53 protein-coding genes and 5 pseudogenes (1 of these 58 only partly in view) are annotated in these 56,484 nt (G+C 63.7%); 38 read left to right on the top strand and 20 right to left on the bottom strand.

Features of this window, described 5'->3' with window-relative positions:
• From F6X42_RS30865 to F6X42_RS30845, 5 genes and pseudogenes are all read right to left on the bottom strand, one after another.
• Nucleotides 1–555: pseudogene (locus F6X42_RS30865) on the bottom strand (IS5 family transposase); its annotated part reaches 66 nt to the left of the window's first position; the annotation flags it as partial.
• 467 nt (nt 556–1,022) lie between these two features.
• Nucleotides 1,023–1,421, bottom strand: a complete 399-nt coding sequence (locus F6X42_RS30860) for a hypothetical protein (RefSeq protein WP_187637821.1) — start codon at nt 1,419–1,421, stop codon at nt 1,023–1,025.
• 500 nt (nt 1,422–1,921) lie between these two features.
• On the bottom strand, nt 1,922–2,725 hold the full coding sequence (locus F6X42_RS30855) for a hypothetical protein (protein ID WP_187637820.1): 804 nt from the start codon (nt 2,723–2,725) through the stop codon (nt 1,922–1,924).
• A 54-nt stretch (nt 2,726–2,779) separates the two neighbouring features.
• Nucleotides 2,780–3,235, bottom strand: coding sequence for a hypothetical protein (locus F6X42_RS30850; RefSeq protein WP_187637819.1), 456 nt, complete (start codon nt 3,233–3,235; stop codon nt 2,780–2,782).
• A 58-nt stretch (nt 3,236–3,293) separates the two neighbouring features.
• Entirely contained in the window at nt 3,294–4,343 is a 1,050-nt protein-coding gene (locus F6X42_RS30845; protein ID WP_246530298.1) for an integrase domain-containing protein, read from the bottom strand.
• Nucleotides 4,344–5,983: 1,640 nt separating this feature from the next.
• Between F6X42_RS30845 and F6X42_RS46025 the strand changes: the two genes are divergently transcribed.
• The 3 genes and pseudogenes from F6X42_RS46025 to F6X42_RS30835 form a co-directional block, all read left to right on the top strand.
• Nucleotides 5,984–6,124 carry a hypothetical protein gene (locus tag F6X42_RS46025; RefSeq protein WP_376776464.1) on the top strand — a complete coding sequence of 47 codons (141 nt, stop codon included), beginning with the start codon at nt 5,984–5,986 and terminating at the stop codon, nt 6,122–6,124.
• Nucleotides 6,125–6,214: 90 nt separating this feature from the next.
• Nucleotides 6,215–6,508 (top strand): zinc ribbon domain-containing protein, encoded by a 294-nt coding sequence (locus tag F6X42_RS44350; protein ID WP_429534993.1) that lies wholly within the window; start codon nt 6,215–6,217, stop codon nt 6,506–6,508.
• A gap of 17 nt (nt 6,509–6,525) precedes the next feature.
• Nucleotides 6,526–6,819 (top strand): annotated as a pseudogene (locus tag F6X42_RS30835) (carboxymuconolactone decarboxylase family protein); the annotation flags it as partial.
• A gap of 102 nt (nt 6,820–6,921) precedes the next feature.
• Here F6X42_RS30835 and F6X42_RS30830 read toward each other — a convergent pair.
• Both F6X42_RS30830 and F6X42_RS30825 read right to left on the bottom strand, forming a co-directional pair.
• Complete coding sequence (locus F6X42_RS30830; RefSeq protein ID WP_187637817.1) at nt 6,922–7,176, bottom strand: hypothetical protein; 255 nt, start codon at nt 7,174–7,176, stop codon at nt 6,922–6,924.
• 208 nt (nt 7,177–7,384) lie between these two features.
• Nucleotides 7,385–8,071, bottom strand: a complete 687-nt coding sequence (locus tag F6X42_RS30825) for an HAD family hydrolase (protein ID WP_187637816.1) — start codon at nt 8,069–8,071, stop codon at nt 7,385–7,387.
• Between the two features lie 198 nt (nt 8,072–8,269).
• Between F6X42_RS30825 and F6X42_RS30820 the strand changes: the two genes are divergently transcribed.
• The 6 genes from F6X42_RS30820 (at nt 8,270) to F6X42_RS30795 (ending at nt 13,089) form a co-directional block, all read left to right on the top strand.
• Nucleotides 8,270–8,590, top strand: coding sequence for a YXWGXW repeat-containing protein (locus F6X42_RS30820; RefSeq protein WP_187637815.1), 321 nt, complete (start codon nt 8,270–8,272; stop codon nt 8,588–8,590).
• 240 nt (nt 8,591–8,830) lie between these two features.
• Nucleotides 8,831–9,433: an RNA polymerase sigma factor gene (locus F6X42_RS30815; protein WP_187637814.1), complete on the top strand. Its 603-nt coding sequence runs from the start codon at nt 8,831–8,833 to the stop codon at nt 9,431–9,433.
• Nucleotides 9,430–9,846 (top strand): hypothetical protein, encoded by a 417-nt coding sequence (locus tag F6X42_RS30810; RefSeq protein WP_187637813.1) that lies wholly within the window; start codon nt 9,430–9,432, stop codon nt 9,844–9,846. Before F6X42_RS30815 ends, F6X42_RS30810 begins: the two co-directional genes overlap by 4 nt.
• Nucleotides 9,843–10,355: a periplasmic heavy metal sensor gene (locus F6X42_RS30805; protein ID WP_187637812.1), complete on the top strand. Its 513-nt coding sequence runs from the start codon at nt 9,843–9,845 to the stop codon at nt 10,353–10,355. The genes F6X42_RS30810 and F6X42_RS30805 overlap by 4 nt, the downstream gene beginning before the upstream one ends.
• An 83-nt stretch (nt 10,356–10,438) precedes the next feature.
• Nucleotides 10,439–11,935, top strand: a complete 1,497-nt coding sequence (locus F6X42_RS30800; RefSeq protein WP_187637811.1) for a DUF1800 domain-containing protein — start codon at nt 10,439–10,441, stop codon at nt 11,933–11,935.
• Nucleotides 11,936–11,940: 5 nt separating this feature from the next.
• Complete coding sequence (locus F6X42_RS30795; protein WP_187637810.1) at nt 11,941–13,089, top strand: DUF1501 domain-containing protein; 1,149 nt, start codon at nt 11,941–11,943, stop codon at nt 13,087–13,089.
• Nucleotides 13,090–13,167: 78 nt separating this feature from the next.
• Here F6X42_RS30795 and F6X42_RS30790 read toward each other — a convergent pair whose 3' ends face one another.
• Entirely contained in the window at nt 13,168–13,545 is a 378-nt protein-coding gene (locus F6X42_RS30790; protein ID WP_187637809.1) for a BON domain-containing protein, read from the bottom strand.
• Nucleotides 13,546–14,362: 817 nt separating this feature from the next.
• On the opposite strand from F6X42_RS30790, the gene F6X42_RS30785 reads away from it, so the two are divergent.
• From F6X42_RS30785 to F6X42_RS30765, 5 genes are all read left to right on the top strand, one after another.
• Nucleotides 14,363–14,674 carry a hypothetical protein gene (locus F6X42_RS30785; RefSeq protein WP_187637808.1) on the top strand — a complete coding sequence of 104 codons (312 nt, stop codon included), beginning with the start codon at nt 14,363–14,365 and terminating at the stop codon, nt 14,672–14,674.
• A gap of 67 nt (nt 14,675–14,741) precedes the next feature.
• Nucleotides 14,742–15,869 (top strand): VIT1/CCC1 transporter family protein, encoded by a 1,128-nt coding sequence (locus F6X42_RS30780; RefSeq protein WP_187637807.1) that lies wholly within the window; start codon nt 14,742–14,744, stop codon nt 15,867–15,869.
• A 260-nt stretch (nt 15,870–16,129) separates the two neighbouring features.
• Entirely contained in the window at nt 16,130–17,305 is a 1,176-nt protein-coding gene (locus F6X42_RS30775) for a quaternary amine ABC transporter ATP-binding protein (protein WP_187637806.1), read from the top strand.
• Nucleotides 17,298–18,200, top strand: a complete 903-nt coding sequence (gene choW, locus F6X42_RS30770; RefSeq protein ID WP_187637805.1) for a choline ABC transporter permease subunit — start codon at nt 17,298–17,300, stop codon at nt 18,198–18,200. Before F6X42_RS30775 ends, choW begins: the two co-directional genes overlap by 8 nt.
• Before the next feature lie 33 nt (nt 18,201–18,233).
• Nucleotides 18,234–19,226 carry a GlxA family transcriptional regulator gene (locus F6X42_RS30765; protein WP_187637804.1) on the top strand — a complete coding sequence of 331 codons (993 nt, stop codon included), beginning with the start codon at nt 18,234–18,236 and terminating at the stop codon, nt 19,224–19,226.
• Nucleotides 19,227–19,240: 14 nt separating this feature from the next.
• Here F6X42_RS30765 and F6X42_RS30760 read toward each other — a convergent pair whose 3' ends face one another.
• A complete protein-coding gene (locus F6X42_RS30760; protein WP_187637803.1) occupies nt 19,241–20,323 on the bottom strand; it encodes a GlxA family transcriptional regulator in 1,083 nt (360 codons plus the stop codon).
• Nucleotides 20,324–20,635: 312 nt separating this feature from the next.
• Between F6X42_RS30760 and F6X42_RS30755 the strand changes: the two genes are divergently transcribed.
• The 6 genes from F6X42_RS30755 to F6X42_RS30730 are packed head-to-tail and all read left to right on the top strand — an operon-like array spanning nt 20,636 to nt 27,606.
• Complete coding sequence (locus tag F6X42_RS30755; RefSeq protein ID WP_187637802.1) at nt 20,636–22,030, top strand: L-serine ammonia-lyase; 1,395 nt, start codon at nt 20,636–20,638, stop codon at nt 22,028–22,030.
• A gap of 36 nt (nt 22,031–22,066) precedes the next feature.
• Nucleotides 22,067–23,311, top strand: a complete 1,245-nt coding sequence (locus tag F6X42_RS30750) for a sarcosine oxidase subunit beta family protein (protein ID WP_187637801.1) — start codon at nt 22,067–22,069, stop codon at nt 23,309–23,311.
• A gap of 31 nt (nt 23,312–23,342) precedes the next feature.
• Complete coding sequence (locus F6X42_RS30745; protein WP_187637800.1) at nt 23,343–23,666, top strand: sarcosine oxidase subunit delta; 324 nt, start codon at nt 23,343–23,345, stop codon at nt 23,664–23,666.
• Nucleotides 23,663–26,665, top strand: coding sequence for a sarcosine oxidase subunit alpha family protein (locus F6X42_RS30740; protein WP_187637799.1), 3,003 nt, complete (start codon nt 23,663–23,665; stop codon nt 26,663–26,665). The genes F6X42_RS30745 and F6X42_RS30740 overlap by 4 nt, the downstream gene beginning before the upstream one ends.
• On the top strand, nt 26,655–27,311 hold the full coding sequence (locus F6X42_RS30735) for a sarcosine oxidase subunit gamma (RefSeq protein WP_187637798.1): 657 nt from the start codon (nt 26,655–26,657) through the stop codon (nt 27,309–27,311). Before F6X42_RS30740 ends, F6X42_RS30735 begins: the two co-directional genes overlap by 11 nt.
• 31 nt (nt 27,312–27,342) lie before the next feature.
• Complete coding sequence (locus F6X42_RS30730) at nt 27,343–27,606, top strand: hypothetical protein (protein ID WP_187637797.1); 264 nt, start codon at nt 27,343–27,345, stop codon at nt 27,604–27,606.
• A 12-nt stretch (nt 27,607–27,618) separates the two neighbouring features.
• Here the strand turns inward: F6X42_RS30730 and ampC are convergent, their stop codons facing one another.
• Nucleotides 27,619–28,800, bottom strand: coding sequence for a class C beta-lactamase (gene ampC, locus F6X42_RS30725; RefSeq protein ID WP_187637796.1), 1,182 nt, complete (start codon nt 28,798–28,800; stop codon nt 27,619–27,621).
• Between the two features lie 287 nt (nt 28,801–29,087).
• Between ampC and fdhA the strand changes: the two genes are divergently transcribed.
• Entirely contained in the window at nt 29,088–30,287 is a 1,200-nt protein-coding gene (fdhA, locus tag F6X42_RS30720) for a formaldehyde dehydrogenase, glutathione-independent (protein WP_187637795.1), read from the top strand.
• A 60-nt stretch (nt 30,288–30,347) separates the two neighbouring features.
• Here fdhA and F6X42_RS30715 read toward each other — a convergent pair whose 3' ends face one another.
• Nucleotides 30,348–31,343 (bottom strand): GlxA family transcriptional regulator, encoded by a 996-nt coding sequence (locus tag F6X42_RS30715; RefSeq protein WP_187637794.1) that lies wholly within the window; start codon nt 31,341–31,343, stop codon nt 30,348–30,350.
• Between the two features lie 417 nt (nt 31,344–31,760).
• On the opposite strand from F6X42_RS30715, the gene F6X42_RS30710 reads away from it, so the two are divergent.
• The 10 genes from F6X42_RS30710 to F6X42_RS30665 all read left to right on the top strand — a co-directional run bounded on the left by F6X42_RS30710 (nt 31,761) and on the right by F6X42_RS30665 (nt 44,221).
• Nucleotides 31,761–33,035 (top strand): serine hydroxymethyltransferase, encoded by a 1,275-nt coding sequence (locus tag F6X42_RS30710; protein WP_187637793.1) that lies wholly within the window; start codon nt 31,761–31,763, stop codon nt 33,033–33,035.
• An 18-nt stretch (nt 33,036–33,053) separates the two neighbouring features.
• Complete coding sequence (locus tag F6X42_RS30705; protein ID WP_187637792.1) at nt 33,054–34,025, top strand: dipeptidase; 972 nt, start codon at nt 33,054–33,056, stop codon at nt 34,023–34,025.
• A 44-nt stretch (nt 34,026–34,069) separates the two neighbouring features.
• A complete protein-coding gene (locus F6X42_RS30700; RefSeq protein WP_187637791.1) occupies nt 34,070–34,609 on the top strand; it encodes a DUF5943 domain-containing protein in 540 nt (179 codons plus the stop codon).
• 34 nt (nt 34,610–34,643) lie between these two features.
• Nucleotides 34,644–36,707 (top strand): NADH:flavin oxidoreductase, encoded by a 2,064-nt coding sequence (locus F6X42_RS30695; protein WP_187637790.1) that lies wholly within the window; start codon nt 34,644–34,646, stop codon nt 36,705–36,707.
• 2 nt (nt 36,708–36,709) lie between these two features.
• The gene (locus F6X42_RS30690; protein ID WP_187637789.1) at nt 36,710–38,626 is read left to right on the top strand and encodes a (Fe-S)-binding protein; all 1,917 of its coding nucleotides are present in this window, start codon (nt 36,710–36,712) and stop codon (nt 38,624–38,626) included.
• Between the two features lie 7 nt (nt 38,627–38,633).
• Nucleotides 38,634–39,821, top strand: coding sequence for an electron transfer flavoprotein subunit alpha/FixB family protein (locus F6X42_RS30685; RefSeq protein WP_187637822.1), 1,188 nt, complete (start codon nt 38,634–38,636; stop codon nt 39,819–39,821).
• Nucleotides 39,818–40,597, top strand: coding sequence for an electron transfer flavoprotein subunit beta/FixA family protein (locus F6X42_RS30680; RefSeq protein ID WP_187637788.1), 780 nt, complete (start codon nt 39,818–39,820; stop codon nt 40,595–40,597). Before F6X42_RS30685 ends, F6X42_RS30680 begins: the two co-directional genes overlap by 4 nt.
• A gap of 73 nt (nt 40,598–40,670) precedes the next feature.
• Complete coding sequence (locus F6X42_RS30675; protein WP_187637787.1) at nt 40,671–41,957, top strand: aromatic ring-hydroxylating oxygenase subunit alpha; 1,287 nt, start codon at nt 40,671–40,673, stop codon at nt 41,955–41,957.
• A 34-nt stretch (nt 41,958–41,991) separates the two neighbouring features.
• Nucleotides 41,992–43,182 carry an FAD-binding oxidoreductase gene (locus F6X42_RS30670; RefSeq protein ID WP_187637786.1) on the top strand — a complete coding sequence of 397 codons (1,191 nt, stop codon included), beginning with the start codon at nt 41,992–41,994 and terminating at the stop codon, nt 43,180–43,182.
• A gap of 181 nt (nt 43,183–43,363) precedes the next feature.
• On the top strand, nt 43,364–44,221 hold the full coding sequence (locus F6X42_RS30665) for a glycine betaine ABC transporter substrate-binding protein (RefSeq protein WP_187637785.1): 858 nt from the start codon (nt 43,364–43,366) through the stop codon (nt 44,219–44,221).
• 57 nt (nt 44,222–44,278) lie between these two features.
• Here F6X42_RS30665 and purU read toward each other — a convergent pair whose 3' ends face one another.
• Together purU and F6X42_RS30655 are read right to left on the bottom strand one after the other, a co-directional pair.
• On the bottom strand, nt 44,279–45,154 hold the full coding sequence (gene purU / locus F6X42_RS30660) for a formyltetrahydrofolate deformylase (protein WP_187637784.1): 876 nt from the start codon (nt 45,152–45,154) through the stop codon (nt 44,279–44,281).
• A gap of 134 nt (nt 45,155–45,288) precedes the next feature.
• Complete coding sequence (locus F6X42_RS30655) at nt 45,289–46,215, bottom strand: LysR family transcriptional regulator (protein WP_187637783.1); 927 nt, start codon at nt 46,213–46,215, stop codon at nt 45,289–45,291.
• A 109-nt stretch (nt 46,216–46,324) separates the two neighbouring features.
• Here F6X42_RS30655 and F6X42_RS30650 point away from each other — a divergent pair, with 109 nt between their 5' ends.
• A complete protein-coding gene (locus tag F6X42_RS30650; protein WP_187637782.1) occupies nt 46,325–46,966 on the top strand; it encodes a glutathione S-transferase family protein in 642 nt (213 codons plus the stop codon).
• A gap of 43 nt (nt 46,967–47,009) precedes the next feature.
• Nucleotides 47,010–47,966, top strand: a pseudogene (locus F6X42_RS30645) (pyridoxamine 5'-phosphate oxidase family protein); the annotation flags it as partial.
• 65 nt (nt 47,967–48,031) lie between these two features.
• Here F6X42_RS30645 and F6X42_RS30640 read toward each other — a convergent pair.
• A complete protein-coding gene (locus tag F6X42_RS30640) occupies nt 48,032–48,436 on the bottom strand; it encodes a helix-turn-helix domain-containing protein (RefSeq protein ID WP_187637780.1) in 405 nt (134 codons plus the stop codon).
• A gap of 597 nt (nt 48,437–49,033) precedes the next feature.
• Here F6X42_RS30640 and F6X42_RS30635 point away from each other — a divergent pair.
• The 4 genes from F6X42_RS30635 (at nt 49,034) to F6X42_RS30620 (ending at nt 51,977) form a co-directional block, all read left to right on the top strand.
• On the top strand, nt 49,034–49,456 hold the full coding sequence (locus F6X42_RS30635) for a hypothetical protein (protein WP_187637779.1): 423 nt from the start codon (nt 49,034–49,036) through the stop codon (nt 49,454–49,456).
• Between the two features lie 1,079 nt (nt 49,457–50,535).
• Nucleotides 50,536–50,799: a hypothetical protein gene (locus F6X42_RS30630; protein ID WP_187637778.1), complete on the top strand. Its 264-nt coding sequence runs from the start codon at nt 50,536–50,538 to the stop codon at nt 50,797–50,799.
• A gap of 607 nt (nt 50,800–51,406) precedes the next feature.
• Nucleotides 51,407–51,646, top strand: a complete 240-nt coding sequence (locus F6X42_RS30625) for a hypothetical protein (RefSeq protein WP_187637777.1) — start codon at nt 51,407–51,409, stop codon at nt 51,644–51,646.
• Between the two features lie 22 nt (nt 51,647–51,668).
• Complete coding sequence (locus F6X42_RS30620; RefSeq protein ID WP_187637776.1) at nt 51,669–51,977, top strand: hypothetical protein; 309 nt, start codon at nt 51,669–51,671, stop codon at nt 51,975–51,977.
• Between the two features lie 196 nt (nt 51,978–52,173).
• Here F6X42_RS30620 and F6X42_RS46630 read toward each other — a convergent pair whose 3' ends face one another.
• Nucleotides 52,174–52,452: an SEN1982 family lipoprotein gene (locus F6X42_RS46630; RefSeq protein WP_512699643.1), complete on the bottom strand. Its 279-nt coding sequence runs from the start codon at nt 52,450–52,452 to the stop codon at nt 52,174–52,176.
• On the opposite strand from F6X42_RS46630, the gene F6X42_RS30615 reads away from it, so the two are divergent.
• Nucleotides 52,451–53,743 carry an IS110 family RNA-guided transposase gene (locus F6X42_RS30615; RefSeq protein WP_246530299.1) on the top strand — a complete coding sequence of 431 codons (1,293 nt, stop codon included), beginning with the start codon at nt 52,451–52,453 and terminating at the stop codon, nt 53,741–53,743. The two genes, F6X42_RS46630 and F6X42_RS30615, sit on opposite strands and share 2 nt — an antisense overlap.
• 176 nt (nt 53,744–53,919) lie before the next feature.
• Here the strand turns inward: F6X42_RS30615 and F6X42_RS30610 are convergent.
• From F6X42_RS30610 to F6X42_RS43505, 5 genes and pseudogenes are all read right to left on the bottom strand, one after another.
• Nucleotides 53,920–54,168 (bottom strand): annotated as a pseudogene (locus F6X42_RS30610) (YdcF family protein); the annotation flags it as partial.
• The gene (locus F6X42_RS30605) at nt 54,129–55,070 is read right to left on the bottom strand and encodes a hypothetical protein (RefSeq protein ID WP_187637774.1); all 942 of its coding nucleotides are present in this window, start codon (nt 55,068–55,070) and stop codon (nt 54,129–54,131) included. The gene F6X42_RS30605 and the pseudogene F6X42_RS30610, both read right to left, overlap by 40 nt.
• 246 nt (nt 55,071–55,316) lie before the next feature.
• The gene (locus F6X42_RS30600; RefSeq protein WP_187637773.1) at nt 55,317–55,793 is read right to left on the bottom strand and encodes an acyl-CoA thioesterase; all 477 of its coding nucleotides are present in this window, start codon (nt 55,791–55,793) and stop codon (nt 55,317–55,319) included.
• Nucleotides 55,794–55,983: 190 nt separating this feature from the next.
• A pseudogene (locus tag F6X42_RS44340) lies at nt 55,984–56,193 on the bottom strand (phosphorylase); the annotation flags it as partial.
• 54 nt (nt 56,194–56,247) lie between these two features.
• Nucleotides 56,248–56,484: hypothetical protein (locus F6X42_RS43505; protein ID WP_222945784.1), on the bottom strand; the 237-nt coding region annotated here is incomplete at its 5' end.

The raw sequence follows: 56,484 nt of genomic DNA, 5'->3' as shown, positions 1-56,484 counted from the left end.
GTGCAGCTTGGCGCCGAAATACCATTGGCGACCCTTGCGGGTCTGATGCATCTCGGGGTCGCGCGCCTTCTGCTCATTCTTCGTCGAGCTCGGCGCGCCGATGATCGTCGCGTCCACGATGGTGCCGCTTTTGAGCTTCATGCCGCTGGCCTGCAGCACCCGGCCGACTTCGGCAAACAATTGCTCGCCCAGTTTGTGCGTCTCCAGCAGGCGCCGGAATTTGAGCAGCGTCGTCGCGTCCGGTACGGCTTCACAACCCAGGTCAATTCCGGCAAAGCGACGCAGGCTGGCGCTGTCGTAGAGTGCCTCTTCGCAAGCGAAGTCGGCCAGATTGAACCAGTGTTGCACGAAGTGGATCCGCAGCATGCGCTCCAGACCAATTGGCGGGCGGCCATTGCCGCGCTTCGGATAATGCGGCTCGATCACCGCGCACAACTGCGACCATGGCACGATCGCATTCATCGTGTCGAGAAACTCGTCGCGCCGCGTGCGTTTGCGGTGGGTCTCGAAACCCGCACCTTGATCGGCTGCCATCGCCAGCGTCTGCTGCTTCATCCTGTTCTGCCTGCCTCTTTAAACACGACCTATATAACGCGTGAAGTACCAACTCGGTGGACTTGATCAGCATTGCCTTAAGTAAAACTCGATGCAACTGTTCCGGTGTGGCGCGAGCGCACAACGAGTGAAAACTTCCAATGCCGCGAAATTGCCGTCGACTGTGCGTTGGCGAGGGATAGAAAATCGTGGCAGGTTCGACGCGACAACAAGAGTCACCCTGTGAGGGCAAAAGAAAGCTGGTTCGTTCAATCCGAAGGCCTATGGTCATCGCGAAATTGGCGTTCTGTGTCCCGCCACCTTGCGAGAAACCGCGCCGCTGGGTTGGACGAAGGTCGAATGGGGGTGTGAATTCAGAGCGAGAAACCCGCCGAGCGGCGGCGGGCATCCCTCACCAGAGTGGCGCTTCCTGGCGCAGTCGTGCTTTCAGGCGCCAGGCGCGTCCGCGACATTGCCAGCGTAAGTGGTCAATGGGGTCGCGACGTTTCATGAGTGCGACGCGCCTCCTGCACCAGCGACACGATATCCGCATCGAGTTCCGCGGTCATGATTCGGGAGAGCGCGCTGGCAACGCCCGCTCGCGCTACGGCCTTCCTTGTGTCGCAATATATATTGACAACGCATCCCTGGACGAAGTGGCGGCCCTCAAACGGATGGACCACGCCGGGACCACTGTATTGTTCAAAGAATCCATGAATTCGTTGCGTCAGCAGAATGTCGATTGGTAGGTGCGGGAAAGGACCATCGCGGCGGGTGCTCATGATTAGCGGATCCTCAGCGATGGCATTGAGCAGGAACTCGAGCGAAATTGCGTCGCAGTTTCCGTGAACAACCCCGTTAGGGGAGACGGGCAGCATCGACTTCAAAGCCAAGCTTCCCCACGGGGTAGTGCGATGCCAAACGGCGGCGCTTTTTAACTTCGCGTGTCGACGCATGTATGCGGACGTCATGCGTAGGGACTCGGCCCCGGTCGCCCACCGATACATATGCGTCTCATAGTCAATGCGCCGCGCCAGGCGCGCTAGTGCGCTGTTTAGAGCGATGGCGTCGGTGAGCAGTGGTGGTAACGGCTCACAGCGAAGGCTGAGAGCCCGAGCGACAGATTCTACAAGGGCCTTTTCAGTCTCTGTCATCCGATGGAACTGATTCATTGTAATTTCCCTATAGTTCAATGGAGCAATGTGAGGGCCAGCTGATTCAACTGCACGGACGTCGGCAGCGCAATGCCAATACGGGCGCGATGGTAGTGCTCTCATGTCTCGAATGGCATAGGTACGCAGTCTTCGGCAACCAAAAGCCAATTTGCTGCACGGACCAACAGGCCCTGAGCGGAAGTGGGCCGTCGATCCGTGTTGACCAAACTCCCTTAATCGAGCGTTGTCGGCTTCGTCCGCTTCCGGTTCGTGGCTGGGACCAGTTCGGCACGCCACTCGTCCTGCGAGATGGCTGGTATTCCGAGTGCATCGGCTACGCGTTTGAACGTATCAGCCGCATCCAGAAGATCGCGCTGTGCGATCACCTTGTGGGCTAGCGCGTGCATGATTTTCTCCGGCGCACCGTTGAGCCGCGCTTCAGTCAGTTCTGTTTCGAAGTCGACTGCGCGGTTCAGGACGGCGGCGATCGGCATCTTGAATTGCTGCGCCTTCGCAAAAGATGTTGATACAGAAAGCGTAGCCTCCGGCGACACCGCGATGCCTGCTTCCCGTGCATAGTCAACGACTACCCGGTAGCCATCCTCGATGGCGGTGTTTGCTGGGGCGTCGGTACAGAGGATCCGGATGCAGGATGGCGCTACGCCCGCTGCACAAATAGCGCCAAGCGTTTCTACGGTAGCCTGCTGTGAGGCTGCGTCCGGTGACGTCGAGACAATGATCGTCTTCAGTTCGGTGAGGACGGTACGCCTCGCCTGAATGAATGCGACCGTTGCCATCCGATATTCAGGTGACACATCGATGATTCCCCCGCGCCGCGAGGTCATCAAGGTGCAGTAATGATCCTGAAGTGCATTTTCAATGTCCGTCATAGTTTCGTTGCTCACTTGCTCGCCGGTCGCACCGAGCAGGCTCGGATTCAGGAGCAAGCCTCCTGTCCGTGCGTGGAGAATTTGCGCTGCCGAAGTTTGCGCGGCACTGTTCGAGCTTTGAAAGTGAGCCACAATCAGATGAGTCATGGTTGTTCCTTCGATAGATGTAGATGGAGCGATGAAAAGCGTTAAGGACGTTGCTTACATGAGGGCGTTGTCGGCGTGAGCCGTGTCCTGTGCGCACGCTTCGCGCTTGGCCCGGCGTCTGCGACTCCGGGCGCGTTGCGAGGATTCGAGCCGCTGGTAGGTTCGCAAGCGAAATGCGTCCCACTGTCGGTTCTCGACGGGGCGACGAATGCGCGGGATTACGACGCCGCGCAAAATCTTGCCGTTGTACCCTGCGAGGAGGCAGACAAGAAGGACCGCGCTAAGCGCAACCAGCGCGTCATCGACGTGGCAGTCCCGGTGGTCGAGATAGCTCGCGTACGCACGAAGCGTATCCTCCGGAATATCGAGGACGGATGCTGGCGACAGACTGTGCGAGCGCAGGAAGTCTTCAAACTGCAACCATAGTGGCAGCAGCGTTTCGACGGCCCTTTTGCTGCTGTACCGATTAAGGGTGGCGCGGGCGTCCCCGGTGAGTGGTGATTCAGGCACGTTGTCTTGCTCCTTCAATAGATGTTCAAGTCGTCTTCTTTTTGATGAGGATTGCAAATTAATATGGCTTATGTTTGGTTTGTTTCCCTCCATGGTTGATTTTGACGCGCCGTCCGTGCACCCGCCCTCGTCGTCTTGGAGCGGCGCCGTCGCCTTGCAATTGGTCGTCTGGACGACCTGTTGCCGACCTCTGCAGGTTCCTCGTTCGCTGTCTGGGAACGAAGTCGCTCGGCAACTGGATTTTTTCGGGGAACCGGTGGCGGATCTGCCGGCAGTAGACCTCAAGGATCATCTTCACCCGCGACGGGCCGTGTCCAAGGCGGTCGGATAGTTGAGTCAGTACATCGACGGGCGGTACGCCGCGATCCAGTGCGGCGTTCGCGAAGTCGACGGCATACGTGAATCTCAGGCTGTGACTGGCAAGCTCCCGGCGCATTGGCAGTTGATCAAAGCGCAACTTGAGGCGGGATTTGGCGCTTTTCAGACCGCTATGGCAGCCGCTCACCAGCTCGAAATCGCGGTCGCGGCAGTACGCCAACGCTGCGTTGATGGCCTCGAGCGTTTCGTCGACGTGATCCGCAAGCACTTCGGTGCGACGCGGACGCGCGTTCTTGGCGCCCCGCTCGATAGGCAGGCGAAGATCGCCCTGCAAGATCAGATCTCGCCAGGTTTCCAGTGACTTGCCACACATGAGTGCTTCGCGCATGCGAAGTCCAAGCCAACGCATCAGTCGGATCACGTGCACGACACTTGCATCGAGCGCTTGCGCCGCGGCGAGCAGGTCGTTGAATTCCTGCTGCGTGCGCGCACGATGCCTGCCACGCCGGTCCCGTCGCTCAAGCTGGAGGTCGCGGCTGCGGGTTGAGCGGGACATATCCTGTCCGGTCGTCCCCTGTATCACTGAGAGCGACGCCCGATAGTTCGCGAGCGTGCCAGGTTTCATCGCCCCGGCAACGAGGAACCAGACAAAGAACTCGAGCATCCAGTCTTCCGCTTCGTTGACTGTTTCCAGCGTGTGACCAATCCGCGCGGCGAAACGCGAAAACTCGCTCCAATGTAAGCGACGGCGCTTCTGTGAGTCTTTGCTTCCGCCTGCTTCGCGGCTCATCTGTGCGGCATGGTTGACGCCTCTTGATCTTCGTCCCATAGGGCTCCTTTCCTGTGCAGGTTTTTCCGCCTCTACCTGAGCCTCACGCGCGGGCGGGACGCGCATGAGGGCACCCTGTTGCCATCGGCTGCGATGGCGATGTGTCCCAGGAGGACACGTGATTGAGCGGGATCAACGTGGGCGCGACGTTGATCTGCTGTGTGATTCGGAAGTGCAAGAAATTGGGCAGAGGCGGTTTAGCTGAGGGTCCCCGGTTGGCACCGGTGGAAAGGTCTGCGCGCTTGGAAGTGAGAGCCCGGGGCGGAACGAACACCGCGCGTCGCTTGGCGACGCATTCGATGTCGAACCGCATTCGTGTGCATGCAGCACGTGGGCGATGACGGCTCGCGTGAGGGCGAGCACGATGTGGGCGGAAACTCGGGTGAGCAAGTCACCTCGAGCTCGCGTTTGAGGGCGAGGGAAATGTTTGATGTGCGCCAGAGCGGCGCGTCGCAGACCGAAACCATCGATGGGCTCGAGTAGCTCGAGCGTCTCAAAGATGCAGAGGAAGCGTACGATTATTCGCAAGCGGACAATCGGCGCATGCTAATAACCACGGTCGCACCGGGAACCAGCTCAGTCGCCTGGATAATCCGCACGACAGAGTGCTCTGTCACGCTCCAATGGCCAGTCATTCGGCCGACCTCTGCATCAGGTGATGCATGCGATGGATGTCGGCTTAGCCCGAATTCGTCCAGATGGACGCGGGCGGGGTCGATGCGTCGACGGCGCTTCAGAAGTCCGCGCTCGTTGACAGCACAAGCAGTAAGAACACGGGCAGTTCAGGCCGCGTGCTTTGTCATGGTGGTGTGCGGCGAACTGCAGCCAGAAAGGTGGATTTCGCTGGACAGACTACGAGAGCCGTGCCCGGGGCGTTCGTCGATGCGTCAGAGACGCGTAGAAGCTGCTTTCGCTGGACAGACTACAAGAACCGTGCCCGAGGCGTTCTTAAAAAGGCCCGTCCAGCAGTGCAAGGGAGCTCGACCGAAGTCGTCACTATTGCAGGGTGCCAGTCAAGCAATTGGCATGGATACCATGCCGAGTCGTTGCGTCAGAGACGCGGAAAGTGGAGCAACATTACCATAGTCTTTTGCGTTTGCAAATCGTGATCATCTGATTTTTTGAGACTTATGAAAAAGCACGCGATTTTTTCACGTAAGGCATCGAAAGACACCAAAAAACAAGCGTCTTTCCGATCTTAACCCCGATCAGCAGGAGCGGTAATTAACGACTAGACGTCAGAACCGCCTCCGAGAATCGCGCTCGAACTCAAAGCGTCGTTTGCAGCCAGAACGAACCGGTCGCGGGAATCCTAACGCGATACCCGCACTATGCCGCCCCCCATCTTGCGATCAAATAATCCTGCGAAAGATGCAGTGGGGCGTTTGGATCGCTGAGAAAAACCTCATGGGAAAATTTTTGAAGCGGAGCGGGGTTTGCGCAGCATCTCGGGAAAATTTGTATGTTTAGTCAAGTTGAATCGATGTATTTCTGGCTGTGGATTAACACGTCCGCATCCACCAAAGCGCGAGAATGGCTGGGTGAAGCGATTTAAGCGACAAACTCTATTAATTCGGTAATTTTCCGGAGCACGCGGCTCCATACGATATCGACGCCTGGGCGCCCAAGTGGCGAAGCTGCACGAGCGCATCGCTAACCTGCGCCGCGAATTCCTGCACAAGGAAACCACGCGCATGGTCAAGGCGTGCGCGGTACTCGCGACTGAGGAGCTTGGCACATAATATGAGCCGTTTGGCCAAAGGCACGCAGGAAAAGCCCGGTCGGATGATCAGGCAAAGGGCCGGGCTGAATCGCGAGATTCTGTCGGCCGGATTGAGCATGATGGTACGCGGCTGCATGTGGCGAACACGCGCCAGTTAAAACCGTCGCAACGCTGTGCCGCGTGCTGGGAGATTGTGCCCAAGACGCTCGCCCAGCGCACGCATGTGTGTCCACATTGCGGGCACACAGCGCAACGCGACCAGAACGCAGCGTCGGTCCTGCTGATCGATGCGCACACGCCAGGAACTGGCGTGGCGGCGAGACCGAACCCTCTGTCGCGGCAACGCGCCAGGTCAAAGTCTGCGACCCGCGAAACCCCCGCTACAACCGCGAACGAGATTTAGCGGCGGGAGAGTTCATCAACTTCTGGAAGTACATCGCGCAGCATCCGCCGATGCTCACGCGCACATGTGGCAGCCTGAAGGAAGTGATGGCGCCCGGCGCGCTCGATCCGCTCGTCAAGGAGTTGCTGTACGTCGCGGTCAGCGTGACGAACAATTGCGGCTATTGCGTCGCGAGCCACACGGCCGCGGCGCGTCGCGCTGGCATGACCGACGAGATGTTCGGCGAGCTGCAGGCCATCGTCGGTATGGCCAACGAAACGAACCGGCTCGCGGTCGGCTATCGCGTGCCGATCGATCCGGCCTTCGAGTAATTGCACGAAACACGCGACGCGGCCCAGTCGTGGCGAACCGGGCCGCATGCATGCATGCATGCGTGCTTGCGCCGTCGCACACAACGGCGCGAGGCCGCCGGCTTACAGCGGCACGATCTTGCCCGGCCCTGGATGGCAGACCGGCATGTAGACCGGCCCACAGCCGTAATGCACCGGCTCGCAGGGGTTGTACGAGGGCGGGTTGTAGTGGGGCGGGTTGTAGTGCGGCGGCTTTTCGCCATAACACGACGGCGGATATTCGCGTGGGAAGCACGAGTGGCCTCCGCGCACGGACTGTGCAGCGGCATGGTCGAGGTCGTCGCAGCGCGACAGATCGGCAAGGGTCAGGATGGTCATGATGAATCTCCGGCAACGTTGAATGGGCATCGAGCGCGCAAATGCTTTGCGCTCGGGCCTGTCCGTTGCACGCGCCATGCCATGTGGCGCGATTGACCGTCTGTACTGGCTACGGCGCTGGTCGGCTGCATCTGTGCGGCCGAATACTGATCGGCCTCCGCCAACTTGCGGCAGGCCGATGTCGTTCAACCGCCAACACGTCGGCCGATCAGCGCTTGAGCCATCCCGCGAGCAATGCCGGCAGCTCGGCCATCTGCGTGAACACGTGCACCGCGCCCGCGCCATGCAACGCGGTCGCGCTGCTATGACCGAGGTGAGTCGGGCAATAGCCGAACACGGTCGCGCCGGCAGCGACGCCCGCGGTCGCGCCCGTCACCGTATCCTCGATGACCGCGCAGCGTGCGGGATCAACGCCGAGTCCCGCGGCCGCCGCGAGGTAGACATCGGGAAACGGCTTGCTGCGCGGCATTTCGTGGCCGCTAAAAATGCGTCCGTCGAAGCAGTCGAGAATGCCAGCCTTCACCAGTTGCAATTCGATCTTGACGCGATCCGCACCCGATGCCACCGCAATCCGTCCGTTCACCGTCCGCTGCAGCGCGCGCACCGCGGCGGGCGCGCCGTCGATGGCGCGCAACTCGTGGTCGAGCGCCAAGTTGCGTCGCGCGCGGAACTGCGTCAGCCACTCGGCCGTGATCGCAAAGCCGGTGCGCGCTTCGATCAGCGCGGCTTCGTCCTTGACCGTCTTGCCGACGAAAATGCGCATCGTCTCTTCGACGCTCAGATGCCAGCCGAGCTCGCCCAGCATCTCGGTGAGCACGCGGTTCGTGATGGGTTCGGAATCGACAAGCACGCCGTCGCAGTCGAAGAGTACGGCGTCGAAAGGAAAATCGACCATCGGGAGAGGTACAGACAAGGTTCGCGAAGCGGATGAGCATACCGCATTGGGCCGGGTCGTCGTCGGGCGGACAACGAGGTCTTGTCCCGCTGGTTTTTTTCTTCGACACAGCGACGGATTTTTCTCGCTGCCGCGTTCAAGTAGAAACGGGCCCGTTTCGGGCGCCGACTTTTTCGGGCATTGAACGGAGAAACCGACATGAACACCAACAGCATGATTCGTCTGCTGGGTTCCACGCTCGCGGCCGCGCTGTGCTGCGCAGCCACGCTGATGTCCGGGCCGGCATCCGCGCAAGTGATGATCGCGCCGCTGGCCCCACCGCCGCCGCCGCGCGTCGAAGTCGTGCCCGCGCCTCGGACGGGATATGTGTGGGACCAGGGCCGCTGGCGTTGGGAGCATGGCCAATACGTGTGGGCGCCTGGCCACTGGCAGCCGGTGCGCGCCGGCTATCGCTGGGTGCCCGGGCATTGGGCGCAGCGTGGGCCGCACTGGCGCTGGATCGAAGGACATTGGGCTTGAACGGGGTTGGCGATGAAAACACTCGTGATGATTCTGCTCGCGGCCTCGCTCGCCGGCTGTGTGGTCTATCCGGCACGTCCCGCCTATTACCGGCCGGCGGTCGTCGTATATTGATCGCGTACCTGATACCAGGCCGAATAGCGGCTTGGCGGCAAGAAACCATAACAACTCGACAACACGACAGATCAAGGAGCGGCGGCCAGTGAACGACGTTGATCCCGTGATGCGCTCCGCACGCGCATGTGCGCGCGCGAGGTCGCGACGGAGCCGCGCGCCTTGAGCGACGCGCCGCCCGATCCGGACGCCGAGTTGATCGCGCGGGTGGGCCGTGAGGAGCCCGGCGCGGTCCGCTCGCTGGTCGCGCGCAAGCTGCCGCGGCTGCTCGCGCTCGCCACTCGCATGCTCGGCGATCGCATGGAAGCGGAGGACGTTGCGCAGGAGGTGTTCGTGCGAATCTGGAAACAGGCGGCGCGCTGGCGTGAAGGCGAAGCGAAGTTCGACACATGGATGCATCGGGTCGCGCTCAATCTTTGCTATGACCGTCTGCGCGGCCAGCGCGAAGACCCGAGCGACGAACTGCCCGACTCGGCCGATCCCGCCGCGCCACCCGACGCACGCCTCGAAGCACGCGCCGACCACGCGCGCGTGCGCGCGGCGCTCGCCGCGCTGCCGGCGCGACAGCGCGAAGCGCTCGTGCTGAGCTATTACCAGGAGATGTCGAACGTCGACGCTGCCGCCTCGATGGGCGTCAGCGTCGATGCGCTGGAAAGTCTGCTGACCCGCGCGCGCCGCAATCTGCGCGCTCAACTGGCCGGCAGCGGCCTGAGCAAGGACAAGTCATGACGCCCGAAAGATTCCATCAGATCGTTGCAGCGTACGGCTCCGACGCACGCCGCTGGCCGGAGCCCGAACGCGAGGCCGCGCAGGCATGGGCGCGCGCGCATCGGGTTGAAGCCGACGCGGCGTTGAGCGACGCGGCCAGCCTCGATGCATGGCTCGGCGCTGATCAGATCGAGCAGCCGAGCCTCGAACTGCAGCGCCGCATCATCGACGGCGCGCCGTCCCGACGTCCGGCCGCGCGTCGGCGCTTGTGGTGGTCGGGCGCGGCGGTGGCCGGCGTCGGGCTGCTCGGCGGCGTGGCCGGCGCGTTCGCGGTGTCGTTCTTCGTGCTGACCGAAAACGCGCCGCTCGTGCATGAGTCCTCGTATCTGACTTCGAGCTTCGGCGGCACCTTCGCCGATTGGAGCGGCGAATGAACGGGCGCTCGTGGAAATTTGCGCTGCTGGGCTCCGCGGTGCTCAACGTGTTCCTGCTCGGTGCGATTGCCGGTGGCGCATATCAGTGGTTCGCTGCGCACGGTGCGAATCAGCCGACGGCGGCGCAGGACCAGCACGCGCTGCGCTTCGCCGCCGAACCGCTGTCGGCGCAGCAGCGGCAAGCGTTTATCGACGGTCTGAAGAACGCGCGCCGCGACGGTCGGCAGTATGCACGCCAAGGACGCGAAGGGCGTCGTGAGGTGCTGCGTCTGCTGGCCGCGCCGCAGTTCGATCGCGCGGCGCTCGATGCCGCGCTCGCGCGCACGCGGGCGGCCGACAGCAGCCTGCGCGCGATGGTCGAAGCGAGCGTCGCCGATTTCGCGGCGACGCTGACGCCCGAGGAGCGCGTCGAGTTCGCCGACAGCCTGAAGCTGCGCGGGCAATGGCGCGAAGCGCAGCCCGGGCCGAACGCGAAGAAGCCGGCGGCGAATGCCGCATCGGGCGGATAAATAAATGCGCGCGATAGCGACGGGTTTCGGCGTGCCGGCCGTTTAACGGATATGCAGGCGTGTGACCTGCCGACGAGGATCGTATGGCCAACTCACCGAACCTGAATGCCGCGGCGATCGCACTGAACCGCTTCGGCCTCGGCGCGCGCGCCGACGACACGCCGCCCGCCGATCCGAAGGGCTGGCTGCTCGCGCAGTTCGAGCAGTATCAGCCGCGGCCGGCCGCTTGGGCGAACCAGCCCGATTCGATCGCGTTGTCGACGCAGCTCGTGCAGCAGCGCATGCAGATCGAGCAACAGGCGAAACAGACGGCAGGCGAGGGGACCAACGCGAGCAACGCCGCAAGCAACACCGCAGCCGCCAGCCAGACCGACGCGCAAGCTGCGAGGCAATCCGAACGAAAAGCACTGCGCGTCGAAATACTCGACATGTATCGCGCGTCGGTCAATGCGCGCGTGGCGAGCGCGCTGACCACGCCGACACCGTTCATCGAACGCCTCGTGCATTTCTGGGCGAATCACTTCGCGGTGTCGACCGAAAAGCCCGGCGTCGCGGCGCTCGCCGGATCGTTCGAAGCGGAGGCGATTCGCCCGCATGTGCTCGGCCGTTTCGAGGACATGCTGGTGGCGGTCGAGCGTCATCCGGCCATGCAGCTGTTCCTCGACCAGACCCGCTCGGTCGGCCCCGACAGCATGGCCGCGCTGCGCGCCGCGCAACGCAATCCGGACCACAAACGCGGGCTCAATGAGAACCTCGCGCGCGAGATCATGGAGCTGCATACGCTCGGCGTGCGCAGCGGCTATCGCCAGGACGACGTGACCGAGTTCGCGCGCGCGTTGACCGGCTGGAGCCTCATCGGCAATCCGGGCAACGGCGGCGCCAACGCGAACCGTCGCGCGCTGGAGCAGAACGGCGAACCCGGCAGTTTCGTGTTTCGCCCCGCGCTGCACGAGCCCGGCTCGCGCACGATCATGGGACGCCGCTACGACGAAGCCGGCGAGCAGCAGGCGCTCGCGATCCTGCATGACCTCGCGCACGCGCCGGCCACCGCCCAGCATATCGGCACGAAGCTCGCGCGCCACTTCGTCGCCGACAATCCGCCGCCCGGCGTCAGCGATCGTCTCGCCGATGCGTTCGCGCGCAGCGACGGCGATCTGCCGACCGTCTATCGCGCGTTGATCGAGACGCCGCAAGCGTGGTCGGCGAGCGCGGTGAAGTTCAAGACGCCATGGGAGTGGACCATTTCGTCGATGCGCGGACTCGGCTGGCACGACCTCGGCAATCTGCAGAGTGCACCGATTCTCACGCAGCTCGGTCAGCCGGTGTGGCGGCCCGGTTCGCCCGCCGGCTACGACGATATCGCCGCGAGCTGGGCCGCGCCCGACGCGCTGGTGCGCCGTGTCGAAGTCGCGCAGCGTTTTGCCGCGCGCGTCGGCGACCGACTCGATGCGCGCTCGCTTGGGCAGACCTTGCTGGCCGGCTCGCTCAGCGGGCCGACGGCGATAGCGGTGTCGCGCGCGGAAAGCGCGTCGACGGCGATCGCGCTATTGCTCGTCTCGCCCGATTTTCAACGGAGATGAATACCATGCTGTCACGCCGCCAGTTTTTGAGCGTCGCCGCCGCCGGTGCCGGCGCGCTCCTCGTGTCGCCGCGTATTGCGTTCGCGCACGTCGCGACCGAGCGCCGCTTCGTGTTCGTGATCCAGCGCGGCGCGGCCGACGGCCTGCACATCGTCGTGCCTTACGCGGACCCCGCGTATGCCGCATTGCGCGGACCGCTCGCAATCGATGCGTCGGGCGCGCCGCATCTGGACGGCACATTCGCTTTGCATCCGGCGCTCACGCAGATCGCGAAGCTGTACGCACAGCGCGAGGCGCTGTTCGTGCACGCGGTCGCTTCGCCGTATCGCGACCGTTCGCATTTCGACGGACAGAACGTGCTGGAAACGGGCGGCACGTCACCGTATCAGATCAAGGACGGCTGGCTCAACCGGCTCGCCGCGCAATTGCCCGCCACCCGCGAAAACGCCATTGCGTTCGCGCCGACCGTGCCGATGGCGCTTCGCGGGCCGGCCACGGTCACGTCGTATGCGCCGTCGGCCTTGCCGCAGGCGCCCGACGATCTGCTCGCGCGCGTGTCGCAGCTGTACGAGCAGGACGCGCAGTTGCGTCCGCTGTGGGAATCGGCGATGGCCGCGCGCGGTCTCGCGGGCGATGTCGGCGCGCGTCAGGACCCGGCGAGCCTCGGCAAGCTCGCGGCCAGTTTTCTGGCGCGCGACGACGGTCCACGCATCGCGATGATAGAGACCGGCGGGTGGGACACGCACAGCGCGCAGAACGCGCGGCTCGCGAATCAGCTGAAGGCGCTCGACACGATGCTCGCGGCGTTGCGCGACGGCATGGGGCCAGCGTGGGGCAACACCACGGTGCTGGTCGCGACGGAGTTTGGCAGGACCGCGGCGGCGAACGGCACGGGCGGCACCGATCACGGCACCGGCGCGGTCGCGATGGTGCTGGGCGGGTCGGTGCGCGGCGGACGCGTGATCGCGGATTGGCCGGGCCTCGCGCCGCATCAGCTGTATCAGTCGCGCGACCTGAGACCGACCGCTTCGCTCGATGCGTTGATCGCCGGCACCGCGAGTGAAAGTCTCGGGCTCGATCCTGAGCGTACGGCGGCAGCGCTGTTCGGGCGGACAGTCGCGCTCAGACCGATGACGGGCGTCGTGCGGGCCTGATGCGCTGATGATTGCGCTCGATCCGGAGCTCACCGCGGCCGCGCTATTCGGCCGGACGATCGCGGCGAGTTCCGACGCTCAGCCCCCGCCATTTCCGCGGCCGGGCAGGTTCAGCGTGAGCTTGTTGCTCACCGAGGTCACGCCCGGCACGCCTTTCGCGACGTCGCCGGCCTGCTGGATCATGCCGCCCTCAGGCACCGAGCCGCTCAACGTCACCGCGCCGCCGCGCGCCCGCACGAACACGTTCGATACATTGAAGCCAGGCGCTTTACCGAGCGCTCGCCGCACGTCGCGGCCGAGCTTGCGATCTGCCGCGCGCGTCGATTGGGCATTCGCGGCCGGCGCGGCTGCCGTGGCGGCGGGCGCTTGCGCGTCGCTCGCCTGCGCATGGGCGCTGGCTGCGGTTGCCACGCACAACGCCATACCGAGCGCCTTCAAAAGATGGACTGTTTTCACGGTTTCACCCTCCTCGATGAGTTGATGTCGCTTCTGGTGTTGGCGCTTCCGGCGCGCTTAAACGATACTCCTGGCGCGGCGGGCATGCCAAAAACTCAATCACGGACGGAAACGCGCGTCGTCTTGATTTCGTTAGGACGAGGTACGGGCGCGAGCATACGACGCAGTCGGCTATAAGCGCGGACGAGCGGCTACCAGTTTGTCCCAGAACGACGGCGGTAACGAAATACTCGAGTCTCCTCGACCGCCATCTCCGCGGGAAAATTCGACGGAGGGACCGAGATAACCGGGCGGCGAATACGGATTGAGCGAGTATCGCAGGCCCGTTGACCAGAACAGATCGGGGACTGGCGTGCTGAAAGTGCGCTGTGCAAGCAGCTTTCCGCTCCTGGCATCGAATAGCCGGCCGACATATTCGGGGCTTCCACTGCGGCCCGGAATCCATCGCAACAGGCAAAGCTCCGCCCTGTACAGGCCGTGGGCAGGTGCCGATTGGCGACACTCGCTTCCTTGCGGAGTATGGTCGAACAGACCGAAATAAAGCGTGGCGATGAGACCCGCTAACAATGCGACACGCGTAGAGATGCGTTTCATAGGGCCATGCAGTACTTCATGAAATGGTGCAGAGGATATCACCCATGAATAGCCGTCGATCGAGCGACGAACGTTGCCCTCCGCGCTCGCGACCCGCATCCCGCTATTTGGCTGTAAGCTCCTGTTGACGGGCTCGCGTGGAGGCTGCGCGACCCGCTCTGGTGGTTCACGATTCGCAGACGCAACTCGTACGTTGTTGCCAATTTTTCAGGGGATATCAGTGATGAAAAGCTTCGACATTAAACGAATCATGCTGGGCGTTTCGGTCGTCGCACTGGTGGCCGGCACGATTCCGCTCGCGGTCGCACAGGGCTCGACGGACGCCGCAGCCCAGCAGGGCGCGACGACGACCACTCCGAAGCCGACCAAGGCCGAGCGCAAGGCAGAGCGCAAACAGGCTCGCGCGAAAAAGAACGCCGAGTTGAAGAAACTCGAAGAGGCGGGCTACCAGCCGGCGCAGAACGATCCGAACTATCCGGACAAGCTGCAGGCAGCCCAGAAGAAAGCCGGCGTTGGTGCGCCTGCCAGCCAGTAACGGACAGGCGGACGCCCGGCGTCGCATTCATCGTTGACGAGGCGCCGGGCAGTTGCGAGGCATGATCATGGCAACCCGACATGAAGTGAAACGCTACACGGCGAATCTCTCCGACGAACTGCACAGCGCCGCCCTCTACGAGACGCTCGCGAACGTCGAGAAAGACGAGACCCGCAAGCAGGTCTATCAGGATCTCGCGCAATCCGAACTCAGCCACGCGCAAGTGTGGGCCGACAAGCTCAGGGCCAACGGCATCGAACCGAAAGGCCGCGGGCATGCGGTCAAAACGCGCCTGATGAAGGGGCTCGTGCGTCTGTGCGGCGCGGACTTCGTGCTGCCGACACTCGCCGCCGCCGAATACGCGGACCGCAACAAATATCAAGGCCAACGCGACGCGGGCCACATGTCGGCCGATGAACATCATCACGCGGCGGTCGTGCAGACGCTCGCGGGCACCCGCGATACCGACCTGTCGCCCGGCGCGCGCATTGCGTCGGCCGAGTCGTGGCACAAGGGCGCCTCGTCGGGCAACGATCTGCGCGCGGCGGTCCTCGGCGCGAACGACGGCCTCGTGTCGAACTTCTGCCTGATCATGGGCGTCGCCGGCGCGGGCACCGCCAACCAGGCGATCCTGTTGACCGGCCTCGCCGGGCTGATCGCCGGTGCCTGTTCGATGGCGCTCGGCGAATGGCTATCGGTCACCAATGCGCGCGAACTCGCGAGCACGCAGATCGCGAAGGAAGCCCAGGAGATCGACGAGCAGCCCGAAGCAGAGGAGCACGAGCTTGCGCTGATCTACCGCGCCAAAGGGCTCGACGCGAACGAGGCGAAACGCGTGGCCTCGCAGATGATGCGCGACAAGGACAAGGCGCTCGACACCCTGACCCGCGAGGAGCTCGGTCTCGATCCGGCGGAACTGGGCGGCAATCCGTGGTCGGCGGCGGGCGTGTCGTTCTGTCTGTTCGCGCTTGGCGCCATTTTTCCGGTGATGCCTTTTCTGTGGACGCATGGCGTCAGCGCGATCGTGCAGTGTGTCGTGCTGAGCATGCTGGCGCTCGCGTCGATCGGCGTGTTCACGTCGTTGTTCAACGGACGCAGCGCGGGGTTTTCGGCGCTGCGGCAGATCATCATCGGGCTGATCGCGGCAGGGTTTACGTTCGGCGTCGGGCGCTTGCTGGGCGTGTCGATTTCCTGAGCGGGGCGATTCGCGGGCGCCTCGCGCTCACCGCCGTTGCGGAGCACGATCTGCTCTGGCGCGACACACTCGGCGCGCCGGCCCAATCCGCGCCAATCCCTTATCCCACAGGGCTTTCGTCGCCGAGCCGAGCGCTCGCGCCGCGCCCGGGTGTCGCATTTCCTCATGTGGTTGTCGCAATTAGTCGGCTAGCCGCACTTTTTTCTGGCAACTATGTAGGCACAGCGCGGACGGACGTCCGCACGCGAGGAGAGCATTCGATGAATTCCCCCAAGGTCGTGGTCGAAGGACTGTGCAAGGTGTTCGGCACCAACCCCAAACAGGCGCTCGCGATGCTGGCCAGCGGCGCCACCAAGGAAGAGGTGTTTGCCCGCACCGGTCAGATCGTCGGCGTCCACAACGCGTCGTTCGAGGTTCGCGAGGGCGAGATCTTCGTGCTGATGGGCCTGTCCGGCTCGGGCAAGTCGACGCTGATTCGCCTGATCAATCGGCTCGTCGAGCCAAGCGCCGGCAAGGTGCTGATCGACGGCCGCGATGTCGCGAGCGTGCCGCGCGCCGAGCTGATCGCGCTGCGCCGCAAGGACATGAGCATGGTGTTCCAGTCGTTCGCGCTGATGCCGCAGCGCAGCGTGCTGGCCAACGCGGCATTCGGGCTCGAGGTGGCGGGCGTCGGCCGCAAGGAGCGCGAGGCGCGGGCGCTGACGGTGCTCGAGCAGGTCGGCCTTGCGCCGTTCGCGCAGAAACTGCCCGCCGAGCTGTCGGGCGGCATGCAGCAGCGCGTCGGGCTCGCCCGCGCGCTCGCGGTCAACCCGTCGCTGATGATCATGGACGAGGCGTTCTCCGCGCTCGATCCGCTCAAGCGCAAGGAGATGCAGAACGTGCTGCTCGAATTGCAACGCGAGCAGCAGCGCACGATCCTGTTCGTGTCGCACGATCTGGAGGAGGCGATGCGCATCGGCACGCGCATCGCGATCATGGAAGGCGGCAGGGTCGTGCAGATCGGCACGCCGCGGGAAATCATCAAGAACCCGGCCGACGACTACGTGCGCGCGTTCTTCGAAGGCATCGACACGAGCCGCTATCTGACGGCCGGCGACCTGATGCAGACCGATGCGGTGCCGCTGCTGCACTCGCCGCAGATCGACGCGTCGAACGTCGCCGCGATGTTCAACGGCAGCGCGGACTACGCATTCGTGCTCGATAGCGAGCGGCGGATTCGCGGCTTCGTGTGCCGCGATGCGACGGGCAGCGCGTCGCCGCAGCTCAACCAGATCGAATGCATCCGCCGCAGCGCGCCGCTCGACGACGTGGTCGCGCGCGTAGTGGCGAGCCACGCGCCGCTGCCCGTCGTCGAAGCGGACGGCTCCTACTGCGGTTCGGTCAACAAGACGAACGTGCTGAACGTTCTCACGCGCCATCGAGGTTCTCATGTCTGAAGTCATTCCACTTGGCGCCTGGGTCGATCACGGCGTTCACTACCTGCTCGATCACGATGCGCAGACCTTCGACACGATCGGCAAGGTCATCGAGAGTTTTGCCGCGGCGGTCGAGCACGGTTTGCAGGCCGTGCCGATGTGGGCGCTGATGGCGTTCTTCGTCGGCATCGGCTTGTGGCGGGTCGGCTGGCGCTTCGCGCTGTTCACGCTGGCGGCGCTGCTGTTGATCTACGGCACCGGCTTCTGGGATCAGATGGTGATCACGCTCGGCCTCACGCTGTCATCGACGGTGATCAGTCTCGTGCTCGGCGTGCCGCTCGGCATCTGGATGGCGAAGAGCCGCACCGTCGAAATGGTCGTGCGCCCCGTGCTCGATCTGATGCAGACGATGCCCGCGTTCGTCTATCTGATTCCGGCCGCGATGCTGTTCGGCCTCGGCCGCGTGCCGGGCATCCTGTCGACGGTGATCTTCGCGATGCCGCCCGCGGTGCGTCTGACCGCGCTCGGCATCAAGCACGTGAATCGCGAAATCGTCGAAGCGGGACAGGCGTTCGGCTGCACGCCGTGGCAACTGCTGTACAAGGTGCAGTTTCCGAACGCGCTGCCGTCGATCATGACCGGCGTGAACCAGACCATCATGATGGCGCTGTCGATGGTGATCATCGCGTCGATGGTCGGCGCGGGCGGCCTCGGCAACGACGTGCTCGCGAGCATCCAGCGGCTCGATATCGGACTCGGTTTCGAAAGCGGCATGTCGGTCGTGATGCTGGCGATCATTCTGGACCGCATCACCGAGAGTTTCGGCCGGGCGCCGGGCAAGGCACGCGCACCGCTGTTCGCGGGCCTGCGCCAGGCGATGAAAGTGCGCCGCGAGCCGGCGGCGCAACACGGCTGATGCGCTGATCCGATGCGGCTATCGAACGTGGCCATGAAGCGCGACCCGATCGTCTCCACCGAAGCCGATGCGCGGCTGTCCGCGGTCGCCCACGTCGGCTTTCTGACCTTGCCGAACTTTTCGATGATCGCGTTCACGAGCGCTGTCGAGGTGCTGCGCATGGCGAACTACGTGGGCCGCGCGCAGCACTACCGGTGGTCGGTGATCACGCCGGACGGCGAGCCAACGCCCGCCAGCAACGGCATCACGGTGAAGCCGACCACCACGCTCGCCGAGGCCGGCATGCCGGACCTGCTGTTCGTGTGCGCGGGCTGGCACGTGCGCGAGTATGTGAACGACGCGGTGATCGCGCTGCTACGCGAGGCGGCCGCTCAGCGCGTGCCGCTCGGCGGCATCTGCACAGGCCCGTATGCGCTGCTCGCGGCTGGGCTGCTCGACGGCTATCGCGCGACCGTGCATTGGGAGGACATGTCGCCGTTGCACCAGCGCTATCCGCACGTGCATTTCGACGACGAACTGTTCGTGATCGACCGCGACCGGCTGACCTGCACCGGCGGCACCGCGCCGCTCGATCTGATGCTGCATCTGGTCGGCATGCGGCTTGGCTCCGCGGTGGCCGCGCAGGTGTCGGAGCAGTTCATCGTCGAGCGGATTCGCGGTTCGACCGATTACCAGCACATTCCGGTCGACGCGCGGGTCGGCCTGTCGCGCGCTGAACTGATCGAAGTGGTGCGGCTGATGGAAGCGAACATCGAGGAGCCGCTGTCGCTCGATGAACTCGCGCGGCTCGTCAAGCTGTCACAGCGTCATTTGCAGCGGATGTTCAAGCTGTTCCTGAACGTGTCGCCGACGCATTACTACCTGAGCTTGCGGCTGCGCCGCGCGCGCGAGCTGCTGCGCAATACCGACGCGTCGATCGCGCGCGTGACCACGGTGTGCGGTTTTCATTCGCCGTGTCATTTCAGCAAGGCGTATCGCGCGCAGTTCGGGCATGCGCCGAGTGTCGAGCGGCGCCTGTCGGAGTAGCGCGCCGCGCGAATTCAGATCGCCTGCGCGCGGCCCGGAAATGTTTCGTCGTAGCACGAGCCATCGTCGGCTTGCGCCGCCGTGCCCCGCTGGTCGCGATACATCATCGGCGGCACGCCGAACTGTTTGCGAAATTCCCGTCCCAGATGCGACGCGTCCGAAAAGCCGCAGCTCGACGCGATATCCGCAACGGTCTTATCCGAACTCGTCAACAGCCACGCGGCGGTGCGCAGACGCACCAGCTTCGCGTACGCCTGCGGCGCCTTGCCGGTCTGCGCCTTGAACAGCCGCTCGAGCTGACGCGGCGACAGATCGAGCTTGCCCGCCAGCTCGTCGAGCGACAGCGCGCGGCCCACGTGCTGCTCCATCAGCAGGATCGCGCGCTTGACCTTCGGATGCGAGGCCGGCGCGAGACCGGGCGGATGCGGCTGCGGCGCGTTGCCTTTCTGCAGGTCGTCGACGAGCAGAATGCGCAGCGCCTTCTGCACCGTGGCGGTTTCGAAATGACGCAGCAGGATCGCGGCGGCGACGTCGATCGACGCACGGCCGCCGGAACAGGTGATGCGCCGCCGGTCGATCACGAACAGCCGGTCGGCGACCAGCATCTGTTCGTCGACCGAAGGAAAACGCTCGATGAAATCCCAGTAGTGAAACCAGCTCACGCAGATGCGATGGCCGTCGAGCACGCCCGCGCGCATCAGCGAGAACACGCCGGTGCACATGCCGACCAGCGTCGCGTCGCGAGCGGCGGCGCGGCGGATGAACGCGAGCGTCGCCTCGCTCGCGGCCGGTCCCGAGTGCAGCAGTCCGCCGACCACCACCACGTAATCGAATTTTTCGGCGGCCTCGAAGGTTTCCCACGGCGTGATCTGGATGCCGCAACTTGCGCGCACCGGAGCAAGGGTTTCCCCGATCACGCTCCACGAGCAGCGTACCGGCTTGCTGAAGTCGCCTTCGTCAGCGGACAGGCGCAGCAGGTCGACGAAACCCGAGAACGCGGTCAGCGTGAAGTTCGGCAGCAGGATGATGCCAAAGCGGATGCGCTGCTTCGTGGCGGTGTCGAGCGAGGGAGGGGCAAGTGTTTGAGCGGAATTCATGCGCGCGGCGGTTCGGCGAAAGGAACGGCGAAAGAGGAACGAACGTTAACCGAAACGGTGAGGCAAGCATAGCACCGCGTGCCTTCAGCATCACCGGCCGCAAACTGGGCGCCTGTCGCAAACGCGTAGCGAGATGTGCCCGGCGGCCCGCGCGGTGACTCGGTTGACGACGCCATCCCACTGCGTTGCCGTTTTTGTTCTATCGATCCGGCCCGCCGTGCGGTGCAATACGTACATTCCATCCGGGCGCATCAGTCAGCGCGAAGCGCTCCGGTCATCGCAACGCGCAAGGCCCAACGCACAAGGCTCGCCATGAACGTCAGCGTCTTCGATCTGTTCAAGATCGGCATCGGTCCATCCAGCTCGCACACGGTCGGGCCGATGATTGCCGCCTGCCGCTTCGCGTCGCATATCGAGGACGCGAATCTGCTCGGCTTCGTGCGCCGCGTCAGAGCCGAGCTGTTCGGCTCGCTCGGCGCGACCGGCAAGGGCCACGGCACCGACAAGGCGGTGCTGCTCGGCCTCGAAGGCAATCTGCCGGACCGGCTCGACCCGGACCTGATCGAGCCGCGGCTGCTCGCGATCCGCGCGACCAAACAGCTCGTGCTGCTCGGCAAGCATCCGGTCGCGTTCGACGAGCGTGAACATGTCGGCTTCTACCGCAAGCTGATGCCGGGCGCACCGGGTTCGGGCGTCGTGCATCCGAACGGCATGCGCTTTCAGGCCTTCGACGAAAACGGTCAGTTGCTCGTCGAAAAAGAGTATTACTCGATCGGCGGCGGCTTCGTCGTCAATCGCGATGGGGATCGCGTGAACGGACAGCGCGCCAACGCGGAGGTGCCGTATCCGTTTCGCACCGGCGACGATCTGATGCGGGTGTGCCGCGAAAGCGGTCTGTCGATCGCCGAAGTGACGTTGCGCAACGAATCCGCGACGCGGCCCGAGTCCGAAGTGCGCGAAGGCCTGCTGGCGATCTGGCGCACGATGGCCGCGTCCGTCGAGCGCGGCTGCAAGGCGCGCGGCGAGCTGCCCGGTCCGATGCGCGTGAAGCGCCGCGCGGCCGAGCTGTGCGAGCGACTGCGCACGCACTCGGAGGAATCGCTGCGCGACCCGCTGTCGATGCTCGACTGGGTCAACCTGTACGCGATGGCGGTCAACGAGGAGAACGCCGCGGGCGGCCGGGTCGTCACCGCGCCGACCAACGGCGCGGCCGGCGTGATCCCGGCAGTGCTGCACTACTACGTGAAGTTCATGCATGCGGCGAGCGACGCGGGCATCGTCGACTTCCTGCTGACCGCCGCGGCGATCGGCATCATCTACAAGGAAACCGCGTCGATCTCGGGCGCCGAAGTGGGCTGCCAGGGCGAAGTGGGGGTGGCCTGCTCGATGGCCGCCGCGGCGCTCGCGGCCGTGATGGGCGGTACGCCCACCCAGGTCGAGAACGCCGCCGAAATCGGCATGGAACACAACCTCGGCATGACGTGCGATCCGGTCGGCGGGCTGGTGCAGATCCCGTGCATCGAGCGCAACGCGATGGGCGCGATCAAGGCGATCAACGCGGCGCGCCTCGCGATGAAGGGCGACGGCAAGCACGTGGTGTCGCTCGACAGCGTGATCCGGACGATGCGCGAAACCGGCGCCGACATGAAGACGAAATACAAGGAGACGTCGCGCGGTGGACTCGCCGTGAACGTCATCGAGTGTTGAAGCACACAGCATCTGCAAAACCGCAAAGGACCAACGATGAGCCGCTATTCGATATTCAGCCTGCTGCGCAACGGGATGTCGTATCACGAGAACTGGGAGCGGCAATGGCGCAGCCCCGAGCCCAAACGTGAGTACGACGTCGTGATCGTCGGCGGCGGCGGGCATGGTCTCGCGACCGCGTACTACCTCGCCAAGGAGCACGGCGTGCGCAATGTCGCGGTGCTCGAGAAGGGCTGGATCGGCGGCGGCAATACCGCGCGCAATACGACGATCGTGCGTTCGAACTATCTGTGGGACGAGTCCGCCGGGCTCTACGAGAAAGCGATGAAGCTGTGGGAAGGGCTCGCGCAGGATCTGAACTACAACGTGATGTTCAGCCAGCGCGGCGTGATGAATCTCGCGCATACGCTGCAGGATGTGCGCGACACCGAACGCCGCGTCAACGCGAACCGTCTGAACGGCGTCGATGCCGAATTCCTCACGCCCGCCCAGATCAAGGAACTCGAGCCGACCATCAATCTGAACAGCCGCTACCCGGTGCTCGGCGCATCGATCCAGCGGCGCGGCGGCGTCGCGCGGCACGACGCGGTGGCCTGGGGTTTCGCGCGCGGCGCGGACCAAGCCGGCGTCGATATCGTGCAGAACTGCCAGGTCGTCGGCATTCGCCGCAACGGCAGCCAGGTGACGGGCGTCGACACGACCAAGGGCTTCATCAAGGCAAAGAAGGTTGCGGTCGTCACGGCTGGCAACACTTCGACGCTCGCCGATATGGCCGGCGTGCGGCTGCCGCTCGAAAGCCATCCGTTGCAGGCGCTCGTGTCGGAGCCGATCAAGCCGGTCGTCAACACGGTCGTGATGTCGAACGCGGTCCACGCGTATATCAGCCAGTCCGACAAGGGCGATCTCGTGATCGGCGCGGGCGTCGATCAATACACGGGCTTCGGCCAGCGCGGCAGCTTCCATATCATCGAGGGCACGCTCGAGGCGATCGTCGAAATGTTCCCGGTGTTTTCTCGCGTGCGGATGAACCGGCAGTGGGGCGGCATCGTCGATGTGTCGCCGGACGCGTGCCCGATCATCAGCAAGACCGACGTCAAGGGGCTGTATTTCAACTGCGGATGGGGGACGGGCGGCTTCAAGGCGACGCCTGGCTCGGGATGGGTCTTTGCGCACACGATCGCGAAGGACGAACCGCATCCGTTGAATGCGCCGTTCTCGCTGGATCGGTTCTATACCGGTCATCTGATCGATGAGCACGGCGCGGCCGCCGTGGCTCACTAAGGCTACGCGCCGCAACGAAGAGGAGACACAGATGCTGCTGATCGAATGCCCGTGGTGCGGTCCCCGCGCCGAAACCGAATTCTCGTGCGGCGGCGAGGCGGACATCGTCCGCCCGGTCGACACCGACACGCTCACCGACCAGCAATGGGGCGACTACCTGTTCATGCGCAAGAACCCGCGCGGCGTGCATCGCGAGCAGTGGCTGCATGCGCAAGGCTGCCGCCGCTGGTTCAAGGCGCAGCGCGACACCGTCAGCTATGCATTCCAGGGCTACCAGACGTTCGAGCGACCCTTGCTGTCGCTCGACAATAGCGACGCACAGGCAGGCAACAAGCAAGAGGGCAAAGCATCATGAGCCAGAAAGACCGACTCCCGACCGGTGGCCGGATCAACCGCGCGATCGCGCTCAGCTTCACGTTCAACGGCGCCGAATACCAGGGTTACCAGGGCGATACGCTCGCGTCGGCATTGCTCGCCAACGGCGTGCATTTCGTCGCGCGCAGCTGGAAATATCATCGGCCGCGCGGCATCGTGACCGCGGGCGTCGAGGAGCCGAACGCGGTCGTGCAGCTCGAGACCGGCGCCTATACGGTGCCGAACGCGCGGGCCACCGAGGTCGAGTTGTACCAGGGGCTCGTCGCGAGCAGCGTGAACGCGAAACCGAGCATCGAGAAGGACCGCATGGCGATCAACCAGAAGTTCGCGCGCTTCATTCCGGCGGGCTTCTACTACAAGACCTTCATGTGGCCGCGCAAATTGTGGCCGAAGTACGAGGAAGCGATTCGCGACGCGGCCGGCCTCGGCACCGCGCCGCAACACCGCGACGCCGACCGCTACGACAAGTGCTTCGCGCATTGCGACGTGCTGGTGGTCGGCGGCGGCCCGACCGGGCTCGCGGCCGCGCACGCGGCGGCCTTGTCCGGTGCGCGCGTGACGCTCGTCGACGATCAGCCCGAGCTCGGCGGCACGCTGCTGTCCTGTGGCGCGGAGATCGATGGCAAGCCCGCGCTGCAGTGGGTGCAGAAAATCGAGGATGAATTGCGACAGTTGCCCGACGTGAAGATCCTGAGCCGCAGCACTGCGTTCGGCTATCAGGACCACAATCTCGTCACGGTCACGCAACGTCTGACCGATCATCTGCCCGTGTCGCAACGCAAGGGCACGCGCGAACTGTTGTGGAAGATCCGCGCGAAACGCGTGATTCTCGCGACCGGCGCGCATGAACGGCCGATCGTGTTCGGCAACAACGATCTGCCGGGCGTGATGCTCGCATCGGCGGTGTCGGTCTACCTGCATCGCTATGCGGTGCTGCCGGGGCGCAACGCGGTCGTGTTCACGAACAACGATGACGGCTATCAATGCGCGCTCGACCTGAAAGCGGCCGGCGCCCAGGTGAGCGTGATCGATCCGCGCGCGGGCGAATCGAAGGGCACGCTGCCCGCGCTCGCCCGCCGCCATGGCATCAAGGTGCTGAACGGCACGGTGGTCACGGCGGCGCACGGCAAGCTGCGCGTCGCGTCGGTGGCGATCGCCTCGTATGCGCAAGGGCGGATCGCCGCGCAACAGGGCGAGCTGCCGTGCGATCTGCTCGCGATGTCGGGCGGCTGGAGCCCGGTGCTGCATCTGTTCGCGCAGTCGGGCGGCAAGGCGCATTGGCATGACGACAAGGCCTGCTTCGTGCCGGGTAAGGCGCTCCAGGCGGAAACCAGCGTCGGCGCCTGCGCAGGTGACTTCACGCTCGGCCAGGGCATCCGCTTCGCGGTCGACGCCGGCGTCGACGCGGCGCGCGCGGCCGGACACATCGTCGCGCGGCCGAATCCGGTGCAGGTCGCCGAGTTGAGCGAAACGAAGCTGGAACCGCTGTGGCTCGTCGGCGGACGTGAGCTGGCCACGCGCGGGCCCAAGCAGTTCGTCGATTTCCAGAACGACGTGGCGGCCGCCGATATCTTCCTCGCCGCGCGTGAAGGTTTCGAATCCGTCGAACACGTGAAGCGCTACACCGCGATGGGTTTCGGCACCGACCAGGGCAAGCTCGGCAACATCAACGGCATGGCGATTCTCGCGCAGGCGCTCGGCAAGACCATTCCCGAGACCGGCACGACGACGTTCCGGCCAAACTACACGCCGGTCACGTTCGGCACCTTCGCCGGCCGCGAACTGGGCGAATGGCTCGATCCGGTGCGCAAGACCGCGGTGCACGAATGGCATGTGGAAAACGGCGCCGCGTTCGAGGACGTCGGCAACTGGAAGCGTCCGTGGTACTACCCGAAGGCGGGCGAGGACCTGCACGCGGCGGTTGCGCGCGAAGCGCTCGCGGTGCGCACGAGCGTCGGCATTCTCGATGCGTCGACGCTCGGCAAGATCGACATTCAGGGCCCCGACGCCGCGAAGCTGCTGAACTGGGTGTACACGAATCCGTGGACCAAGCTCGAAGTCGGCAAGTGCCGCTACGGCCTGATGCTCGACGAAAACGGCATGATCTTCGACGATGGCGTCACCGTGCGCCTCGCCGAGCAGCATTACATGATGACGACCACCACCGGCGGCGCGGCGCGCGTGCTCACGTGGCTCGAACGCTGGCTGCAAACCGAATGGCCCGACCTGCGCGTGCGGCTCGCGTCGGTCACCGATCACTGGGCGACGTTCGCGGTGGTCGGACCGATGAGCCGCAGGCTGCTGCAAAAGGTCTGTGACGACATCGACTTCGCGAATGCGGCGTTCCCGTTCATGACATATCGCGAAGGCACCGTGGCGGGGGCGGCATCGCGCGTGATGCGCATCAGCTTCTCGGGCGAGCTCGCGTATGAAGTGAACGTGCCGGCGAACGTCGGGCGCGCGGTGTGGGAAGCGTTGATGGCCGCGGGCGCGGAGTTCGACATCACGCCGTACGGCACCGAGACGATGCACGTGCTGCGCGCGGAGAAGGGCTACATCATCGTCGGCCAGGATACGGACGGCTCGATGACGCCGCACGACATCGGCATGAGCGGGCTCGTCGCGAAGTCGAAAGACTTTCTCGGCAAGCGCTCGCTCGCCCGCTCGGACACCGCGAAGGCGGGGCGCAAGCAACTGGTCGGGCTGCTCGCGGACGATGCGTCGTTCGTGATCCCCGAAGGCTCGCAGATCGTCGCGGGTCCGTTCCAGGGCGACACCGCGCCGATGTTGGGACACGTCACGTCGAGCTATTACAGCCCGATCCTCAAGCGCTCGATCGCGATGGCGGTCGTCAAGGGCGGTCTCGACAAGATCGGCACGACCGTCACGATTCCGCTCGCGAGCGGCAAACAGATCGCGGCGAAAATCGCGAGTCCGGTGTTCTACGACAGCGAAGGAGCACGTCAACATGTGGAATGAAACAGGCGGGACAGTGCCGGTCGTGGCCCGCACGCCCGGGCGGCAAAGCGGCGTATGGCAGGAGTCGCCGCTGGTGGGAGTCGCTGCGTTGCTCAAGCAGCATCAGGCAGGCGCGAGCGCCGCGTTCCGGCTCGGCGAGCGGCCGTTTCTGGAACTCGTGAACGTGCGTGGCGACACCCGCGACGCGGCGTTCATCCGCGCGGTCGAACAGGTGATCGGCTGCAAGCCGCCGGAACAGGCGAACACGGTCGCACGCGGCAACGGCTACGACATGGTGTGGCTCGGCCCTGACGAATGGCTCGTGCGTTCGGAAGCCGCGCACGACGCGACCCGTACGGCGCCGTTTCAGTCGAAGCTCGGCGCGGCGTTCGCGGGCGTGTTCGCATCGGCGGTCGATGTCGGCAGCGGCAGCACGGTGCTCGAAATCAGCGGCACCCGCACGCGCGACGTGCTCGCGCGCGGCTGTCCGCTCGACCTGCATCCGCAACTGTTCGGGGTGGGGCAGTGCGCGCAGAGCCATTACTTCAAGGCGTCGATCACGTTGCTGCCCACGGGCGCCGACAGTTTCGACATCGTCGTGCGCCGCAGCTTCGCGGATTACTTCGTCAGGATCATGCTCGACGCCGCCGAGCCGTTGATGTGCTGAGCGATGCGCGGCTCGCTTTGCTGATTTCGCCATGACGTCGACCCGCGCGGCCACCTCGCTTCTCACGGCACGCGCTTGCGATGAGCGCGATGCCGGCGCCGCGCTCGCGCTGCTCGATCAAAGTATCGCGCTGCGTCATCGGCGCATTGCGCTGATCCGCTATCTGCTCGCGCGGGAGCTCGGTGCGCCACTCGAAGCGCGGCATCATGCGTACGTCGAGAAGATCGCGGCCCGTCTGAGCGCGGACGCGCTCGCGCGGATCGCCGGCACAGCGCGCGCGCGGCTGCGCCCGTAAGTCCACGCCGTATCAGGGCTTGCCGGCATCCAGCGCCGTGAGGATCTGATGCGCGGCGCTCACGCGCGCTTCGTTCGGGAAATTGCGATTGGCGAGCATCACGATGCCGATGCGCTTTTGCGGCACGAACGCGACATACGCACCGAACCCGTTGGTCGATCCGGTCTTGTTGATCCAGACGTTCTGCTGCGGCGGCAACGGCGGCTTGATTTCGGTCGATGGCGTCCCGTTGAGGACCATCTCCAGCGAATTGCCGGCCTGCAAAGTGCGCAACTCGACCGGATACGGGTACTGCTCCCAGATCAGATCCTGGGTCAGCACGCCGGACTGGAAGTAGCCGGTATGCGTGTCCGTGATCGCGCGCTGCCACTGACTGTCGAGCGGAATCAGGTTCATGTTCGCCTGCACGTAACGCAGCATATCCGCGGCGGTCGATTTCACCCCGTAGGCTTCGGCGGAAATCACGCCGCCCGTCAGACGGACCGGCGCGCCGTCTTTCGCATAGCCCTGCGCATAGTCCGGCATTTTCGCCGCGGGGACGTCGATGTGGCTGTTCTTCATGCCGAGCGCCGGAAACGCGCGTTGCTGCATCAGCACGGTGAAATCCTGTCCCATCGCCTTCGCGGTGATCAGGCCGAGCGTGCCGATGCCGGGATTCGAGTAAGTGCGGAACGTGCCGGGCGCATGAGCGGGCTGCCAGTCATGGAAATACCGCAGCAATTGCGCGTCGTTATGGATGTCGTCCGGCACCTGTAGCGGCAGACCGCCAGGCGTGTGCGTGCCGAGGTTCAGCAGGCTGACTTTGCCGAACGGGCGGCCGCGCAGCGTGGGCAGATAGCGCTCCGTGCCGTCCGACAACGACAGCTTGCCGTCGAGCTGCGCATACGACGCGAGCGTCGCCGTGAAGGTCTTGCTGATCGAGCCGAGTTCGAACAGCGTGTCGCGGGTTACGGGCTTGCCGGTTTGCGTCGATGCGACGCCGTAGTTGTACACATAGGGCTTGCCGTCGTCGATCACGCCGACCGCCATGCCGGCGATATGGTACTTCGCCATCAGCGGCTGGATCGCGGCATCGACGGCCGGTTTGAGTTGCGCGCCGATGGGCTCGGCCGCGTGGCTGACGGGTGAGATCCCGGACAGCGTGAACAGCGCGAACGTGGTGGTTGTTATCAGTTTGAGCGCTCGGGTCTTCATTGCAAACGGGTCCTCGGTCGTGGAGTGTGGATCGGTGAATCGGTGGATCGGCGATTCGGGGGAGGCTGCACTATCCGGCTTTCGCGAAGCGCTGGCAAACGACGATATGTTGCGTGAGGGTAAAGAAAAAGTTATGCGCGGCAAGCCGCGCGATGCCGGCGTTGTCGGTTGCGGCCAAACGCGTGTCGTGTTCGGCACAGGTGTCGCTGCGGGCGGCCGCTACGCTGGTGAAACGGTGCGCCGTGCAGCGTGCGGGGCGCACCGCTCACGAACATGGAGACGAGACAATGAGCAGCAATCGCGGCGTCGTGTATCTGGGGCAGGGCAAGGTCGAAGTACAGTCGATCGACTATCCGAAGATGGTCGATCCACGCGGCAGGTCGATCGGCCACGGCGTGATCCTGAAAGTGGTGAGCACGAATATCTGCGGCTCCGATCAGCACATGGTGCGTGGCCGCACGACCGCCGAAGTTGGCCTGGTACTCGGGCACGAGATTACCGGCGAAGTGATCGAGATTGGGCGCGACGTCGAGACGCTGCAGGTCGGGGATCTGGTGTCGGTGCCGTTCAACGTCGCGTGCGGACGCTGCCCGACCTGCAAGGCGCAGCATACGGGAGTGTGTCTGAACGTCAATCCGTCGCGCGCGGGCGGCGCGTATGGTTATGTCGACATGGGCGGCTGGATCGGCGGCCAGGCTGAATACGTACTGGTGCCGTATGCGGACTTCAATCTGCTGAAATTTCCGGACCGCGCGCAGGCGCTGGCGAAGATCCGCGACCTGACCTGCCTGTCCGACATTCTGCCGACCGGCTATCACGGCGCGGTGATGGCCGGCGTGAAGCCCGGCGCGACCGTCTATATCGCGGGTGCGGGACCGGTCGGCATGGCGGCGGCCGCATCCGCGCGCCTGTTGGGCGCGGCCTGCACGATCGTCGGCGACATGAACGAGGCGCGCCTCGCGCATGCGCGCAAGATGGGCTTCCAGACCATCAATCTGTCGAAGGACGCGACGCTCGGCGAACAGATCGAGCAGATCCTCGGCAAGCCCGAAGTGGATTGCGCGGTGGACTGCGTCGGCTTCGAAGCACACGGACACGGCAGCAGCGGCTCACACGAGGAAGCCCCGGCCACGGTGCTCAATTCGCTGATGGAAATCACTCGGGCGGCTGGTGCGATCGGCATTCCCGGACTCTATGTGACCGACGATCCCGGCTCGGCCGATGCCGCCGCGCGCCGGGGCAGCCTCAGCTTGCGTTTCGGGCTCGGCTGGGCCAAGTCGCATTCGTTCCACACCGGGCAGACGCCGGTGATGAAGTACAACCGCGATCTGATGCAGGCGATACTTTGGGATCGTTTGCCGATCGCCGATATCGTCAACGTGACGGTGGTGTCGCTCGACGATGCGCCCGAGGGCTACCGGCAATTCGACGGCGGCGCGCCGAAGAAGTTTGTGATCGACCCGCACGGGTTGTTGAAGGCGGCTTGAGTTTGGCTGGCCGCTAAAGCGCTGCGTGGCCTGCCGGGCACGCGGCGCCTGATTGATCAATCAAGCCGCCATCACCGGCGCATTGGAGAGCGAAGGCGCCTGCCGGCGACGCTCACGCGTCGGCGCGGTGCCGAACGCATCGCGATAGCTCTTCGAGAAGTGGCAGGCCGACTGGAAGCCGCACGCCATCGTGATGTGCATGATCGACATGTCGGTCTGCAACAGCAGCTCGCGCGCGCGGCGCAAGCGCAGCGTCAGATAGTAGTGCGTGGGCGTCATGCCCAGATGCTCGCGGAACAGTCGTTGCAACTGCCGTTGCGACATGCCGGCGAGTCGTGCGAGTTCTTCGCGCGACAGCGGCTCCTCGATGTTGTTCTCCATCAGCGATATCACTTCGAACAGCGACTTGTTGGCCGAGCCGAGCCGTGCGACGAGCGGCATCTTCTGCTGCGCGCTGGTGTCGCGCACGTGTTCGACGATGAATTGCTCGGCGATCTGCGTGACGCGCGCGTTACCGACGCGCGGTGCGATCAGGTTCAGCATCATGTCGAGCGGCGCGACGCCGCCGGTGCAGGTCACGCGATCGCGATCGATGACGAACAGCTCTTTCAGAAAGCGCGTATCGGGAAACTCCTCCTTCAGCGCCGACATGTTTTCCCAATGGATCGCGCACGCATAACCGGCCAGCAGGCCGGCGCGCGCGAGCGCATAGGTGCCGGTGCACAGGCTGCCCAGCACGCAGCCCATGCGCGCGAAACGGCGCAGCGCGGACAGATGCTCGGCGGTGGTGGAGCGCTGCACGTCGATGCCGCCAACCACGAACACGATATCGGGTTGCCCGACGCACTCGACCGGCCCCGTATCGACGGCTAGCCCGTTGCTCGCCATGACCGGCCCGCCGGCGGGACTGACGATCGACCAGCGGTAAAGCGGCTGGCCCGTCAGATAGTTCGCCATGCGTAGCACTTCGATCGCGTTGGTGAAGGCGATCATCGTGAAGTTGTGAACCGGCATGAACGCGAAATGCGACAGCGACGCCGTGCGATCGGTGGACATGAGAACGGTGATTCCTGAGATGAATGTCGCGTCGCCGTGGGGGATGGCGACTACCTGAATTCTGAGTATCAGGGCAACTACTGTGCCATCAGGCTAAACCCTTGGACGCTGCGCACAAAGCCTGGAATAGCCAGGCAATCGACTGATGAAACGGCCCCGCGCGGCACCAGAACGGCGCAGCGACGCCCGTGCGGCGCACCCGATCGGCGCAGGGAGACCGTCTTGTCGTGCAGGCCCATGCGCGCGGAGCACGCCGACTTGTCGAAAAAGGACGCGCATGGCGGAAAAGGCAAAAAACGCGTCTGAATTCGTAAATCGACGCGCGGGCGGACCGTCAAGAATAGACGCAAGGCAAAGCGGTGGCGCTACCCCGGCGACCTGCGGTCACCTTCCCGTCAACGTTCTCACGGACCTGTCATGTCGAACCCGAATCCCTTCTTCGAAGACTCCCTACCGGCGCGCGATCCGGCGGTGCGCGGCGCCATTCTGAAAGAGCTCGAGCGCCAGCAGTCGCAAGTCGAGCTGATCGCGTCGGAAAACATCGTGTCGCGCGCGGTGCTCGACGCGCAGGGCTCGGTGCTGACCAACAAATACGCGGAAGGATATCCGGGCAAGCGTTACTACGGCGGTTGCGAAAACGTCGACGCGATCGAGACGCTCGCGCTCGATCGCATCAAGCAGCTGTTCGACGCGCGCTTCGCCAACGTGCAACCGCATTCCGGCGCGCAGGCGAACGGCGCGGTGATGCTCGCGCTCACGAAGCCGGGCGATACGGTGCTCGGCATGTCGCTCGACGCGGGCGGGCATCTGACGCACGGCGCGAAGCCCGCGTTGTCGGGCAAGTGGTTCAACGCGGTGCAGTACGGTGTGCGGCGTGACACGATGCTGATCGACTACGAGCAGATCGAGGAGCTGGCGCAACAGCACAAACCCGCGCTGCTGATCGCCGGGTTCTCCGCCTATCCGCGCGCGCTCGACTTCGCGCGGCTGCGCGCGATCGCCGATGGCGTCGGTGCGAAGCTGATGGTGGACATGGCGCATATCGCCGGCGTGATCGCGGCGGGCCGTCATGACAATCCGGTCCCGCATGCGCACGTGGTCACGTCGACCACCCACAAGACCTTGCGCGGTCCGCGCGGCGGCTTCGTGCTGACCAACGACGAAGAGATCGCCAGGAAGATCAACTCGGCGGTGTTCCCCGGCTTGCAGGGCGGCCCGCTGATGCACGTGATCGCCGGCAAGGCGGTCGCATTCGGCGAGGCGCTGCAGCCGGGCTTCAAAACCTATATCGACAGCGTGCTCGCGAACGCGCGGGCATTGGGCGAGGTGCTCAAAGCGGGCGGCGTCGATCTGGTGACGGGCGGCACCGACAACCATCTGCTGCTGGTCGATCTGCGACCCAAGGGGCTCAAGGGCAATCAGGTCGAACAGGCGCTGGAGCGCGCGGGCATCACCTGCAACAAGAACGGCATTCCGTTCGATACCGAGAAGCCGACGATCACCTCCGGCATTCGTCTGGGCACACCGGCGGCCACGACGCGCGGCTTCGGCGTCAGCGAGTTTCGCGAGGTCGGCCGTCTGATCGTCGCGGTGCTCGATGGGCTGCGTGGGTCCCCCGACGGCGATGCCGCAACCGAACAACGCGTGCGCCGCGAGATTTTCGCGCTGTGCGAGCGCTTTCCTATTTACTGAGTACGCGTGGAGCAAACGATGAGCCAACTGCACGAAAACAGCATCATCATCGACGGGCTGAACATTTCGAAGTTCGAGCGCTCGGTGTTCGAGGATATGCGCAAGGGTGGCGTTACGGCGGTGAACTGCACGGTGTCGGTCTGGGAGAGTTTTCAGAAGACCGTCGACAACATCGCCGAAATGAAGCAGCAGATCCGCCAATACAGCGAAATCCTGACGCTGGTACGCACCACCGACGACATCTTCCGCGCGAAGCAAGAGAACCGGACCGGCATCATCTTCGGCTTCCAGAACGCGCATGCGTTCGAGGACAACCTCGGCTATATCGAAGCGTTCAAGGATCTCGGCGTCAACGTGGTGCAGCTTTGCTACAACACGCAGAACCTCGTCGGCACCGGCTGCTACGAGCGCGACGGCGGTCTGTCCGGTTATGGGCGCGAAGTGATTCAGGAAATGAACCGCGTCGGCATCATGGTCGATCTGTCGCACGTGGGCGGCAAGACCTCGTCGGAGGCGATCGCGGCGTCGAACAAACCGGTCTGCTATTCGCATTGCTGCCCGTCCGGGCTCAAGGAGCATCCGCGCAACAAGACCGACGAGCAGCTGAAGGAGATCGCGGACGCGGGCGGCTTCGTCGGCGTGACGATGTTCGCGCCATTCCTGAAGCGCGGAGCGGATGCGACCGTCGACGACTATATCGAGGCGATCGAATACGTGGTGGACCTGATCGGCGAGGACCAGGTGGGAATCGGCACCGATTTCACGCAGGGCTACAGCACCGAGTTTTTCGACTGGATCACGCACGACAAGGGCCGCTATCGCCAGTTGACGAACTTCGGCAAGGTCGTGAATCCCGAAGGCATTCGCACGATCGGCGAGTTTCCGAACCTCACGGCCGCGATGGAACGCGCCGGCTGGAGCGAGACGCGCATCCGCAAGATCATGGGCAAGAACTGGGTACGGGTGTTCGGCGAAGTCTGGAACGTGTGAGCGTCACCCCTTCCTTTTATAGCGGATAGAAACGGAGTCTTTTCATGCAACCCCAACTGCCCATCGACGTGAATCCGGACACCGGCGTCTGGACCACCGACGCGCTGCCGATGCTGTACGTGCCGCGTCATTTCTTCACGAACAACCATGTCGCCGTCGAGGAAGCGCTCGGCCGCGACGCGTACGCGGAAATTCTGTACAAGGCCGGGCACAAGTCCGCGTATTTCTGGTGCGACAAGGAAGCGAAGCAGCATGGGCTGACTGGCATGGCGGTGTTCGAGCACTACCTGAACCGTTTGTCGCAGCGCGGCTGGGGGCTGTTCAGGATCATCGAAGCCGATCCGGCCAGCTCGCATGCGCGGATCGAATTGCGTCACTCGTCGTTCGTGCTCGCGCAACCGGGCAAGACCGGCAAGCTCTGCTACATGTTCGCCGGCTGGTTCGCTGGCGCGATGGACTGGGTCAACGATACGGCACCCGAAGGTGCGCGCCAGGGACCGCCGTCGCAATCGCAAGAAGCGCGCTGCGCGGCGGAGGGACACGAGCACTGCGTGTTCGAAGTGTCGCCGCTCGCGTCAATCTAATCCGAGCAATCCGAGCATTCCGAGGTCGATCGCGATGCGTTACCCGAACCTTTTCAAGCCGCTCACGTTGAACCAGCTGACGCTGCGCAATCGCATCGTCAGTACCGCGCACGCGGAGGTCTATGCCGAGCCGGGTGGCCTGCCCGGCGACCGTTATATCCGCTACTACGAGGAAAAGGCGAAGGGCGGCGTCGGACTCGCCGTGTGCGGCGGATCGAGCCCGGTGTCGATCGACAGCCCGCAAGGCTGGTGGAAATCGGTGAATCTCGCCACCGACCAAATTGTCGATCCGCTCGCGCGGCTCGCCGAAGCGATGCACGCGCATGGCGCGAAGATCATGATTCAGGCCACTCACATGGGACGCCGTTCGGCGTTTCACGGCGAGCACTGGCCGCATCTGATGTCGCCGTCGGGCGTGCGCGAGCCGGTGCATCGCGGCAACGCGAAGGTTATCGAGGTCGAAGAGATCCGCCGCATCATCGGTGACTTCGCGGCGGCCGCGAAGCGCGTGAAAGATGCGGGCATGGACGGCATCGAGATCTCGGCGGCGCACCAGCATCTGATCGATCAGTTCTGGAGCCCGCGCACCAACTTCCGTACCGACGAATGGGGCGGCTCGCTCGAAAACCGCCTGCGTTTCGGCGTCGAAGTGTTGCAGGCGGTGCGCGCGGCCGTCGGCGCCGACTTCTGCGTCGGCCTGCGCATGTGCGGCGACGAATTCCATGAAGATGGGCTCGATCACGAGCAACTGAAAGAGATTGCCCAGGCGATGAGCGAGAGCGGCCTGATCGACTATCTCGGCGTGATCGGTTCCGGCGCGGATACGCACAATACGCTCGCCAACTGCATGCCGCCGATGGCGCTGCCGCCCGAGCCGTTCGTGCATCTCGCGGCCGGCATCAAGCAGGTCGTGAAGGTGCCGGTGATGCATGCGCAAAGCATTCGCGACGCGGGCCAGGCAGAGCGGCTGCTCGCGAGCGGCATGGTCGATCTGGTCGGCATGACGCGCGCGCAGATCGCCGATCCACATATGGTCATCAAGATCCGCGATGGCCGCGAGGACGAAATCAGGCAGTGCGTCGGCGCGAACTACTGCATCGACCGGCAGTACAACGGGCTCGACGTGCTGTGCGTGCAGAACGCGGCGACCTCGCGCGAAGCGACGATGCCGCATGTAATCGCGAAGTCGCGCGGGCCGAAGCGCAAGGTCGTCGTGGTGGGTGCCGGACCGGCGGGGCTCGAAGCAGCGCGCGTCGCGAAGTCGCGCGGTCACGACGTGGTGCTGTTCGAGAAGAACGATCACGTCGGCGGCCAGATCATGCTGGCGGCGAAAGCGCCGCAGCGCGAGCAGATGGCGGGCATCGTGCGCTGGTTCGACATGGAGACGAAGCGCCTCGGTGTGGACCGCCGCCTCGGTGTCGCCGCCGACGAGCGCATCATCATGGCCGAAAAGCCGGACATCGTCGTGCTTGCCACCGGCGGTTCGGCGTTCACGTCGCAGGTCGCGGCGTGGGGTGTCGACGCGGGGCTCGCGGTCAGTTCGTGGGACGTGCTCGCCGGCAAGGTCGAGCCGGCCGGCAACGTGCTCGTGTACGACGGCGTCAGCACGCATGCGGGCGCGGGCGTCGCCGATTTCATCGCGAGCCGCGGCGCGAACGTGGAGATCGTCACGCCCGACGTGAAGGTCGCCGACGACGTCGGCGGCACCACGTTCCCGATTTTCTATCGCCGTCTGTACGCGCAAGGCGTGATCCATACGCCCAACTACTGGCTCGACAAGGTGTACGAGGAAGACGGCAAGAAGATCGCCGTGATTCGCAACGAGTACACCGAGGAGCAGGAAGAGCGCGCGGTCGACCAGGTGGTGATCGAAAACGGCAGTACGCCGAACGATCAGCTTTACTGGCGGCTGAAGCCGGAATCGGTCAATCGCGGCCAGCTCGACGTGCACAAGCTGTTCGCGTCCGAACCGCAGCCGTGTCTCGACGAGCCGCTCGGCGACGGTCGTTTCCTGCTGTTCCGGGTCGGCGACTGTATCTCGATGCACAACATTCACGGCGCGATCTACGACGCGCTGCGCCTTTGCAAGGATTTCTGACGATGAGCCCCGTGTTTGTCATCACCGTCCTGCTGTGGGTGTCGGTGGCCGGTCTCGCGTTCGCGCTGGCGCGCCGCGCCGCCTATTGGCGCGAGGGCCGCGCGACCGCCGCGGGCGCCTATGGCTGGACCAATCTGCTCGCGATCCCGAAGCGCTACTTCGTCGACCTGCATCACGTGGTCGCGCGCGATCCGTACATCGCCCGCACGCACGTGGCCACGGCGGGGGGCGCGCTCCTCGCGATGGCGCTCGTGTTCGTCAACTACGGCCTTGCGATCTACTCGCCTTGGCTCGACAAACTGATCTTCGTCGCCGCGCTGGTGATGCTGATCGGCACGGTGTTCGTCTGGCGCCGCCGGCATGGCGCGAAGACGGTGCCGGCGCGTTTGTCGCGCGGGCCATGGGATCAGTTGCCGCTGCTGCTCGGCGCGTTCGCACTCGGTCTCGCGCTGTTCATCGCGCTGCCGGCGACGGCGATGTCCGGCGCGCTCGCCGTACTGGTCGCGCTGCTGATCGCGGCGGGCGCGTTCACGATGACGTTCGGCGCGGCGCGCGGCGGGCCGATGAAACATGCGCTGGCCGGGCTGCTGCATCTGGCGTTTCATCCGCGTCAGGAGCGCTTTGCCGGTTTTGCCGAAGCTCGCGACGCCGTGCCGCCCACCGCGCTGAAAGCGCCGCTGCTCGACGCGAAGGAATACGGCGTCGGCAAGCCGGTCGAATTCCGCTGGAACCAGTTGCTCAGCTTCGACGCCTGCGTGCAATGCGGCAAATGCGAAGCGGCGTGCCCCGCGTTCGCGGCGGGTCAGCCGCTGAATCCGAAGAAGCTGATCCAGGATCTGGTGACCGGCATGGTCGGCGGCACCGACGCGCACTATGCGGGCAGCCCGACGCCCGGCATTCCGGTTGGCCAGCATGCGGGCGCGCCAGGCAAGCCGCTGATCTCCAGTCTGATCGAAGCGGACACGCTGTGGTCCTGCACGACCTGCCGCGCCTGCGTGCAGGAGTGCCCGATGCTGATCGAGCACGTGGACGCGATCGTGGACATGCGCCGCAATCAGACGCTCGTCGAAGGCAGCGTGCCGGGCAAGGGACCGGCGACGCTCGCGAATCTGCGTGAAACCGGCAGCATCAACGGCTACGACATCGGCGCGCGTTACGACTGGGCCGTCGATCTGCAAGTGCAGGTCGCGCAGCCGGGCCGCCACGTGGACGTGCTGCTGATCGCCGGCGAAGGCGCGTTCGACATGCGCTATCAGCGCACGCTGCGCGCGCTCGTCAAGGTGCTGAACCGCGCGGGCGTTGATTACGCGGTGCTGGGCGGCGTCGAAACCGATACCGGCGACACCGCGCGGCGGCTCGGCGACGAAGCGACGTTCCAGCAACTGGCCCGTACGCTGATCGGTACGCTCGCTCAGTACTCGTTCACGCGCATCGTCACGGCCGATCCACACGTGCTGCATAGCCTGCGCAACGAATATCGCGCGCTCGGCGGCTTCTACGAGGTGCAGCATCACACGGCGCTGATCGACGAACTGATCGGGAGCGGCAAGCTGTCGCCGCGCGCGGCTGCCGCCGTCGCGGAGCGCAACATCACGTATCACGACCCGTGCTATCTGGGCCGCTACAACGGCGAGACGGAAGCGCCGCGGCGCGTGCTGAAGAGCATCGGCATCAAGGTGGTCGAGATGGAGCGTCACGGCCTGCGCGGACGTTGCTGCGGTGGCGGTGGAGGCGCACCGTTGACCGATATCCCGGGCAAGCGGCGGATTCCCGACATCCGTATCGACGACGCGCGCGCGAGCGGCGCGGAGATCGTCGCGGTCGGCTGCCCGAATTGCACGGCGATGCTCGAAGGGGTGGTGGGGCCGCGACCGGAAGTGCTGGACGTCGCCGAACTGGTCGCCGCGGCGCTGGAGTAACGCGATGATGAATACGCTCAAACGAATCGATCCGCGCCGGCCATTTACCGTGACGGCACAGGGACGCAGGCGCATCACGCTGGGCGTGATTGGCGTGACGGATGCCGGCGGCAGTGCGTTGCTGGCTGATGCGCGTCACACGGCGCATCACGAACAACCGAAGCCGCGCCGCACGACGGCCACGCCGCATCATGTGCTGCTGGTCGCGGCGCACGCGGACCGCGGCGCGCTCGATGAACACGCGCGCCAGACGCTCGCCGCCGCCGCGCTGATCGCGGACGCGCGCACCGAAGTCATGCTGCTCGTGTTCGGCGAATTCACCGGCGATGCCGCCGCGCTCGGCGCCGACAAGCTGATCGAATTGCCGACGTTCGATCGCCGCACATACGCGCCGGACGATGAACTGAACGCGCTGGCCGCGTGCGTCGCGGCCTACGCGCCAGCCCATGTCTTGCTGCCTGACAACGCGAGCGGCGACGGCGAGCTCGGCCGCCGTTATGCGGCGGCGGTCGATGCAAGCGTCGCGACGCACGTCGTCGAGATCGATGCCGGCCATGCGGCCACCTATATTCGCGCGAATACGGCACTCGCCAGCCGCGCGCTGCCCGAAGTCGTGCTGCTTGCGCTGAATGCGGTCGATCCGAAGCTGCCGTTCGTCGGCGCGGGCGAGCGGCTCGCGTGGCGCTTCGACTGTGACGTGGAAGCCGCAAACGCACAACGCGCGATGCGCGATCTCGGCATCGACGAAGTCGACGCGGCGCAGGTCGCGCTGGAAGAGGCGGATTTCATCGTGTCGGCCGGCAACGCCGTCAGCGACGTGCCCGCGTTCGAGCGGCTCGCGGCGACCCTCGGCGCGGCGATCGGCGCGAGCCGGGTCGCTGTCGACGACGGCAAGTTCACGCGCGACAAGCAGATCGGCGCGACCGGTAAGACCGTCGAGGCGAGCGTGTATATCGCGTTCGGCATCTCCGGCGCGGTGCAGCATCTGCAGGGCATCAAGGATTGCCGCCACGTGATCGCCGTGAATCTCGACGCGAGCGCGCCGATCGCGAAGCGCGCGAATCTGACCGTGATCGCCGACACGCAGGAAACCATCGCGGCGCTCAACGAGGCGGCGGCCGCGGCGCGCGCCGCGCGCGCCACCTCGGCCGCGCTGCTGCAACCTGGCCAGCTTGCCGAAGGAGTGCTCGCATGAAGATCGCCGTTCTGGTTTCGCTCGGACGTCATCCGGTCAACGGCGTCGCGCGCTACAGCCGTAACGATGCGGCGGCGTTGACTTTGGCGCTGTCGCTCGCCCGAACCAGCGGCGCGAGGCTCGACGTGCTGCACGCGGGCGATCCGTCGAACGCCGCGTTGAACGAGTATCTGGCGCTCGGCGCGGGTTCGGTCGAAGTGCTCGAGATGCCGCCCGACGCCGATCCCGCGCCGCAACTCGCCGCGCGTTTGCGCGGCTACGAGTTGGTGCTGACCGGCACGCGCGCCGAAGGCGGTTTCGATAGCGGCATGCTGCCGTATCGCGTCGCGCATGCGCTGGCAGTGCCGCTCGTCGGCGCGGCCGTCGATCTGGCTCTGCGCGACGGTTGCGCGCAGGTCCGGCAGTTCATGCCGAAGGGCTTGCGACGGCGCGTCGAAGTGCGGCTGCCCGCGTTGATCGCCGTGCATCCGCTCGCGAACGCCGCGACGTCGTACGCGTATGCGCGGCTGCGCGAAGGCACGATCGAGTGCGCCGCCGTGCCGCTCGCCGAGGTCCGGCGCGGTACCGATCGAGAACACTCCGCATGGACCATCGGCCCCGCCACAGCGAAACCGGTGCGCCTCGCCGCCGCCGAAAAGCGCTCGGGCCACGCGCGCATGCTGTCGGCGACGACGACCGAGAGCCGCGGCGGCAGCGTCGTAATTGAAGGGAGTTCCGTCGAAAAAGCACAAGTGATACTCGCGTATTTGCGCGAGCATCAACTGGTGGATTACTGAATTCCGGTTCGGGCCCGCATGCGACCAGGAGGGCCTGGCGCGGCGCCAGACGTGACACGCAACGGAGCACACAATGAAAGTTTCCGCAGACGTTCGCGCAATGATCGAACGCCGCAAGCAGAATTACACGCTGGAAGCGCCGTTCTATACGAGCGAGGAGATCTTCTCGCTCGACATCGACGCGATTTTCCGGCAGCACTGGATTCAGGTCGCGGTCGAGCCCGACGTGCCCGAGCCGGGCGACTACGTGACGGTGGAAATCGGCGACGATTCGATCCTGATCGTGCGCGACGACGACATGCGGGTGCGCGCGTTTCACAACGTATGCCGCCATCGCGGCGCGCGTCTGTGCAATACCGGCAAGGGCTCACTCGGCAATATCGTCTGTCCGTATCACAGCTGGACGTATAGCCTCAATGGCGACCTGATGTTCGCGGAGCACATGGGCGAGCAGTTCGACCGCTGCAAACATAGCCTGAAAGCGGTGCACGTGGAGAATCTCGCCGGGTTGATTTTCATCTGCCTCGCGGAGCAGCCGCCCGCCGATTTCTCCGTGATGCGCGCCGCGATGGAGCCGTATCTGTTGCCGCACGATCTGGCCGGCTGCAAGATCGCCGCGTCGATCGACATCATCGAGGAGGGCAACTGGAAGCTGACGATGGAGAACAATCGCGAGTGCTATCACTGCGTCGCGAACCATCCCGAGCTAACCATCTCGCTATACGAATACGGCTTCGGATATCAGCGCACGCCCGCGAACGAGGAGGGCATGGCCGCGTTCGAGGCGACGGTCGCGCGTCGCACCGCGCAGTGGGAGGCGATGCAGTTGCCGTCGGCGGAAATCGAGCGGCTCGCGGATCTGGTCACCGGTTTTCGTACGCAACGGCTACCGCTCGATCGCGACGGCGAATCACAGACGCTCGATGCCAAGGTCGCCTCGAAGAAACTGCTCGGCGGTTTCAAGCTGGCCGATCTGGGCGGCCTGTCGTTCTGGACCCAGCCGAATTCCTGGCATCATTTCATGAGCGACCATATCGTCAGTTTCTCGGCGATTCCGCTGTCGGCCGGCAAAACGCTGGTGCGCACCAAATGGCTGGTGCACAAGGACGCACGCGAAGGCATCGATTATGACGTCGACAATCTGACCGCCGTATGGCGTGCGACGAACGACCAGGATCGCACGCTCGTCGAGTATTCGCAGCGCGGCGCGACGAGCAGCGCGTATCAGCCCGGTCCGTACTCGCCGTTCACCGAGGGGCTCGTTGAAAAGTTCTGCGAGTGGTATATCGGCCGTCTCGCGGATTTCGACGCAAAGCCGCAGCCATTGCACGACGAGAAAGTCGTGTCGTTCGCGCGCTGAGCGCAATACCGCGATGAGGAGCGGGGGGACAACCATGATGCGCGATCAGGCCATGTTTGAAGCGGACATCGAGAAGAATTCACCGGGTTCAGGTGGCGCGCCGAGCCGCGTCACGCAGCCGCGCTTCTGGGACGCGCTGCCCGCGCGCTGGAACAGCGACGCCGACGACACGCTGGAGTGCTGCCAGGTCCGCAACGAAACGCACGACGTAAAGAGCTTTTTCTTCCGCGCGCCATCCGGTCGGGCGTTCGTGTTCGAGCCGGGGCAGTTCATCACGCTGGAGCTGGAAATAGACGGCGAGCGGGTCAATCGCTGCTATACGATTTCGTCGCCGCCCACGCGGCCGCATACGATCTCGATTACCGTGAAGCGCGTGCCGGGTGGCCCCGTGTCCAACTGGCTGCACGATCATCTGCATGCGGGCATGCAGGTGCGCGTGCTGGGGCCCGCCGGTGAATTCACCTGCGCGCGGCACCCGGCGCGCAAGTTCCTGTTTTTGTCGGCGGGCTCGGGCATCACGCCGTTGATGTCGATGAGCCGCGCGCACCATGAACTCGGCGAGGACAGCGATATCGTCTTCGTGCATAGCGCGCGCACGCCGGACGACATCATCTTCGCGCGCGAGCTCGATCTGATCGCCGCGAATCAGGCGCATTTCCGTACCGCGTTCGTCTGTGAGCGCGTGGGCACGCGCACCAATTGGCCTGGCATCACCGGCTTTCTGACGCTGCCGCTGCTAAAACTCGTGGCGCCGGATTTTCTGGAGCGCGAGATTTTCACCTGCGGCCCTGCGCCGTACATGCAGGCGGTGCGCAACCTGCTCGACGAAGGCGGCTTCGATCGCCAGCATTATCACGAGGAAAGCTTTTCGTTCGAGACCATCGGCGAAGCGGCCGCGCAATCTGCTGAAGCGCATGTCGCGGACACGCCGCGCGATGCGCCCGCCCCGGTCGAAACCGCAACGCGTTTCAAGGTGAGCTTTACGCGCAGTCATCGCGAGATCGAGTGCGGCGGCGGCCAGCATGTGCTCGATGCGGCGAAGCAGGCGGGCGTGCGGCTGCCGGCGTCGTGCACGCAAGGCATGTGCGGCACCTGCAAGGTAAAGCTCGTGTCCGGTGAAGTGGCGATGAAGCACGCAGGCGGTATCCGTCAGCGCGAGATCGATCAGGGCATGGTGCTGCTGTGCTGTAGCAAGCCGCTGACCGATCTCGTCGTCGACAAGTAGCACGACTGATAACCACAAGAGCACGGCAAACACTCGGCGGATTTGCGTGGAAGTCGCATGCGGACAACTGCATGTCGCAAAACAACGCTACCCGGCAATTCTGGTTGGCGATTCTAAAGGAGCGATGAGCGGTTCGATAGCTAACGCGTCAATGGGCAAATGGATCAACGGGAGAACGGCGATGAGACTGATCGGAAAGATAGTGGTGGCAAGCGCGTTGGGCGTGATGCTGGCGGCGGGCAGTGCGGGCGTGTCGGCCGATTCGAAGCCGACCATCAAGATCGGTTACGTGGAGGGCTGGGACGATAGCGTCGCGACGTCGAACGTAGCCGCCCAGGTGATCGAGAAACGCCTCGGCTATCAGGTGCAACTGGTGCCGGTGGCCGCCGGTGTGATGTGGCAGGGCGTCGCGCGCGGCGATCTCGACGCGACGCTGTCCGCGTGGCTGCCGGTCACGCACGGCGCGTACTGGAACAACTTCAAGGACAAGGTGGTCGACCTCGGGCCGAACTTCAACGACGCGAAGATCGGTCTGATCGTGCCGGACAACTCGGATGTGAAGAGCGTCGGCGATCTGCAGGCGAAGAAGTCGGAATTCGGCGCGCGTATCGTCGGCATCGATGCTGGCGCTGGCGTGATGCAAAAAACCAGCGAGGCGATCAAGGCCTACGGGCTCGACTATCAGCTGATGCCGAGTTCCGGCAGTGCGATGACGGCCGAACTGGCGCGCTCGGAGGCGGCCAGCAAACCGATCATCGTCACCGGCTGGAAGCCGCACTGGATGTTCGCGAAGTACAAGCTGAAATTCCTCGACGATCCGAAGAAGGTATTCGGTGAAGCGGAGCACGTGGATAGCGTGGTGAATCCGGAGCTCGAGAAAAAGGCGCCGACGGTGGTCGCATTCCTGAAGAAGTTCCAATGGAAGCCCGGCGAGATCGACACGGTGATGCTGGCCACGCAGAATGGCGAAAAACCGGTCGCGGCCGCAGACGCGTGGATCAGCGCGCATTCGGATCGAGTGGATAGTTGGGTGAAGTAAGCCGGCAAGCGTCGGCGCAGCAGTTGAAAACGCCGCTTTTCAGCGGCGTTTTTCCGTTTAGCGCAGCACGACGGTGCGCTCGCCGTTGATGAACACGCGCCGCTCGACGAACGCCTTCACCGCGCGCGCGAGCGTAATGCATTCGACGTCGCGTCCGGTCGTCAGCAGCCGTTCGGGGCTGTACGAGTGATCGACCGGTTCGACTCCCTGCTCGATGATCGGACCTTCGTCGAGATCGTCGGTGACGAAATGCGCGGTGGCGCCGATCACCTTGACGCCGCGCGCATGGGCCTGATGATACGGCCTCGCCCCCTTGAAACCGGGTAGGAACGAATGATGGATATTGATCGCGCGACCGGCGAGCGCCCGGCTCGTTTCGGCCGACAGGATCTGCATGTAGCGCGCGAGGATCAGCAGTTCCGCGCCGGACGAGTCGAACAGGTCGAGCAGTTGGGCTTCCTGTTGCGGCCTGGTATCTGCGGTAATCGGTAGATGATGGAACGGCAAGCCGTGCTGCCGTGCAAGCGGTTCGAGGTCGCGGTGATTCGAGCCGATGCCGACGATGTCCATCTTCAGTTCGCCCATGCGCCAGCGAAACAGCAGATCGGCGAGACAGTGCTCGAGTTTGGACACCATGATCAGCACTTTCGGCCGGCTCGACAGATCGTGGATCGCCCAGGTCATCCGGAAGCGTTCGGCGATCGGCGCGAATTCCTGCGTCAGCGTGTCGATCCGCAGCGTGGCGTCGCGATCGACGTGGTGAAACACGCAGCGCACGAAAAAGCGCTCGCTGAGCTCGTCGTCGAATACGGTGAGCTCGTCGACATAGCAACGATGCCGTTCGAGAAAGCCGGCGACGGCGGCAACCTGGCCCGCCGCGCTCGGACATGCGACGGTGAGAACCCCTTGAGCAGGAGGTGAAACGGCGGACATAAGCTCTCCACATTGACGATCGGGCGATGCCGCGGGGCGCGGCGCGCATCGTCGCAGTAGAGCAAATCGGGCGCTTGCGCGGATAGAAGCTAACCGCCGTAGGGCTGGAACGGGAACGCCAATGGACCGGCAGGCTAGTTTTCGTTCTGATCCGCGGGGGCCGCCGCGAGCCTTCGTTTGAGCGTGTCGATCAATGCACGCACTTTCGCTGGCGGGTGGCTGGTCGGCGGAAACACGGCCTGGATGCTCGCGGGCGCGGTTGCCCATTCGGGCAGCAGCCGGATCAGCCGTCCCGCCTCAACGTCGTCCGCGATCGAAAAATCGGTCAACAGACCGATGCCGCCGCCCGCGAGCGTCGCCGCGCGGCAGGCATCGGCCGTGTTGACACGCAATGCGGACGCGCAGCGCACGCTCGCGGTTTTGCCGTCGACGTGCCGCAGATCGAGCATCAACGGATGAGGCAGCACCGACAACGCGCAATAGGGCAGCGCCTCCAACGCGGTCGGCGTGCCCGGCACGCCCCACGTCCGCACGAACTCGGGACTCGCGACCAGCCACTTGACGAAGCTGCCGAGCTTCACCGCGCGATAGTTGGAATCCGCGAGACGACCCAGCCGGATCGCAACGTCGATGCCATCGGCAATCAGATCTACGTAGCGGTCGCTGCTTAGCAGCTCGATGTCGAGCTGCTGATGCGTGCGGCGCAATTCGACCAGCGCGGGCGCGACGACGAGCGTGCCGTAGTCGTTCGGCGCACTGACGCGCAGCGTGCCGCGCACCGGCGACGTTTCCCCGCCGAGCGCGTTCAGCGCGTCTTCGGTGGCGCGCAGAATCTTCACGCTCGCCTCGTAGAACGCGCGGCCCGCCTCGGTCACACCGAGCCGCCGGGTGGTACGCACGAGCAGGCTTGCGCCGACCTCCGCCTCGAGCCGCTGCATGTGCGTGCTGACCATCGTCTTGGCGAGTCCGAGACGGGTCGCCGCGGCGCTCAGCGAGCCCGCGTCGATGACCGCGACGAAGATCGCGAGGCGGTTCAGGTTCACGTTGCGCACATCGGCCATGATCGATTGTCCATTCCCGCTTGACTATGTTTCCCGGATTATCGGGCTTCCGCGCAAGCGTGCCTACGCCTTATGCTCGGCATGTCATTCAATGCCTCCGGAGCCCTCCTTGCCTGCCGCCAGACCCGCCCAGCCTATCAAGCTGTACACGACGCCGCTTTCGGGCCACGGTCATCGCGTGAAGCTGTTTCTGACACTGCTCGATCTGCCGTTCGAGGTGATCGAACTGAACCTGAAGGCGGGCGACAACGGCACGCCCGAGTACCTCGCGCTGAATCCGTTCGGTCAGGTGCCGACGATTCAGGACGGCGAGCTGACGCTGTTCGACTCGAATGCGATTCTCGTCTATCTGGCGAAGCGCTATGGTGACGCGTCGTGGCTCCCGGACGATCCGCCCGGCGCCGCGGCGGTGCAGCGCTGGCTGTCGCTCGCGGCGGGTCAGATCGCATACGGGCCGTGCGCGGCGCGGCTCGTTACCGTGTTCGGCGCGCCGCTCGATCACGAGCGCGCGAAGAAGATCGCCGTCAAGCTGTTCGATGTGATCGACGAGGAGCTTGCCGGTAAGGCGTTCGTGGCGGGCACGCACGTCACGATCGCCGATATCGCCGCGCACACGTATATCGCTCACGCGCCCGAGGGCGGCGTGTCGTTACAGCCGTATCCGCACATTCGCGCGTGGCTGCGTCGCGTGGAGGCATTGCCGCGGTTCATCGCGATGCCGTCGACGAAGGCGGGGTTGCTGGCGGCGTGATGCGCGTTCAGAGCCGCGTCAGATTTTGCACAGGAGTCCGATCATGTCCGAATTCGTTCCGATGAATAGCTGGGGGGCCGACGCGTCGCCGTTTCACGCGGGCGAGCTGCATGCGCAGCAGCGTGCGGGTGTGCGTGACGTCGCGGAGTCGATCGGACGTCGGGGGATTCGGCGTTTCATGCCGGAGCAGCACCGCGAGTTTTTTGCCGCGCAGCCGTTTGTCGTGATCGGCGGCGTCGATGCGAGCGGTCAGCCGTGGGCGACGCTGCGCGCGGGTGCGCCGGGTTTCGTCTCGTCGCCGGATGCGCGGACGCTGCGTATCGAGGGCGGCGCCCTGGCTGGCGATCCGCTCGCCGCGGGATGGCGCGTCGGCGCGCAGCTCGGAGCGCTGGGCATCGAGCCGCGCACGCGGCGGCGCAATCGGGCGAATGGCGTCGTACGGTCCGTGGACGGTGGCACGTTGCAGGTCGAGGTGTTGCAGAGCTTCGGGAATTGCCCGAAGTACATCCAGAGCCGCACGCCGTATTTCGCCGAACGGAATGCGAGCGCGACGCGCGCACAGCCCGACATCGCCGCCCATCTGAGCGGTGCCGACCGCGAGTTGCTCGCGAGCGCGGACACGTTCTTTATCGCCAGCGCGAATCTGAGTGAGGAAGCGGGGTTGGGGAAGGGCGTCGACGTTTCACATCGGGGCGGTGCGCCGGGCTTCGTGCGCGTGGACGACGCGAATACGCTGACCACGCCCGACTATGGCGGCAACCGGCTTTTCAACACGATCGGCAACCTCGTGCACGATCCACGCGCGGGTCTGCTGTTTATCGACTTCGCGACCGGCGATCTACTTTATCTCGCGGTGCAAGCGGAAATCATATGGGACGGCGACGAGCTCGCGGCATTTGCGGGCGCGCAGCGGCTCGTGCGGTTTCATGTGACAGAAGTGCGGCGCAGCCGCGGCGCCGTGCCATTCCGATGGTCGGAGGTTGAACTGGCGCCGCAGTTTCTGCCGAAGATTCGCGAAAGCGCATAAGCCGATGCACACGCGCGTGCTTTAGCTCGGCCGCAGCGTTACTGCGCATTCCTTCCGAGCCGGTAAGAGACGCCGAGTCTGGTGGCCAGTTGCCACACATAGACTCGCGAGTATGAAATGCCGAACTGACGGCTTATCAGCTCGCGCATGCGCGCATTGCTCCAGCCGTCTGCGTCGAAGCCGTAGTCTCGCGGCGAGGCCCTCAGCGCCTGTGCCAGCCAGTCGAGATCCGCCACCGCCAGCGCGGAATGGCGGCCGCCGACGCTCATGTTTCTCAGTGCGTCCAGGCCACCTTGCTCCAATAGCTTTCGATATCGCTCGACCGTCGTCTTTGCCATGCCCATCTCTTTCGCGACCACGGCGGCCGCGACGCCGTCGAGCAGCTTCTTGCCCGCCGCGAGACGCCGTGCGACGGTTGGCAAATCGTCATTCGGTCGATACATCGGAGAACTCCACCGTTGGTGGTCGCTGACCGGACTGTAATCGGTTACCCGGGCAGACACAAAGCAGGGCGCGCAACTTAGAAATAATCGAAAAGTTGACGGCTGTGTCAAAAATAATAAAAAATCAATCGCGGCTTTCGTCCGATAGAAAAATCGTTTTTGAACCTCTCGTAGGTCGGTCACATGACGTTTTTCTTTCTACCAACTTAAAAGATCTTGAGATTGAATTTAACGTTTGCTAACCTGATTGAACTGATTTAAATAACCTAATCGGTCCGGTTCGGCTCGCTCTGGCACACCTTGCTGTTTTGTGAATGTTTATTAGGGTGCACTCTTCGATGCAGGGTGCCGATATTTGCCGCAACCCTGCGAAAAGGATGCTGCAGATTGAAAAACGCTTCGCGGGATTTTGAATGGATAGAGGTAACGGGGCATTCACGCAAAGTGCCGCTGTGAATTCCCAGTCCAGTAACATCTGCTTAATCTGGCTGCGTGATTCAAATCCCGAATTATTTTTATGCGGGGCGCTTTCTGGCTCGATACGCATAGCTGCGGTAACAGTTGTGGTCTTTGCAAGCACGCGGTAAGGAGAACCACATGAACACGGATAGGACCCGCGATATTGCCGCGATGCTATTGCGTGCCGCGAAGCGCAAAAGGCTCGTGACTTATCAGGAACTGCACGCGCTTTTCGGTCGCGACGATCCATTACAAAGCCGCTATCGCGCGTTGGAGGACGCGGCGCGCTCGCTGAGCGACTGCGTGTCGCTCGACTACGGCTGCCTGATGAGTCTAGACAACGGTCTGCCGGGCGATGACTTTTTCAACCGCTTCAGGCACGGCAGACCGCGCGAATACGAAAAGGTGATGGGCTTCGGGTCGACGGGACGCTCGACGACGAGGAAACGACTGATCGCGGATGCCGAGCGTCTGCGCGTGTTCGAACATGCGTCGCAAATCACGGCGAGAGGCGACGCGACGATCACGTTGCGTCCGAATGCCACGTCGAAATGCACGTAGCTGATGCCAACGATGAAGAAATTCGCTTCGATCCTCAATAGGGGTATTCGTCTTTCCTACAAGGTCCCAAACGAAGCTCGTCCCGACTGTCTTAGCGCGTGCCCGCGTCCTGCCTTCCGCGCGTCGCAGTGCGATGCGCCGACCTTTCTCTGTGTGTCGCACCGACTGCAGCGTCGCGCTGCGGTAGCATCTTCATGTATCAAGATTATCCCATTGTGGGGACTCCGGATTTTTCTCGCGGAGAAAATGATCCCTATGCGTGAATGCAGTATAAACAGACGTTCCACCGCAACATCACAGCCGGTTATGGGAAGTCTTGTTTCGGCTCGCAACAGCAACGACGAATTTGCGTAATTAAATTTTTTCTAATTGCTAAGTTCCGCTCCGCGGAGTGCCCGGCATGATCGGACCGCCCTGCACTGCGTCCATCACTGAACGGCGCGCACGTGACTGACGAGAGGCGCCAAGCCTTGCGGATGGACGCTTCCAGCCCTGTTCGCCATAATATCTCCTGCAGATGATGTATTAGAAAATTACTATTTATGTATCCCATGGAGTTTGCTGAAATCACAACAATAACGTTGTTACTCCATATGCAAACGACCCGATTTATATTCAGTTGCCCCATTCCTGGTAATACGACTTATCAGGATTAAACGTCGCGAGGGGATGGTTCGTGACCATTCGAAACGGCTCGGACGGACGGCAGGCAACCGCTCTCACCTGCGCGGGTACATGACGGGCCACCGCGAAGGTGAAGCGGTAGATAGTTGTGGCATTCCGACCGGGCCTTTGCGGACTTCGGGGGAGGCAGCGCAAGGCGCGTCTCGACGCGGGGTGGACTGAGGTACGAGTGTGGGCGGCGTCGAGGGACGACGTCCATGAGATTAGGAAATTCGCGGAGAACCTTCGAATGAAGCGAATCACAGAAATGGTGCGGCAAATCGGCCGCGCGCGGCACACCGCCAGTAGTAGTCGAGCACGCACTGAGCGCGCTCAATCTTCAGTATTCCGCGGAATACAACACGCCCTCCGGCGCAACGCTAACTCTTCTTTCGGATCTTGCGCGGTCTAAACAGTTGAAGGATTTGAATGCGGTCGTCGAGATGTTTGCAATCGCCTACCCGGGCAACGCCCGCTTCGTGGTGGAAAGCGTGCCGGCAAAGGTGCTTAATCACTTTATCGCGTCGCAACTCGATTTCCGCAGCACGGATCGCATCGTGAAGTGGCAGGCGGCGCATCCCGACTGGGCTAAGGACGTCGGGGCAGCGCTCGGTGCGTTCGAGCTCGATGCTTGGGCCGAGGGAGCCGTGCGCGAAATGCAAGCGATCAATCTGAATTAGCCAGATCAAGGTCGACGTGAGCATGGCAATATTTCGAAGGGACCTTCTCGTACACATCGAGGCGCGGCGGGCCTAGTTTCCCACCCGAAGCCGCCGGCGATGCGCGCGAAAGGCTGCCTCACTAATGTTGCTGCCCACGGCGTTGCGGCGTGTTCCATGACGCGGATACGTCAGGCCTTCTTCGCACCGGCTTCACGTATCCTGCTTTTCGTTCAGGCTGAGAATCGCGAGGCTGCCGAGCCGTGTGGGGAACATTGATTTGTCCGTCAGTTCCGCTACTGTAGGGAGCTTTCCGTCAAAATGCATCGAACGCGGCTCTTATTACAAAAACGTGACAAATATACGATCGTTGTTCCACGCCCAGGTTCGCGAGGCATTGGACATTGCTGAGCCAGGGATAAGGACGCTCTGGCCCGATCCCCCTCCGCTAGCGCTGGAGATTATCCGTAGGGATGCCATACCGAGGATCGTCGCACCTTGGGGCTCGGATCTTGCATGGGACACCGCAGTAAGAAAATGCCGCCAGATTCCGACCAGTTGCTTTATCGGTGTACAGCGAGGGCAGGCAGTCTCCATCGTCGCCCTGCTGAGAGTGAGCAGGTCTCGGTTGCATACCAGCTTGTTGTTCGTCGAAAAGGACGCGGGGGCAGTACCGCGCGGTCTGGCGATGGCGATCATGGATCAAGTGCTCGATTTCGTGGCGATTTCGTTCGAGTCCGAGCGTATTGTCCTTGACAATCCTATATCCGATCTGGTTTCTTACTACAAAGACTTCGGATACGAAGAGCTTCGAAGGCAGGGCGGGCGCGAGTCGCCAGCGTTGTTCAGAGCAGCCGGAGTCAGGTAATATGGCCTTGGAGGTACCAAAAATGAGTTTCAGAACGCTCAAGCGCGCGGCCCTCAAGCTCCGCAAGGCGCAGCAAGAGAGGGCCAAAGCACCGAAGAGCCTGAAAAAGAATGTCTATCCGGTATTTGTGACCCGTGGCGAATTGAGTGCTGCGACCGATCGCATGTCGGAAGAGCAGCGCAAGCAGTTGCGCGAAGCGCGTGCGCGCGCGGAAGCACTTCTGTCGAAGCCCGGCATGAGTCCTGACGCGTTGCGAGCCCGAGCCAAGCGTGCTGCTCAGTGGGAAAAGGAACACGGAGACGTGTCCGCTCTGGTCGGAATCCGCCGCTGATCCTCCCCGCGTTCGGCATAAAAAACCCCGCGCTTGCGGGGTTTTTAGTTTCCAGTCTGCGCCAATCGCACTCGATGCAGCGCCCGATGTATTAATCGTCCTTACCTTCGCCGAGAATCTCCTCGGGTTTCCCCAAGAGCCGCGTTGCCTGGGTCCCTTGGTACGCTGTCGAGGTCGCACGCGTGCGCGAACGCAGTCAGATAGCTGGCTGCCACCGACCGTCAACGAACGACAGGCCGAGATTCGCAGTGCCCTTTCCAGTAACGTCAGTTCCAAGTACTGGGAAAGACGATTGAAGTTGCTTGCTTTCCGCCCATTTCGGCACGTCGACCATCTCGTACGAGTATGTAACCGTTGTGACCGTGTCTCCGCCGATTTTCGTGGGCTCATCCCATTTCAAGACCTTCGTGAGCTTCACCTTCCCATAGCAGAAGCGGCCGTAATCCTTGCCGGGAAAGGGCTGACGCTTGTCGATGCTTCTTGCCGTCGTCGGTAAGCGAAAAAATGGCTTTCTGTCGGAAGTTCGTGGAGTAATTCGGACCCTCTTCGGTACCGTTACGTCGCAGCTACACGCGTTGCGCGACTGGCTGCTCGCACAAGGCGTGCATTCGGTCGCGATGGAAGCGACCGGCGTTTACTGGTTGCCGTTGTATGGTGTGCTGGAAAGCGCCGGTCTCGAAGTGCGCATGGTCAATGGCAGGCAGACGCGCAACCTGCCAGGCAGGAAGACCGATATGGCTGACAGCCAGTGGGGGGCCACGCTGCACATGCATGGTCTGCTGCACGCCGGCTTCGTGCCACCGGCTGACATCCGCCGGCTGCAGGACTACCTGCGCCTGCGCGCCGATCATGTGGCGGCGGCAGCGGGTTGTGTGCAACTGATGCAGAAGGCTTTCGAGCGCATGAACATCAAGCTGCACGATGTCATCTCGTCCCTGGCCGGCGTCAGCGGCATGGCGGTGACGCGCGCGATCGTGGCCGGCGAGCGTTCGCCTGAGGCCCTGGTGGCACTGTGCGACGTACAGATCCGGCGCAAAAAGGAACAGGCCGTGATCGAGGCCCTGCGGGGTACCTGGGCCGACGAACACATCTTCGCGCTGGGCCAGGCACTGCAATCCTGGGACCACTACCAGAAACTCATCGCCGATTGCGACAACCGCATCACCGTAGTACTGCCGCCGTACGATGAGGCACAGGCGCCACTGCCCAGGTCCACCAGACAGACCGGCGTCAACGCGCCGGAAATTTCCAGGCTGCGCGAGATACTGGCACAGATGTGCGGCGGACGGGATCTGACGAAGCTGCCCGCGCTGTCGAACTATGGCGTGCTGCAACTGATCGGTGAAGTGGGTACCGACCTGAGCGTCTGGCCAACTGAAAAACACTTCACCGCCTGGACGGGACTGGCACCGGGCAGCAGCGATAGCGGCAAACGCAAGAAACACGTAAAGCGCGGCCGCAACCGGACCGGACAACTGGTTTGCATGATGGCGCAAAGCCTGGTACGCAGCAAGAATATTGCGCTCGGTGGTTTCTACCGCCGTCTCGCTGCACGCCGCGGAGGGTTGGTGGCGACCAAGGCGCTCGCGCGCAAGCTGGCCGCCTGGTTCTGGCGCGTGATGGTCAAAGGTGACGACTACGTTGAAAAGGGACTCGCGCGCTATGAGGAACAGGTCCGCAAAACCAGGGAACATGCCCTCAAGAGGTTAGCCAGGGAGTTGGGGCGCCAGCTTGTTCCGGTCCCCGGCGTCTCTGAGGCAGTTTGAAAACCGCCGAACGCGGCAGGTTCATGGAGAGAGACAGTGCATTCTATCAAGCAAATTCTGCTCCAGCCGATGGCTTTGTAACCGCGCAACATTTGTTACGTTTTGTATCAATCCGCGTGATTAGATAAATCGCGACGTCCTCAACGCGCGGAGCCTGAATCGGCCCACGTCGTTTGTCAGAACCATCCGATCGCGCGATACAGGTGAAATTGCGCGAGGCCGGCCAGTTCATGCAGCGCGATCTCAGCGGCCACGAGGTTATCGAAGCGCGGCAGCACGCCGAGCCGCACGCGCCGCGCGCTGGAAATCTGCGGCTGCGGCTCGATGCCGAAGCACTGAAAGTCGAGCAGCGCACGCGGCATGTGATACGCGGACGTGACGAGTATCAACGTGTCGTAATGTGATTGGCCCACAATGGCCGACACGCGGCAGCGGCATCCCGCGCCGAGAGTTCTACATCAAAGCGGTTTTCCCAACAGACAGCTCCATAGCCTTCTTCCTGCTCTTCTGGACGCGTCCAACCTTGCTCCGCGAGTACTCGTGGTATGCCGGAGGACGCTTCGCCTTCGTCGCGGGCATCGTACACTTCAAGTCGAACGCTCGAACCTTCGGTGCGATATAGCGTTACACAGAACCTGTAATGTGTCGGCTCACCGGATTCGCAGCCTTTCGAGCCAACGGCCTCGCGATGACCACCAGCATCGCGCCATGAGGTGGCAGGTTCGATCAGACACGCGACGCGATCCACGGAGTCAATCCGCCGAAATGCGTCAGTCAGGTCGTTAATAAGGTTTGTGAAGTCAGTCCAGATTGTTTCATCGGCGATCGTTTGAGGTGTCGAGCCTGCTGATTCGACCCGTCGCTTTTCCCGTTCTTCGGCCATGGCCGCGTAGAGACGGTCGTTGTCCACCTCGGCGGAGCACTCACAAAGTAGGTCGTAGGGCGGTACGCCGTGAAGTTTTGGATAGGCGCCTTTAAATTTCGGGCGGCTGCAGCTTTTGGCGCACCTTAGGGTATCGAGTTTGAGGAACCCGACGGAACGCAATTTCGAGCTGTCGATTTCATACCGTTTACGTCCCAAAGCTTCGACGAAAACCTCGGCATATTTTGTGAACCAGCGCCATGCACTGCTGAGCATGGAGTGATCTGGCACCAATTCATCGGCAAGCTCAAAGACATGCGGCCAGTGTTCGGCAAGGGCGACGCGCGCACCTTCTTCGGCGAGTCGACCGATGAGGCGTTGCGCAAGTTGTTGCTTTGATCCCCCATCTTTTAAGCCCGGCGGCATTGGGCTTTGAGTATTTCTGCAGTCAACGCTCGAAGCCATGTGAGTGAATTCAGCTCGAAGCCCTGACTCACCCAACCCATCGCCCACAGCCAGTCGAAGATTCCTTGTCGGTCGTCACCTGGTTGGATACGAGAAAAATGGGCGCCGTGTTTTGCGAGATGCGCGATCCGGCCAACCGCAAAAGCATTGGGCGCCTCTGCAAAAATGCGTGCCATCCAGCCGGGCTGTTTCTTTTGTGCTGCCCGTCTCTTTGCTTCGTTACGAACAAAGCGTGGCCGCCAGACGTCAGTGCATCTTATCGGCTTCGACGCGCTCCATGGCGTCCTCTCCGACTGCGACGGGCGGTTGCGCGACCGGCCGCGAATTCTCGCGATAGCGGGCAAACGCCTCGTCCGCATAGCGGATCTGTGTACGGCCGTGTGGCGCCGGCTCGCCGTTTTCATCGAGATTCACGAACACCATCTTCTCGACGGTCAGGATGCTCTTGCGCGTGATCTTGTTGCGCACCTCGCAGCGCAGCGTGATCGACGTGCGGCCAAAATGCGTCGCCGTCATGCCGAGTTCGATGATGTCACCCTGCCGGGCCGAACTGACGAAGTTGATCTCCGACATGAATTTGGTGACAACGCGCTGGTTGTCCATCTGGCAGATCGCGTAAATGGCGGCTTCTTCGTCGATCCAGCGCAGCAAGCTGCCGCCGAACAGCGTTCCGTTTGGATTCAGATCTTCAGGCTTGACCCACTTTCTGGTGTGAAAATTCATTTGGCATCCCGTCTTTCAGCGTGTTCTGGTCTTTGATATGCGGCCAGATCAAGGGTTTACACGGAGATTATAACCTATATAAGGGTTTTCCCTTATTCTTCAAAAAAACGCCGGAGAGGATGCCGGACGCCATCGGCGGTACAAGGAAGAGGGTGAAGGCGGGCCGCATTGCACGCGGCCCGGACGTCTATCAGGTCGCCTGCAGCGCCCTGGCCGCACCGAGTGCGCGGCGCGCCTCTACGAGCGACTGGCGCGCCGCGCGGGCATCGGCGGCCAGCCGAATGAGTGAGCCGAGCTGCGACGGCTGCCGCACCAGTTCTCGCAGGATCGGCCCGATCGCCGTGTGGCCATCGTCGCGTAGACCGGCCGTCGCGGCGGGCGGCAGGGTACGCCATGCCGGTCACGGCGATCACCGGCAGGGCATCGCCAGTTGCAGTTGTCATCACCGGCACCGTCACATCCCGACCGTGACGCGCGTCGTGCGGTCGCGCTTCAGTTGCCGGTAACGCGCAAGCGCCCACAGCGGGAAGAACTTGCGATAGCTGCGGCGCCTCCGGTTTTTTTGGACACAGATTTGGGGTAAAACGTGTGATCCAAACTGGAGTGGTTGATGTTGAAGAAAACCAATGCGAATGCGGTTGCGCCAGAGGCGCTGGAAGGAGCGCGTAGCGCGACTGGAAGCGCCTCTGGC

Origin of the sequence: Paraburkholderia podalyriae (assembly GCF_014397785.1) — a bacterium.
Classification (GTDB): domain Bacteria; phylum Pseudomonadota; class Gammaproteobacteria; order Burkholderiales; family Burkholderiaceae; genus Paraburkholderia; species Paraburkholderia podalyriae.
This window is presented reverse-complemented; position numbering and strand designations above follow the sequence as displayed.

Excerpts from the sequence above, each read along its gene's own strand:
- purU (WP_187637784.1), bottom strand. The coding sequence starts at position 45,154 with ATGTCCGCCGTTTCACCTCCTGCTCAAGGGGTTCTCACCGTCGCATGT.
- ampC (WP_187637796.1), bottom strand. The coding sequence starts at position 28,800 with ATGAAGACCCGAGCGCTCAAACTGATAACAACCACCACGTTCGCGCTG.
- F6X42_RS30755 (WP_187637802.1), top strand. The coding sequence starts at position 20,636 with ATGAACGTCAGCGTCTTCGATCTGTTCAAGATCGGCATCGGTCCATCC.
- F6X42_RS30620 (WP_187637776.1), top strand. The coding sequence starts at position 51,669 with ATGAGTTTCAGAACGCTCAAGCGCGCGGCCCTCAAGCTCCGCAAGGCG.
- F6X42_RS30670 (WP_187637786.1), top strand. The coding sequence starts at position 41,992 with ATGATGCGCGATCAGGCCATGTTTGAAGCGGACATCGAGAAGAATTCA.
- F6X42_RS30600 (WP_187637773.1), bottom strand. The coding sequence starts at position 55,793 with ATGAATTTTCACACCAGAAAGTGGGTCAAGCCTGAAGATCTGAATCCA.
- F6X42_RS30655 (WP_187637783.1), bottom strand. The coding sequence starts at position 46,215 with ATGGCCGATGTGCGCAACGTGAACCTGAACCGCCTCGCGATCTTCGTC.
- F6X42_RS30750 (WP_187637801.1), top strand. The coding sequence starts at position 22,067 with ATGAGCCGCTATTCGATATTCAGCCTGCTGCGCAACGGGATGTCGTAT.
- F6X42_RS30740 (WP_187637799.1), top strand. The coding sequence starts at position 23,663 with ATGAGCCAGAAAGACCGACTCCCGACCGGTGGCCGGATCAACCGCGCG.
- F6X42_RS30825 (WP_187637816.1), bottom strand. The coding sequence starts at position 8,071 with ATGGTCGATTTTCCTTTCGACGCCGTACTCTTCGACTGCGACGGCGTG.
- F6X42_RS30665 (WP_187637785.1), top strand. The coding sequence starts at position 43,364 with ATGAGACTGATCGGAAAGATAGTGGTGGCAAGCGCGTTGGGCGTGATG.
- F6X42_RS30745 (WP_187637800.1), top strand. The coding sequence starts at position 23,343 with ATGCTGCTGATCGAATGCCCGTGGTGCGGTCCCCGCGCCGAAACCGAA.
- F6X42_RS30845 (WP_246530298.1), bottom strand. The coding sequence starts at position 4,343 with ATGAGCCGCGAAGCAGGCGGAAGCAAAGACTCACAGAAGCGCCGTCGC.
- F6X42_RS30730 (WP_187637797.1), top strand. The coding sequence starts at position 27,343 with ATGACGTCGACCCGCGCGGCCACCTCGCTTCTCACGGCACGCGCTTGC.
- F6X42_RS30710 (WP_187637793.1), top strand. The coding sequence starts at position 31,761 with ATGTCGAACCCGAATCCCTTCTTCGAAGACTCCCTACCGGCGCGCGAT.
- F6X42_RS30635 (WP_187637779.1), top strand. The coding sequence starts at position 49,034 with ATGAACACGGATAGGACCCGCGATATTGCCGCGATGCTATTGCGTGCC.
- F6X42_RS30805 (WP_187637812.1), top strand. The coding sequence starts at position 9,843 with ATGAACGGGCGCTCGTGGAAATTTGCGCTGCTGGGCTCCGCGGTGCTC.
- fdhA (WP_187637795.1), top strand. The coding sequence starts at position 29,088 with ATGAGCAGCAATCGCGGCGTCGTGTATCTGGGGCAGGGCAAGGTCGAA.
- F6X42_RS30675 (WP_187637787.1), top strand. The coding sequence starts at position 40,671 with ATGAAAGTTTCCGCAGACGTTCGCGCAATGATCGAACGCCGCAAGCAG.
- F6X42_RS30830 (WP_187637817.1), bottom strand. The coding sequence starts at position 7,176 with ATGACCATCCTGACCCTTGCCGATCTGTCGCGCTGCGACGACCTCGAC.
- F6X42_RS30640 (WP_187637780.1), bottom strand. The coding sequence starts at position 48,436 with ATGTATCGACCGAATGACGATTTGCCAACCGTCGCACGGCGTCTCGCG.
- F6X42_RS30820 (WP_187637815.1), top strand. The coding sequence starts at position 8,270 with ATGAACACCAACAGCATGATTCGTCTGCTGGGTTCCACGCTCGCGGCC.
- F6X42_RS30780 (WP_187637807.1), top strand. The coding sequence starts at position 14,742 with ATGGCAACCCGACATGAAGTGAAACGCTACACGGCGAATCTCTCCGAC.
- F6X42_RS30775 (WP_187637806.1), top strand. The coding sequence starts at position 16,130 with ATGAATTCCCCCAAGGTCGTGGTCGAAGGACTGTGCAAGGTGTTCGGC.
- F6X42_RS30785 (WP_187637808.1), top strand. The coding sequence starts at position 14,363 with ATGAAAAGCTTCGACATTAAACGAATCATGCTGGGCGTTTCGGTCGTC.
- F6X42_RS30715 (WP_187637794.1), bottom strand. The coding sequence starts at position 31,343 with ATGTCCACCGATCGCACGGCGTCGCTGTCGCATTTCGCGTTCATGCCG.
- F6X42_RS30685 (WP_187637822.1), top strand. The coding sequence starts at position 38,634 with ATGAATACGCTCAAACGAATCGATCCGCGCCGGCCATTTACCGTGACG.
- F6X42_RS30700 (WP_187637791.1), top strand. The coding sequence starts at position 34,070 with ATGCAACCCCAACTGCCCATCGACGTGAATCCGGACACCGGCGTCTGG.
- F6X42_RS30735 (WP_187637798.1), top strand. The coding sequence starts at position 26,655 with ATGTGGAATGAAACAGGCGGGACAGTGCCGGTCGTGGCCCGCACGCCC.
- F6X42_RS30705 (WP_187637792.1), top strand. The coding sequence starts at position 33,054 with ATGAGCCAACTGCACGAAAACAGCATCATCATCGACGGGCTGAACATT.
- F6X42_RS30795 (WP_187637810.1), top strand. The coding sequence starts at position 11,941 with ATGCTGTCACGCCGCCAGTTTTTGAGCGTCGCCGCCGCCGGTGCCGGC.
- F6X42_RS30680 (WP_187637788.1), top strand. The coding sequence starts at position 39,818 with ATGAAGATCGCCGTTCTGGTTTCGCTCGGACGTCATCCGGTCAACGGC.
- F6X42_RS30765 (WP_187637804.1), top strand. The coding sequence starts at position 18,234 with ATGAAGCGCGACCCGATCGTCTCCACCGAAGCCGATGCGCGGCTGTCC.
- F6X42_RS30615 (WP_246530299.1), top strand. The coding sequence starts at position 52,451 with ATGCTTCTTGCCGTCGTCGGTAAGCGAAAAAATGGCTTTCTGTCGGAA.
- F6X42_RS30760 (WP_187637803.1), bottom strand. The coding sequence starts at position 20,323 with ATGAATTCCGCTCAAACACTTGCCCCTCCCTCGCTCGACACCGCCACG.
- F6X42_RS30815 (WP_187637814.1), top strand. The coding sequence starts at position 8,831 with ATGTGCGCGCGCGAGGTCGCGACGGAGCCGCGCGCCTTGAGCGACGCG.
- F6X42_RS30695 (WP_187637790.1), top strand. The coding sequence starts at position 34,644 with ATGCGTTACCCGAACCTTTTCAAGCCGCTCACGTTGAACCAGCTGACG.
- F6X42_RS30690 (WP_187637789.1), top strand. The coding sequence starts at position 36,710 with ATGAGCCCCGTGTTTGTCATCACCGTCCTGCTGTGGGTGTCGGTGGCC.
- F6X42_RS30810 (WP_187637813.1), top strand. The coding sequence starts at position 9,430 with ATGACGCCCGAAAGATTCCATCAGATCGTTGCAGCGTACGGCTCCGAC.
- F6X42_RS30800 (WP_187637811.1), top strand. The coding sequence starts at position 10,439 with ATGGCCAACTCACCGAACCTGAATGCCGCGGCGATCGCACTGAACCGC.
- choW (WP_187637805.1), top strand. The coding sequence starts at position 17,298 with ATGTCTGAAGTCATTCCACTTGGCGCCTGGGTCGATCACGGCGTTCAC.
- F6X42_RS30855 (WP_187637820.1), bottom strand. The coding sequence starts at position 2,725 with ATGACTCATCTGATTGTGGCTCACTTTCAAAGCTCGAACAGTGCCGCG.
- F6X42_RS30605 (WP_187637774.1), bottom strand. The coding sequence starts at position 55,070 with ATGGCTTCGAGCGTTGACTGCAGAAATACTCAAAGCCCAATGCCGCCG.